General features: G+C 47.3%; 54 protein-coding genes (2 of these 54 running past the window's edge). 17 read left to right on the top strand and 37 right to left on the bottom strand.

The genetic code is table 11. The annotated features are described in order from the left end of the window. Positions 1 to 608: the end of a sigma-54-dependent transcriptional regulator gene (locus tag BM099_RS12040; protein ID WP_090728398.1), read on the top strand. The gene continues 817 nt to the left of window position 1, outside the view; 608 of the gene's 1,425 nt are visible here — the last part of the coding sequence; the start codon falls outside the window, past its left edge; the stop codon is at positions 606 to 608. A 4-nt stretch (positions 609 to 612) separates the two neighbouring features. On the opposite strand, the gene BM099_RS12035 is transcribed toward BM099_RS12040, so the two are convergent. Next, positions 613 to 1,413, bottom strand: coding sequence for a TSUP family transporter (locus BM099_RS12035; protein ID WP_090728364.1), 801 nt, complete (start codon positions 1,411 to 1,413; stop codon positions 613 to 615). A gap of 420 nt (positions 1,414 to 1,833) precedes the next feature. Here BM099_RS12035 and BM099_RS12030 point away from each other — a divergent pair, with 420 nt between their 5' ends. From BM099_RS12030 to BM099_RS12020, 3 genes are all read left to right on the top strand, one after another. Next, the gene (locus BM099_RS12030; RefSeq protein WP_090728397.1) at positions 1,834 to 3,240 is read left to right on the top strand and encodes an aspartate ammonia-lyase; all 1,407 of its coding nucleotides are present in this window, start codon (positions 1,834 to 1,836) and stop codon (positions 3,238 to 3,240) included. Between the two features lie 102 nt (positions 3,241 to 3,342). Further along, entirely contained in the window at positions 3,343 to 4,632 is a 1,290-nt protein-coding gene (locus BM099_RS12025) for a dicarboxylate/amino acid:cation symporter (protein ID WP_090728363.1), read from the top strand. 234 nt (positions 4,633 to 4,866) lie between these two features. Further along, complete coding sequence (locus BM099_RS12020; RefSeq protein ID WP_198064229.1) at positions 4,867 to 5,499, top strand: MSMEG_1061 family FMN-dependent PPOX-type flavoprotein; 633 nt, start codon at positions 4,867 to 4,869, stop codon at positions 5,497 to 5,499. 48 nt (positions 5,500 to 5,547) lie between these two features. Here BM099_RS12020 and BM099_RS12015 read toward each other — a convergent pair whose 3' ends face one another. The 15 genes from BM099_RS12015 to BM099_RS11945 all read right to left on the bottom strand — a co-directional run bounded on the left by BM099_RS12015 (position 5,548) and on the right by BM099_RS11945 (position 14,827). After that, on the bottom strand, positions 5,548 to 6,267 hold the full coding sequence (locus BM099_RS12015; protein ID WP_090728362.1) for an SIMPL domain-containing protein: 720 nt from the start codon (positions 6,265 to 6,267) through the stop codon (positions 5,548 to 5,550). Between the two features lie 108 nt (positions 6,268 to 6,375). Continuing rightward, positions 6,376 to 6,780 (bottom strand): hypothetical protein, encoded by a 405-nt coding sequence (locus BM099_RS12010; protein WP_090728361.1) that lies wholly within the window; start codon positions 6,778 to 6,780, stop codon positions 6,376 to 6,378. Between the two features lie 153 nt (positions 6,781 to 6,933). Beyond that, entirely contained in the window at positions 6,934 to 7,221 is a 288-nt protein-coding gene (locus tag BM099_RS12005; protein ID WP_090728360.1) for a hypothetical protein, read from the bottom strand. After that, entirely contained in the window at positions 7,222 to 7,647 is a 426-nt protein-coding gene (locus tag BM099_RS12000; RefSeq protein ID WP_232349156.1) for a hypothetical protein, read from the bottom strand. Positions 7,648 to 7,876: 229 nt separating this feature from the next. Beyond that, on the bottom strand, positions 7,877 to 8,467 hold the full coding sequence (locus BM099_RS11995) for a uracil-DNA glycosylase family protein (RefSeq protein ID WP_090728359.1): 591 nt from the start codon (positions 8,465 to 8,467) through the stop codon (positions 7,877 to 7,879). Between the two features lie 22 nt (positions 8,468 to 8,489). Continuing rightward, a complete protein-coding gene (locus tag BM099_RS11990; protein ID WP_090728358.1) occupies positions 8,490 to 9,260 on the bottom strand; it encodes a metallophosphoesterase in 771 nt (256 codons plus the stop codon). Between the two features lie 63 nt (positions 9,261 to 9,323). Further along, entirely contained in the window at positions 9,324 to 10,244 is a 921-nt protein-coding gene (locus BM099_RS11985) for a glutaminase (protein WP_090728357.1), read from the bottom strand. Between the two features lie 95 nt (positions 10,245 to 10,339). Next, the gene (locus BM099_RS11980) at positions 10,340 to 10,861 is read right to left on the bottom strand and encodes an RcnB family protein (RefSeq protein ID WP_090728356.1); all 522 of its coding nucleotides are present in this window, start codon (positions 10,859 to 10,861) and stop codon (positions 10,340 to 10,342) included. 33 nt (positions 10,862 to 10,894) lie between these two features. Beyond that, the gene (locus BM099_RS11975) at positions 10,895 to 11,230 is read right to left on the bottom strand and encodes a glutaredoxin family protein (protein WP_090728355.1); all 336 of its coding nucleotides are present in this window, start codon (positions 11,228 to 11,230) and stop codon (positions 10,895 to 10,897) included. A 15-nt stretch (positions 11,231 to 11,245) separates the two neighbouring features. Beyond that, positions 11,246 to 11,929, bottom strand: coding sequence for a pseudouridine synthase (locus BM099_RS11970; RefSeq protein ID WP_090728354.1), 684 nt, complete (start codon positions 11,927 to 11,929; stop codon positions 11,246 to 11,248). Continuing rightward, entirely contained in the window at positions 11,916 to 12,422 is a 507-nt protein-coding gene (locus tag BM099_RS11965) for a hypothetical protein (RefSeq protein ID WP_090728353.1), read from the bottom strand. The genes BM099_RS11970 and BM099_RS11965 overlap by 14 nt, the downstream gene beginning before the upstream one ends. Before the next feature lie 121 nt (positions 12,423 to 12,543). Next, positions 12,544 to 12,888: a hypothetical protein gene (locus BM099_RS11960; RefSeq protein WP_090728352.1), complete on the bottom strand. Its 345-nt coding sequence runs from the start codon at positions 12,886 to 12,888 to the stop codon at positions 12,544 to 12,546. A 43-nt stretch (positions 12,889 to 12,931) separates the two neighbouring features. After that, entirely contained in the window at positions 12,932 to 13,366 is a 435-nt protein-coding gene (locus tag BM099_RS11955; protein ID WP_090728351.1) for a hypothetical protein, read from the bottom strand. A gap of 62 nt (positions 13,367 to 13,428) precedes the next feature. Further along, positions 13,429 to 13,779, bottom strand: coding sequence for a GlpM family protein (locus tag BM099_RS11950; RefSeq protein ID WP_090728350.1), 351 nt, complete (start codon positions 13,777 to 13,779; stop codon positions 13,429 to 13,431). A 160-nt stretch (positions 13,780 to 13,939) separates the two neighbouring features. Further along, on the bottom strand, positions 13,940 to 14,827 hold the full coding sequence (locus BM099_RS11945) for a LysR family transcriptional regulator (protein ID WP_177201163.1): 888 nt from the start codon (positions 14,825 to 14,827) through the stop codon (positions 13,940 to 13,942). Positions 14,828 to 15,004: 177 nt separating this feature from the next. On the opposite strand from BM099_RS11945, the gene BM099_RS11940 reads away from it, so the two are divergent. Next, on the top strand, positions 15,005 to 15,514 hold the full coding sequence (locus BM099_RS11940; protein ID WP_090728348.1) for a PACE efflux transporter: 510 nt from the start codon (positions 15,005 to 15,007) through the stop codon (positions 15,512 to 15,514). Between the two features lie 141 nt (positions 15,515 to 15,655). On the opposite strand, the gene BM099_RS11935 is transcribed toward BM099_RS11940, so the two are convergent. Then, a complete protein-coding gene (locus BM099_RS11935; RefSeq protein WP_090728347.1) occupies positions 15,656 to 16,564 on the bottom strand; it encodes a LysR substrate-binding domain-containing protein in 909 nt (302 codons plus the stop codon). Positions 16,565 to 16,742: 178 nt separating this feature from the next. On the opposite strand from BM099_RS11935, the gene BM099_RS11930 reads away from it, so the two are divergent. Both BM099_RS11930 and BM099_RS20320 read left to right on the top strand, forming a co-directional pair. Further along, complete coding sequence (locus BM099_RS11930; RefSeq protein WP_090728346.1) at positions 16,743 to 17,669, top strand: DMT family transporter; 927 nt, start codon at positions 16,743 to 16,745, stop codon at positions 17,667 to 17,669. Positions 17,670 to 17,826: 157 nt separating this feature from the next. Beyond that, complete coding sequence (locus tag BM099_RS20320) at positions 17,827 to 18,003, top strand: DUF6435 family protein (protein WP_143083767.1); 177 nt, start codon at positions 17,827 to 17,829, stop codon at positions 18,001 to 18,003. 225 nt (positions 18,004 to 18,228) lie between these two features. On the opposite strand, the gene BM099_RS11925 is transcribed toward BM099_RS20320, so the two are convergent. Both BM099_RS11925 and BM099_RS11920 read right to left on the bottom strand, forming a co-directional pair. Continuing rightward, a complete protein-coding gene (locus BM099_RS11925; RefSeq protein ID WP_090728345.1) occupies positions 18,229 to 18,822 on the bottom strand; it encodes a glutathione S-transferase family protein in 594 nt (197 codons plus the stop codon). Between the two features lie 60 nt (positions 18,823 to 18,882). Next, a complete protein-coding gene (locus BM099_RS11920) occupies positions 18,883 to 19,326 on the bottom strand; it encodes a VOC family protein (RefSeq protein WP_232349157.1) in 444 nt (147 codons plus the stop codon). Positions 19,327 to 19,432: 106 nt separating this feature from the next. Here BM099_RS11920 and BM099_RS11915 point away from each other — a divergent pair, with 106 nt between their 5' ends. Next, the gene (locus BM099_RS11915; protein ID WP_090728344.1) at positions 19,433 to 20,323 is read left to right on the top strand and encodes a LysR family transcriptional regulator; all 891 of its coding nucleotides are present in this window, start codon (positions 19,433 to 19,435) and stop codon (positions 20,321 to 20,323) included. A 44-nt stretch (positions 20,324 to 20,367) separates the two neighbouring features. Here BM099_RS11915 and BM099_RS11910 read toward each other — a convergent pair whose 3' ends face one another. Beyond that, positions 20,368 to 21,684, bottom strand: a complete 1,317-nt coding sequence (locus BM099_RS11910; protein ID WP_090728343.1) for a DUF2254 domain-containing protein — start codon at positions 21,682 to 21,684, stop codon at positions 20,368 to 20,370. A 144-nt stretch (positions 21,685 to 21,828) separates the two neighbouring features. Between BM099_RS11910 and BM099_RS11905 the strand changes: the two genes are divergently transcribed. Continuing rightward, the gene (locus BM099_RS11905) at positions 21,829 to 22,710 is read left to right on the top strand and encodes a DMT family transporter (protein ID WP_198064231.1); all 882 of its coding nucleotides are present in this window, start codon (positions 21,829 to 21,831) and stop codon (positions 22,708 to 22,710) included. Between the two features lie 81 nt (positions 22,711 to 22,791). Beyond that, a complete protein-coding gene (locus tag BM099_RS11900; protein ID WP_090728342.1) occupies positions 22,792 to 23,475 on the top strand; it encodes a 2-hydroxychromene-2-carboxylate isomerase in 684 nt (227 codons plus the stop codon). Positions 23,476 to 23,493: 18 nt separating this feature from the next. On the opposite strand, the gene BM099_RS11895 is transcribed toward BM099_RS11900, so the two are convergent. Then, positions 23,494 to 24,126 carry a MarR family winged helix-turn-helix transcriptional regulator gene (locus tag BM099_RS11895; RefSeq protein WP_244889938.1) on the bottom strand — a complete coding sequence of 211 codons (633 nt, stop codon included), beginning with the start codon at positions 24,124 to 24,126 and terminating at the stop codon, positions 23,494 to 23,496. Between the two features lie 40 nt (positions 24,127 to 24,166). On the opposite strand from BM099_RS11895, the gene BM099_RS11890 reads away from it, so the two are divergent. Together BM099_RS11890 and BM099_RS11885 are read left to right on the top strand one after the other, a co-directional pair. Continuing rightward, a complete protein-coding gene (locus BM099_RS11890; RefSeq protein ID WP_090728341.1) occupies positions 24,167 to 24,955 on the top strand; it encodes a hypothetical protein in 789 nt (262 codons plus the stop codon). 54 nt (positions 24,956 to 25,009) lie between these two features. Further along, positions 25,010 to 25,501: a redoxin family protein gene (locus tag BM099_RS11885; RefSeq protein ID WP_090728340.1), complete on the top strand. Its 492-nt coding sequence runs from the start codon at positions 25,010 to 25,012 to the stop codon at positions 25,499 to 25,501. A 93-nt stretch (positions 25,502 to 25,594) separates the two neighbouring features. Here the strand turns inward: BM099_RS11885 and BM099_RS11880 are convergent, their stop codons facing one another. The 3 genes from BM099_RS11880 to BM099_RS11870 all read right to left on the bottom strand — a co-directional run bounded on the left by BM099_RS11880 (position 25,595) and on the right by BM099_RS11870 (position 28,223). Beyond that, entirely contained in the window at positions 25,595 to 26,746 is a 1,152-nt protein-coding gene (locus BM099_RS11880; protein ID WP_090728339.1) for a N(5)-(carboxyethyl)ornithine synthase, read from the bottom strand. 426 nt (positions 26,747 to 27,172) lie between these two features. Further along, a complete protein-coding gene (locus BM099_RS11875; protein ID WP_090728338.1) occupies positions 27,173 to 27,502 on the bottom strand; it encodes an AzlD domain-containing protein in 330 nt (109 codons plus the stop codon). Then, positions 27,495 to 28,223 (bottom strand): AzlC family ABC transporter permease, encoded by a 729-nt coding sequence (locus BM099_RS11870; protein ID WP_090728337.1) that lies wholly within the window; start codon positions 28,221 to 28,223, stop codon positions 27,495 to 27,497. The genes BM099_RS11875 and BM099_RS11870 overlap by 8 nt, the downstream gene beginning before the upstream one ends. Positions 28,224 to 28,375: 152 nt before the next feature. Between BM099_RS11870 and BM099_RS11865 the strand changes: the two genes are divergently transcribed. Continuing rightward, the gene (locus BM099_RS11865) at positions 28,376 to 28,972 is read left to right on the top strand and encodes a YceI family protein (RefSeq protein WP_090728336.1); all 597 of its coding nucleotides are present in this window, start codon (positions 28,376 to 28,378) and stop codon (positions 28,970 to 28,972) included. Between the two features lie 153 nt (positions 28,973 to 29,125). Beyond that, positions 29,126 to 29,422 (top strand): DUF3144 domain-containing protein, encoded by a 297-nt coding sequence (locus tag BM099_RS11860; protein WP_090728335.1) that lies wholly within the window; start codon positions 29,126 to 29,128, stop codon positions 29,420 to 29,422. 56 nt (positions 29,423 to 29,478) lie between these two features. Here BM099_RS11860 and BM099_RS11855 read toward each other — a convergent pair whose 3' ends face one another. The 7 genes from BM099_RS11855 to BM099_RS11825 all read right to left on the bottom strand — a co-directional run bounded on the left by BM099_RS11855 (position 29,479) and on the right by BM099_RS11825 (position 51,800). Then, positions 29,479 to 30,444, bottom strand: a complete 966-nt coding sequence (locus BM099_RS11855) for a hypothetical protein (RefSeq protein WP_090728334.1) — start codon at positions 30,442 to 30,444, stop codon at positions 29,479 to 29,481. Between the two features lie 100 nt (positions 30,445 to 30,544). After that, positions 30,545 to 32,659 (bottom strand): site-2 protease family protein, encoded by a 2,115-nt coding sequence (locus tag BM099_RS11850; RefSeq protein ID WP_090728333.1) that lies wholly within the window; start codon positions 32,657 to 32,659, stop codon positions 30,545 to 30,547. Then, positions 32,656 to 34,053, bottom strand: coding sequence for an efflux RND transporter periplasmic adaptor subunit (locus BM099_RS11845; RefSeq protein WP_090728332.1), 1,398 nt, complete (start codon positions 34,051 to 34,053; stop codon positions 32,656 to 32,658). Before BM099_RS11845 ends, BM099_RS11850 begins: the two co-directional genes overlap by 4 nt. Continuing rightward, entirely contained in the window at positions 34,040 to 34,798 is a 759-nt protein-coding gene (locus BM099_RS11840; protein ID WP_090728331.1) for an efflux RND transporter periplasmic adaptor subunit, read from the bottom strand. The genes BM099_RS11845 and BM099_RS11840 overlap by 14 nt, the downstream gene beginning before the upstream one ends. Before the next feature lie 36 nt (positions 34,799 to 34,834). After that, a complete protein-coding gene (locus BM099_RS11835; protein ID WP_177201162.1) occupies positions 34,835 to 36,379 on the bottom strand; it encodes a TolC family protein in 1,545 nt (514 codons plus the stop codon). Positions 36,380 to 36,482: 103 nt separating this feature from the next. After that, the gene (locus tag BM099_RS11830) at positions 36,483 to 50,810 is read right to left on the bottom strand and encodes a cadherin-like domain-containing protein (RefSeq protein ID WP_090728329.1); all 14,328 of its coding nucleotides are present in this window, start codon (positions 50,808 to 50,810) and stop codon (positions 36,483 to 36,485) included. A gap of 324 nt (positions 50,811 to 51,134) precedes the next feature. After that, the gene (locus BM099_RS11825; protein ID WP_177201161.1) at positions 51,135 to 51,800 is read right to left on the bottom strand and encodes a sterol desaturase family protein; all 666 of its coding nucleotides are present in this window, start codon (positions 51,798 to 51,800) and stop codon (positions 51,135 to 51,137) included. 458 nt (positions 51,801 to 52,258) lie between these two features. Here BM099_RS11825 and BM099_RS11820 point away from each other — a divergent pair, with 458 nt between their 5' ends. From BM099_RS11820 to BM099_RS11815, 3 genes are all read left to right on the top strand, one after another. Continuing rightward, complete coding sequence (locus BM099_RS11820; RefSeq protein WP_090728327.1) at positions 52,259 to 52,414, top strand: PEP-CTERM sorting domain-containing protein; 156 nt, start codon at positions 52,259 to 52,261, stop codon at positions 52,412 to 52,414. A gap of 140 nt (positions 52,415 to 52,554) precedes the next feature. Continuing rightward, positions 52,555 to 52,710: a PEP-CTERM sorting domain-containing protein gene (locus BM099_RS20315; protein ID WP_143083766.1), complete on the top strand. Its 156-nt coding sequence runs from the start codon at positions 52,555 to 52,557 to the stop codon at positions 52,708 to 52,710. Positions 52,711 to 52,820: 110 nt separating this feature from the next. Then, on the top strand, positions 52,821 to 52,985 hold the full coding sequence (locus tag BM099_RS11815) for a PEP-CTERM sorting domain-containing protein (RefSeq protein ID WP_090728326.1): 165 nt from the start codon (positions 52,821 to 52,823) through the stop codon (positions 52,983 to 52,985). A 207-nt stretch (positions 52,986 to 53,192) separates the two neighbouring features. Here the strand turns inward: BM099_RS11815 and BM099_RS20810 are convergent, their stop codons facing one another. The 6 genes from BM099_RS20810 to BM099_RS11790 all read right to left on the bottom strand — a co-directional run. Beyond that, complete coding sequence (locus tag BM099_RS20810; protein ID WP_269750520.1) at positions 53,193 to 53,327, bottom strand: hypothetical protein; 135 nt, start codon at positions 53,325 to 53,327, stop codon at positions 53,193 to 53,195. 29 nt (positions 53,328 to 53,356) lie between these two features. Beyond that, entirely contained in the window at positions 53,357 to 53,815 is a 459-nt protein-coding gene (locus tag BM099_RS11810; RefSeq protein ID WP_090728325.1) for a hypothetical protein, read from the bottom strand. A gap of 508 nt (positions 53,816 to 54,323) precedes the next feature. Continuing rightward, positions 54,324 to 54,761 (bottom strand): SRPBCC family protein, encoded by a 438-nt coding sequence (locus BM099_RS11805; RefSeq protein WP_090728324.1) that lies wholly within the window; start codon positions 54,759 to 54,761, stop codon positions 54,324 to 54,326. A 93-nt stretch (positions 54,762 to 54,854) separates the two neighbouring features. Further along, the gene (locus BM099_RS11800; protein ID WP_090728323.1) at positions 54,855 to 55,190 is read right to left on the bottom strand and encodes a hypothetical protein; all 336 of its coding nucleotides are present in this window, start codon (positions 55,188 to 55,190) and stop codon (positions 54,855 to 54,857) included. A gap of 400 nt (positions 55,191 to 55,590) precedes the next feature. After that, the gene (locus BM099_RS11795) at positions 55,591 to 56,052 is read right to left on the bottom strand and encodes a VOC family protein (RefSeq protein WP_090728322.1); all 462 of its coding nucleotides are present in this window, start codon (positions 56,050 to 56,052) and stop codon (positions 55,591 to 55,593) included. Between the two features lie 269 nt (positions 56,053 to 56,321). Continuing rightward, positions 56,322 to 57,671: the 3' portion of a cation:proton antiporter gene (locus tag BM099_RS11790; RefSeq protein ID WP_090728321.1), read on the bottom strand. The gene runs 360 nt beyond the window's last position; only the last 1,350 of its 1,710 coding nucleotides appear in the window; the start codon falls outside the window, past its right edge; its stop codon occupies positions 56,322 to 56,324.

Genomic DNA, 57,671 nt, shown 5'->3' with positions numbered 1-57,671 from the left:
AGGGTGAGTATTACCCCTTGGGCAGCGATCGTCCCAAACGTATCCGCGCGCGGGTTATCGTCGCCACCCACCAGGAATTACAACAACGACAAGCCGATGGCAGCTTCCGCCGTGACCTGTATTACCGCCTCTGCACACATAAAATCCACATCCCGCCTCTACGTCAACGCAAAGATGACCTGCCTTTGTTGCTCGACCATTTTCTCACGCAGGCAGCCGCAGAGATTGGAAAACCCGTACCGGGTTATCCACCGGAGCTACCCCTACTGCTGAGCAACTACCACTTCCCGGGAAATATTCGTGAATTACGTGCGCTTATTTTTGATGCCGTTACACAACACCGCTCACACTTACTTTCGATGGAAGTATTCCGTCAGGTGATTGGGCAGAATATCGAAACGAAGGAGAGCACCCGCGGTCAGCCAAGTGAAAGTCTCGCTACATTTAACCCTGAAGGCCCGCTGCCGACACTCGCGCAGATGGATAACCTGTTAGTAGAAGAAGCACTAAAGCGCGCCGATAACAACCAGTCACTGGCTGCCCGGTTATTAGGCATATCACAACCGGCACTGAGTAAGCGCCTGAAAAAATCCCGACCGGGAGAATAAAAAATCAACCAAACCAGCTGAGTAGTTGTCCGACGAGCTGACTTCCCTGATGATACTGATCAAATAATAACCTGGCAGACATTGCCAGCGTTACCACAACAATCAAAGGCCGAATAAGACTCACCCCTTTGCTCACCACCATACGCGCGCCGAGCTGACCACCGACCAACTGCCCTGCCGCCATAATAAAACCTGCTACCCAGATAATATTGCCACCCATAGCAAAGAAGATTAACGAAGCGATATTCGAGGTAAAGTTCAACACCTTGGTGTGCGCAGTTGCTCTGGCCATGCTGAAGCCCAGCAAAGAGATAAAAGCTACTGCAAAAAAAGTTCCGGTTCCTGGCCCGAAAAATCCATCATAAAAACCAATGGCGAAGGTAAAAACAAAAGCAAACACAGCATTGCTGACTTTACGGTCCCGGTCTTCATCACCGATACGTTTGGAAAACATAAAATACAAGGCTATTAATACCAGTAATAGCGGCATAATAGATGCGAGAAGGCTGGTATCAATCTGCTGAACAATCAAGGTCCCGAGAACAGCCCCGACAAAAGTGCAGCTAATCATCAACTTCATCTGGGACAGATCAACCAATTTCTTTCGTACAAAATAGACAGATGCAGCCAGAGTGCCAAAACTCCCCTGCAACTTATTAGTCGCTAATGCTTCTACCGGGCTCATGCCTGTGGACAACAATACAGGTAAGGTTATCAAGCCACCGCCACCCGCTATTGCATCAATCATACCCGCGCCAAACCCCGTTACCAGCAGGATGATAATGAGCGTAATATCCAGTTCCATTATGAGTCCCTTCGTTTAAAGAGCAGCACTCTACCAGTTGTTTAAGTATAACTAACAGAGAAAATTGTGATCTCAACGTTCACCTGTAAGCGCCCCCTTAAATCGATGACTCTAAAGTCATTACCAAATAACCATTTTTTTATATCCCTTCCCTTATAACCTTTCCCTTATAACCAGGGTTATAACCATAACAACCGTTATACCCGGAACCGAGCCCGGCAGCGCTGCGTTTCAGTAAGATTTGCTACAGCTAAGCCCTCCATCCCATAACAAAAGTTATAGCCATTTAATCCAAGAACAGATTACAAGATTTTAATTAAAATAGATAAAATTCATATAGTTAAAAATAAATTTCCGTATTGGCACCCCACTTGCTTTATGAACATCACAGATCAAATAATAACTGAGCAGCCACAAAAAATGACAGACACAGTAGCAACCCGTACAGAAAAAGATCTACTTGGTGAAGCCCAGATTCCTGCCGATGCTTTTTATGGCATCCAGACGTGGCGCGCCCAACAAAACTTCGATCTCAGCGGCGTCACGCTCTGCCACTTCCCACACCTTGTGCGTGCATTAGGCATGGTGAAGCAGGCTGCCGCCAGAGCCAACCTTCAGCTCGGCTATCTGGAGCCAAACCGTGCCAAACCCATTGATCTTGCTTGTCAGAAAGTTATTGATGGCGAATATCACGATCAGTTCAGCGTCGACATGATTCAGGGCGGTGCTGGTACTTCAACCAACATGAATGCCAACGAAGTGATCGCCAATATCGCGCTGGAATTGTTAGGACAAAAGAAAGGCGACTACCAGCACCTGCACCCCAATAATGACGTCAACATGTCGCAATCCACTAACGACGCCTACCCAACCGCCGTTCGTGTCGCCATTTTGCTTAGTCACGGTGACTTGGTCATAGCGCTGCGCTCCCTGCAGCAAGCTATGTCTGCAAAAGCAGTTGAATTTATCGACGTGATCAAAATGGGCCGCACCCAGTTGCAGGATGCTGTTCCGATGACCTTGGGCCAAGAGTTTCAAAGCTGGGCCTCAACGTTGGGAGAAGATGTCGACCGGATTGCCGGCCTTGCTGAATTACTGCACGAAGTAAATCTGGGCGGTACGGCTATCGGTACAGGTATCAACGCAGATGAGCGTTATGGCAAACGAGCCGTTACCGCACTGGCGAGAATCAGTGGTTTCCCGTTAGTCCAAGCGACAGATTTAATCGAAGCCAGCTCTGATATGGGCGCATTTGTATTATTCTCCGGAATGCTCAAACGCCTTGCTATCAAGTTATCCAAAATATCCAATGACCTGCGTTTGCTCAGCATGGGCCCACGTGCCGGATTAAATGAGATCAACTTGCCACCACAACAACCCGGCAGCTCGATTATGCCAGGCAAGATAAATCCTGTGATTCCTGAAGCGGTTAATCAGGTTGCTTATCAGGTAATAGGAAATGACCTGGCCGTCTCTTTTGCGGCAGAAGCCGGACAATTACAGCTCAATGCGATGGAACCACTGATTGCTTATAACGTTCTGGAGTCAATTCGCTTGCTCAGCAAAGCGATGCCGATGCTAGAGCACCGTTGTATTAGTGGGATCACCGCCAATGTTGAAGTCTGCCGTGCTCAGGTAGATAACAGCATAGGTGTCATCACCGCTTTGAATCCACATATCGGCTATGAAAATGCCACTCGCATTGCCAAGGCAGCACTCGCCAGCGGCAGCAGTGTACTTGATTTAGTTCGGGAAGAAGGTCTGCTATCCGACGAGGAGCTAGAACAAATTCTTAAACCGGAAAATATGATTCTTCCGGGCCGTTAATTAGCCCCGGGAGATATTTACATACCCATTGTGAGAAAAACGCAAACAGTTCAAAACGATAATTAAAAAATTATAACGACAATAACTCAACGAGGTTTACTTATGTCTACAGCAAGTGTATCCGCACAGAAAAAAGGGTTATGGGGTGGTCTTGCACTCTGGAAAAAAATATTTATCGGCATGCTCGCGGGTGTCGCCGTTGGTGCCGTCATGGGGCCCGACGCAGAGATCCTGAAACCCATAGGTACCCTGTTTATCAACGCGATTAAAATGCTGATCGTCCCCTTGGTATTCTGCTCTCTGGTGGTAGGCGTAACCGCCATGCAAGATAGCGCCAAGATGGGCCGCATGGGTGTCAAAGCCATTGTCCTGTATTTGATGACAACCGCTGTCGCCATCACTATAGGTTTAGGCCTGGGCGCCCTGCTTACACCGGGAGATGGCCTTAACATGGTCGCTAGCACCACGGCAGCAGCCGCGTCAACCGAAGCACCCAGCCTCGTTAGCACCATTCTTGGACTTATCCCTAAAAACCCTATCGAAGCGTTAGCCGGTGGTAAAATTCTGCAGATTATCGTCTTCGCTTTAGGTCTGGGCATCGCGCTGAATATGATCGGTGAAAAAGCTGAGCCCGCTGTTCAACTGTTTAACAGCCTTGCTGAAGCCATGTACAAACTAACCGAATTGGTAATGAAGTTTGCACCCTACGGAATCTTTGCACTGATGGCATGGGTTGCAGGAAAATACGGTCTGGATGTTCTATTACCTCTGTTAAAAGTTATTGGGGCTGTATACCTTGGCTGCGTCGTGCAGGTCCTATTGGTTTATACCGGAGCAGTAACCCTGATAGCAGGCCTGAATCCCGTAAAATACCTGAAGGGTATCGTCAACGCACAAATGGTGGCGTTCTCTTCTACTAGTAGCTCAGGCACATTACCTGTCAGCATCCGCTGTGCTCGCGAAAACCTGGGGATTTCCAAAGGAACCGCCAGCTTCGTCCTACCACTGGGCGCAACCATCAACATGGACGGTACCGCTTTGTACCAGGGTGTTGCCGCTCTGTTTGTTGCTCAGGCTTTCGGCATTGACCTTAGCACAGGCGATTATCTGACAATTATTGCAACAGCAACATTGGCATCTATCGGAACAGCAGGCGTGCCTGGTGCTGGACTCATCATGCTATCGCTGGTACTAACGACTGTTGGTTTACCAATGGAAGGGCTGGCTATTATCGCAGGTATTGACCGCATCCTTGATATGGCACGCACCTCGGTAAACGTATCCGGCGACTTGATGGTAGCCTTATTAATCGGAAAGTCTGAAAATGAAGTGGATGAGTCTATCTATAATGCAGACGAACCGGTCACGGAACTCGCCAGCATTAAGGTTTGATTTTTAGCCGTTCGTAAAGAGATAAAGGTTACATTGCGCTGCACATGATGCGGAATGAATAAAGACTTATTAAAGGCCATTGATTATACAATCAATGGCTTTTTTTATACCTGAAAGCTCACCAGCTCTCACATTTTTTTGAAGCCTAACTTTCAACATAAATTCGATGGTAAAGTTGTATTCTTTAGGTTGTGGTTGCAACTAATAGAGCGTTTATTAATCAAGGGGCTGTTTATGGAAGAATTAAAGATGATGGACGAAATAAAATCTCAATCGGAAGTACGTGAGGCAATAGGAGAACCATCCCCTTTTACGAGGAAAAAAATCTACGACCATCTTAATGTCCGGATGCAAGCATTTATTCGTACATCACCATTAGCTATGTTAGCCACTGTCGACGACGCAGGGTTTCCAACAATATCCCCAAAAGGAGACAAAGCAGGTTTTATACAAATTAAAGACGATAAAACACTACTGCTTCCGGAACTGAAGGGAAATAAATTAGCATTTTCGCTCACCAATATCGTGAGTAGCAGTAACAAGGTCGGCCTAATATTTTTGCGGCCCGGTACAGCCGAAACATTGCGTGTGCACGGAACATGCAGGCTGTTCAGAGGCCATGATATTTGTACATCTGTTGCAGGCTCAACCCATCAAGCATTACTGGTACTGGAAATCGAAGTAAGTAACGCCTACTTCCATTGCGGCAAAGCGCTGCTTCGCAGTAAAGCATGGGATGCAGATCATCATGAAGCGCCTCTGGAGGTATCATTCGGTAAAGAAATTGCCGAAAATACAGACGCTACTGAAGCGCTTATTCGGGAAATAGACGAAGGCGTTCAAAGTAGATACATAACTGATTTGTAACATCTGTTTCAGATTATATCTCAAACTCAACGCAATCCTTAGCAGATGTTAATCCGATAAATAATATTCCACCGTTGAAACCACCCGGATAGTTTTGATGTGCGGGTTATTTTTATCTCTGGCATTAATACTGAACTGCCCTTGAGACGCCCGCTTGATTTTACCTAAGGCGCTTTGTGAATCAGTAGCGAATTTTTGAGCGACCTCCCTGGCTTCACGTGTCGCCTCTTCAACCATTTCAGGTTTGACTTCATTTAAACGCGTGAAGATGTATTCGGTTTGCGCTTCATAATTGTTCGCCGTGAAGACAATGCCTTTCTTACCCAGCTGCGATAGTGAGCCCATCACCGCACGGGCAGCATCAATATTTTTCGAATAGACAGTCACGGTTTGAGTCGCAGTGTAACGAAACTCGGCTCTGTCATTATTGCCATACTGCTGTGCTGACTTATCCGTAATAGCCGGTGACGCTACCGTTATTTCATCAGCAGCGATATTATTCTGTTGCAAAAAGGAACGGATACTTTGTGTTTTCACATCAATATCGCGGTAGAGATTACCCAGGTCGTTATCTGCAACGCTGAACTGAATCGGCCAAATAACAATATCGGCAGGATACTCTCGCTCAGACAGGCCTTTTACCGTGACACTGCGGTCATATAACTTGTATTGAATAGCCGCATTACCCAGCGTGTAGCCTAGTAAGCCCAACCCTAAAAAGATAAAAACGCCTAACAGCGCTGCACTACTTTTACACCACCCTTGCATCACTAACCTCCGGCATTATGCAACAACCCCAAAGACCTGACAAAATACCTAACCTGAAGAGGGCGCTATACGTATTACAAACGCCCTCAACTGTGATGTGACTTGTGGTTAACGGTTTGCAACCAGCTCACGGGGTAGCTGATCAACGGAACTGAGATGGATAGCCTGTAAATCTTCGCCGTTAGGTAAAACGCTGGAACCCGCTTGTTTTTGAACAATAGAATCTAACGCTTGCATATCTATTTTTCCAGTGCTCGATATCGCATCCAACTCTTCATGGCTTAACGATGCCCTGCGTCCACCCGGTAAATAAATGGTTCCATTTGAAAAATCTACAGCGAAGGCAATCACGCCCGGAACGAAAAAAAACAACAGGCCAATGGCATCTAATAAAACAATACTTGAATCAAGTCGACCGTTTATTTGGCCCTTTCGTTCAGGATGAATAATGGTTCCACATCCCGCAATGCTGGTAATAAAGCAAAATATTAAAATAGCTGAAATAGACTTCATGATTTGATCCTTTATGAGACTTTCAAAAAATACCATTATAAGTGCAAAACCAATCTGTAGAATGAGCTTTATATGCGCCAAGAGCAACTGCAAACTTAGTGCTAAAATCAGCCCCGTTTGTAGGCTGAGCCCGCATGAATAAAGCCTGCGTATCTATCTTGCCAAGGCGGCGTCTGAACCTACCAGTAACCCGAGCCCCTCTACAGAGGGTGATGGACAGCATCGGGCACCGACAGCTTCTGCAAGCTCACTACTTGCGGGTGTAAAATACAACTTCACTTCACAATGCAGCCGCCCTTCGGCTTCATGGCGAACATAGATCGCCATATCCTCGGGAGAGCCTGCCTGCTCATAAGCACGTAGAAATAACGCTTGGATATCCTCTAAGTCGTCACCTGCAAGCATAGCGTCACCCAGATTTTTCATACGCCAACTGCGCATCTACTCACCTACACCTGAAGCGTTAACCCTGACGTGCCCGGACTTTACTTTTGCCAAATCTACCTGCAAACGTTGTGCAGACCAGCCATGTTCTTTGTCATGAGCTTCAATATAAACATTCGTCACTCCGGCGGGTATCTGCACACTATTAATACCCCGCGTAAAAGGCTGCTCATCCACATGCGGATGAAATAACACTCGCTCACCCAGAACATTACCTTGCGCATCGACCACGCGCCAATTATCTGCGTAGTGATCCCAACCTTCATCACTATGCTTGAGGGTGACATTCACCGCCCATTGGTTACTACCAACATTGCGAAAATCGGCCATCAGAATGCTAACCTCACCAGCAACAGCGGTATTTAACATACCCTGAGCCAGCATACCGATTAACAACAGTTTACATTTGCCGAACATACTCATCAAAGCACCTGCTTATATTTCAATCGTCATCATATCCAAAACCTATATGACGGACATAAACTTCACTACTACCGCAAAGGCAAGCATATCAATCAATTTTACGCTTTGGGATAACCGTTCTTCGATAGACCCGATACAGTCGAAAAAGTGCAGCCGAGCCAGGCAAGTGCTACAGATTTTTCATATAAACCGGTTTTATATAAAGATGTTTTATATAAATACAGCTCACTCAACGAGTGAGGTTTGCCAAGACCCGATGAACCTGTCGCCGTAAATCCGGGAGTAGCTCTTGTTCAAACCATGGATTTTTACTCAACCAGATATTATTACGTGGGCTAGGGTGTGGCATCGGTATCATATCCGGCCAATAAGCCCGCCACCCCCGAACGGTTTCGGTAAGCGATTCAGGCTTCTCTTTGAGGTGATACGCCTGTGCGTACTGCCCGATCAGTAGTGTCAGCTCTACGTTACTCAGGTGACTAAGCAGTTGATCACGCCAGGCCGGCGCACATTCAGGCCGTGGTGGCAGATCTCCTGACTTTCCCTTCCCCGGATAACAAAAGCCCATTGGCAGAATGGCTATCTGCTCAGCATCGTAAAAAACCTCACGGGTCACTCCCATCCAGTCGCGTAACCGATCGCCACTCGCATCATCAAACGGTACACCAGACTCATGTACTTTTCGCCCAGGCGCCTGGCCTACAATCAGCACCTTCGCTTTAGGGTCGATCTGCAACACGGGCCTGACACCATGCGGCAGATGTTTTTCACATATAGTGCACTGGTGAACAGCGTCTAATAACGACTCGAATCTGTTCATTTTTTTACCCCTGGCAATATGGCTACTGACCCACCTCAATAACAAGTGCCGGATCAAAAGCGGGATTTTCGATGGACTCTTCTGTGCAATACCCGCGTGGATTACACACCACACGTGTACCATTCACATCATAGTCAAAGCTATCATGGGTATGCCCATGAACCCACAAGGCTGCGCGCTTAGCATCCAGCAGCCAATCAGCATCAGAAACAAAACAGGCATTCAAAGGCGAAAGCTCAAAACGCGGGTGTATGCTTTTAATCGAGGGAGAATGATGGGTAATCACTACCGTTTGACCCACAAATGGCTCGTTTAACTGAATATCGAGCCAGCGGGCATGTCGTTGGAATTGCGACATGGCATCTTCGGGCGTAAAAAGGGTTTCAGCAGAGTCATCCCTATAAATCCGGCTAAAATCCCGTAGCATCATCGATGCCATATCGATGGCAAAATCCCGCTGTTCTCCTGCCTCACCAAATAGCTGAAAGTCTGTCCATAAGGTCGCGCCAAGAAAGCGTACGCCTTCTATTACCACAGCATCATTGTGCAGCACGTGAATATTGCCAGTAGCACACAGTTGCTTCAGCTCGCGAACGGTCGCCACAATACTGCTGCCATAAAATTCATGATTTCCGGGTACAAAGATAACCGGTTTCGAAAACTGTTTAGCCCACGCAACGGCCTCTTCAGGACGGCCAATATCACCCGCGAGGATAATCACATCGGCATTCGTTTCGGGAGCGTCAAATGCACTGGCACTGAGATGCAGATCCGAAAGAATATGCAGTTTCATAGAGAGAAATTTCTTAACATGATTAAACTTCACTCAAACCCTGAACAAATAGCCCGTTCAAGTTTAGTGCCCAAAGATAGACCAGCCTGTGTGTTGTACGAGCATTTCCAATGCCTCGGTACCCAGCTTACTGTTACCAATATCATCCAGACCCGGAGACCACACAGCAATCGAGGCATTTCCGGGTGCTATCGCTAATATTCCACCACCCACACCACTTTTCCCCGGCAAACCTACCCGGTAAGCAAACTCACCCGAACCATCATAATGCCCACACATTAACATCAGAGAGTTGATGCGGCGCGCTCGCTGTGGTGATACAACCCTGATACCCGTGCTAAGATTCATACCATCAGACACTAAAAACTGACCAGCACTGGCCAGCTGTGTACAACTCATCGCGATAGCACATTGATGAAAATATACGCCCAACACATGCTCGACCGGGTGTTTGATTCGCCCAAACGATGCCATAAAATGCGCTAACGAGGCATTCCGGTCACGATGAAGTAACTCGGATTGCGCCACCTTTTCATCAAAGAAAATGCTCTCATCATCAGCCACAAAGCGAACAAACTGAAGCACCTCAGCCAGTGTTTCTTTTGGCCGGTGGCTCATCATAATGGCATCAACAATCGCGATAGCACCTGCATTGATAAATGGATTGCGTGGCTTACCCGCTTCATGCTCAAGCTGAACGATAGAGTTAAACGGATCACCTGAAGGCTCGCGTCCCACACGAGACCATACAGTATCCCCGATCTTACCCAGCGCCATAGTCAGAGTAAAAACCTTAGAGATACTCTGGATAGAAAACGTTTTGTCTGCGCAACCGGCACTAAACTGGCGACCGTCTGGCAGCACAACCGCCATGCCAAACTGATCGGGGTCGACGCAGGCCAGTTGCGGGATATAGTCAGCAACTTTACCCCGCTCTGTTCGAAGAGCCATTTTTTCTGCAATCTTGTCCAGAATATCTTGCATGCTGTGCTTACCTAATTTACCGAAAAAATGCCCTTAAGCCTGATTGCAGACTGTCGGACATAACACTGAACTACTGCGAAAATCCCGATAGTCTGTTAACGTAAAATATCTTCAATAGCATCCACTACGATACCGGTGCCCACGGTTATCAACAGAATATCGCCGGCAATACGTACATATTCGTGATTGATCGGTGGTACCGGCAGACGAATACGCAGCTCGTTAGGTAACGCATAATAACGGATATCCTTATCGATAGGACGGCCCTTGTGCCATTTTTTCGCCTGCCCCGGAGGTAAACAACCGTTATTCTTTTTCGCCAGACCCGGCGGGCAATGGCCCTTACGGGACTGATGTCCATAATATTCACGAACGGTGCGTCGCTCCTGATCACTAAAAACAAGGGTTATTGAACTGTGACGACGATCATTATCGTCATGACCTTTGCGATAGTCCTTTTTCTCAGAGTCCTTTTTCTTATACTCTTTGTGCTCTTTGTGATCTTTGTACTTACCGCCTTCGCGCTCTTCTGATTTACTGGCAAATGCACTACCCGCCAGCAGAGCCAACGACGCAGCAATCACAACAAAACGAGACGTAGCAGAGAAACTTTTCATGATATACCCTAATGGTTTTAATACGCGGGAGTGCTATTTTTCATTGATTAACGCGAGTACTGTCGAACGGTTAAAACCTTTTAACACTTCACCATTGATAAGCAAAATCGGGACACCACTAGCACCTAAACGCTGATACTGTGTATTGCCCTCTTCTGATTTCTCAATATCATATTCATAATAAGAGATGCCTTTCTCGGCAAATAGTTCGCGCGCTTTTTGACAAAAAGGACACCACTGCGTTGCATACATCACAACCCTCTCCTCATGTGCAGCCGCAAAGTCAGGAGGAGGACTGAATAAATTTCTGATATCACGCCACTCATTTATAACAATAATGGCTAACACAACCACGAGAAACTTCTTCATACACCTGACTTCATGTTAAAAACTCTGTACTTCAGCAGCGGTTAAATATCGCCATTGTCCCATTTCAATATCTAACCTGACATCACCAATTTGCTCTCTGTGTAGCGCAACCACTCGATTACCTACCGCAGCAAACATACGTTTCACCTGATGAAACCTGCCCTCAGTGATGGTTAACAATACCTCTTTTGGACTGATAACATCGAGTATTGCGGGCAAAGTTAAGCTCCCCTCACCTTGAAGCAGAACACCCCGGAAAAATCTGGAGATAATATCACCCGAGACGTTATCACGTAATTGCACACGATAAACTTTGGCGCACTGTTTTTTAGGCGTAATGATATTGTACGACCAGCGCCCATCATCTGTTACCAGGATTAAACCCGTAGTATCTGCATCTAAACGCCCTACGATATGCAGCTCCTGCGCTTTCTCTACATCAAGATAGTTAAACACAGAGGGATAAATTTCATCAACGTTGGAGCAGATCGTATCCGCTGGTTTATGCATCATGATATAACGTGAAGCACGTGCCGTTAACACCTCTCCATTTAAAGTAACCCTATTATTTTCATGTACTTGAGCAGCTTCATTTTTAATGACTTCGCCATTCACCAGGACAATACCCGAATGAAGCAAGGCTGTTGCTTCAGACCTTGTTAGCTGAGTACTTTTACAGATAAATTTATCGAGGCGCATAGAGCTCCTTTCCGTCACGAGCTTTAACCACCCGGATATTCGGATTAGAGGTTAATATTGTCTGCGCCGTCTGTATCGGGATCTCAGCGTCTTTTGCGACCCCGGACGCCGTACGGTATTTGTATTTAGGGTTGGCTAACCCGACATGCAGAACCTTATCTATATCGTCAGCAGTCGGCTCTGGACCTGAATTAACCTGCTCTATTGGCACATCATCCGTGGTGATTTTTGCCAACTTTTCTTCAATTAAATCGATACGTTCTTTAATAGGGTCAATATCCTGATCAACATTATCAGCCAGTTCATTTAACTCAATTGAGCGATCCCCCCATGTTATCTTCACGTTTGAGCGGTCTACCAACCCCTTTAACTGATCCTTCATCAAAAAAATCAGAAAAACAACGATGATAAATAAAAGAAATGGCCAATCGATAAGCTTTAAAACCAATTGATCCCAGGGAAAGGTGGATTGAGCTTGTGCAGCGTTTTCCATGATAACCTCCACTTTCTGGATTAAGCCAGAATAAGCAGTCAATCTACATAGTAGAAAAATGTGCTTACGACCTTAACTGTAACTCAGACGACCCTTGTTGTCAGGAGAGCGTTGATTTTGCTCAGTGTTTTACATGATCCGCATGTGAAAAATAGTCTTTCATCCAATCGTATAGTTTATCTGTTGATAATTTAGCCAGAGGAATATGCTCAAACTGCTCCGCAGGATCTTGCGCTTTGAAGGTAAACTGATAACTAATAGTATCAGGCTGTTGATCATGCAATATAAGAATAATGCGCTTAGCGCTTCTCAAACAATCAATAGTCATTACATCAGCAGCAATTCCACTTTCCCGCATCTTCTGGCTCACACCTACGATAGGATCTATGTCGTTAAAATCCTGTTTAATTCGGCTGTGGGCTTCAGTCGCGATATCGCATAATATTTTTAGATTTTTATCGGTCAAAAAGAATATCCCATAAAAGTATTGATATTATTTAACGCTAGCTCTAAAAATCCAGATTGGAAATCATGTTTTTAGCAACAATAATGGTAGCTAACGTTAAGAGCACCATTAGCGTACTGATAATCCCTGTTCGATTTGATTTTAACCAACCCAGAACCCCTATCGACAACACAAACAAAAGAAAAGCTGAGGTTGCCGCTGAAGTACTCAAATTTCTTATATTCTCTATCTGAATAAGTGCATCATCACAGAAATCCTCTATACCAACCAACCGCAAACTAATTGAAACATCGACATACAGAGCGATTAAAAACAGCAGGGTAGTAACAATAAACAGCAGATAATTAGCAGTAGCAACCAAGCGCTGATCCTTACCACGTATAATTTGCACAGCAATAGACAAAGAAAAGCCCGCCATCAAGCTACTAATATATGCAACCTGCCCGGAGCGGAGTTCAAGTATTTCACTAATCATCATGACGTTTCTTTAGTGGGTTCAACTACATGATATAACGTTTAAATCAAATAGGGGTGGTTATATCACACCACCGATGGATGGAGTTTCATCCACCCCAGCAATAAAATAAATGCAAAAGCTAACCAAATGACGGTTGCCACCGATAGCGTCCAAAACAGACTATATTTATAGCTTAAAAAATAAACCGAAACCAGGTAACCCGCATAGGGAATTAATGAGTAAAGCCCAAACAGAGCGGTGACGCGAAGGTCCTCCATCGTCCGTTCCACACCGACAATATAATGCGCTATCAGTGCAAAAGTAGGAAACAGCGGAACTAAACCGGCGATAAAAAAGCTTTTATTTTTTGAAAGCAAGGCAATCAACAACACGGCTGCCGCACCCAGTAAGCACTTTAAGAACAACGCAATCACGATTTAACACATCCTATAAGGTCAATATTACGCTCATCTACCGTCATTATTGTTCCCGGGGCACCCGTTTATCCGCTCATAATATTGATTCGTCATTAGCATAAAGAACGATAATCGTATGCCGGTAAGAGTTCAACAATTACCTATTACAAAGCCTGCTTTATTCCTCAAAACGCAGGCTTTGCAGCTGTTGTAATAACCACTGCCCCGCTTTTCCCAGCGCACGATTTTCTGTCCAAACCAGGTCAATACCTTGCAGAATATCGGCTTGCTCATAAACCAGATCAAGTACCACCAGCTCACCTGAGTGCAACTTCTCCTTAACCACAGCCTCATGCAAAAATGCCCAGCCAATATTGGCGCACAGCAACTCCAAAATCACGAAGGGGCTTTCTGATAACCATACTTGTGGACTTAAAGTGTAACGCTCGTGCATCTGATTATCCGGATCTAAGCTGCGCCCGACAACTTGCCGATGCTGCCTGAGATCAGCAAGTGTAACCTGTTTCATTTGCGCTAACGGAAAATCGGGGGCCGATACAGGGATCACACGTGAGTGCCCTATACCTCGAAAACTAAAACCTTGCGGGTAATATTCCTGCTGAATCATCAAGCCGATATCCGCTCGATTGCTACGCAGCAGCTCTGCAACATCACCACTGCCGGGATCAAGCAGTTCTAACGTGATGTAAGGAAATGTGTTCGCGAAACGCTCTAATACCGTCAACAGGATAGGCGTGGCGACATTTTGCTCGATGGCAATACACAGCGATGCTTCATTGCTGCTGCTCAACGAAGCCGCATGGGCATTAAATTCGTGATGACTATGCAAAACTGTTTTGGCTGATTTAAGCAACATCTGGCCCGCTTCTGTCAGCACGGGACTGCGACTGCTTCGATCAAAAAGCTCAAGGTTTGCATCAATTTCCAGGTTACTGATCGCGGTACTCACCGCCGACTGTACTTTGCCTAACTGACGCGCCGCCGCTGAAAATGAACCTGATTCAGCAGCCACAACAAAACAGGTTAATTGTTCAATACTTGGCATCTTGCTCATACACTCTTTGATGACGCGCGAAAAAAACCAGCCAGCTATGGACTTACCTATCTAAATAATAGATACATTCCAACTATAAAACATCAATATTATCTTTACTATGTTCATCAGTTAAAACAATCATCGTTTAACAAAATAATCTTTTAAAAAGTAAGTTGGGAGCACAGCGTGGCAAAGGATATGACTGGAAATATGGCAGCTCATACAACAAGTAAAATGGCGGGGAATATCGTTATACGTAGCGGCCTGGACAGGCTACGTTACGCCTTGTTGTTCGAAGCTATTTTGCTCGGCTGTTCAACAGCCGTCATGGCCTTTATCCTACAACGCGACCTCCTGGAAATGGGCTATTTAGCGCTGATTATCAGCCTCATCGCCATGTTAACCAACTATTGTTATAACTACGCTTATGATTATATTGATATTAGCCGGGGACGTATTCCAACCGAGCGCACCCTGACACATCGAATTTATCATGCTTTGGGGTTTGAGCTGCTGTTGCTCCTTTTTACCCTGCCATTAATCATGTGGTGGCTAGACATGAGCTTCATTAATACCCTGTTATTAGATATTGGCATGATGGCAGCAGTGGTGGTTTATACATTCCTTTTCGGCTTGGGATACGATCGTGTATTCCCGGTCAAACAACCAGCACAGCTAATAATTAACGAAGCTTAAAAATAGGCTGTAAAAACAACACATCTCTGCAGCCCTTATATAGCGGGCTGTAGAAGAGATGTGCATATGTAATACATAGACTTATCCACAGATTGTGTGAGTAACTATTTTTGTTTTTTCTCTTGCTTTTATCAACTGCGTTTAGATTATTCCATCCATGTTTACATTGGATGACTGCTCTAGTAGCCAGTTTTTCAGAATGCAGGCGGTGTCACTGAGTGGCGGGTGTCTGGGATACACCAGGTAATAGCTTTTATCCAAAGGTAGTCTGTAAGAAAACGGCTCAACCAACTCTCCCCGCACTAACTCTTCCTGCACCAACAGACCATTGCTCAAAACAACACCCTGACCACGTTTGGCTGCATCAATAGCGAGAAGTGTCTGATCAAAGTGCATGGTAGTTATCTGCTTTCTTGCTGGAGCATCGATAGTCGTAAAGCGTGTTAGCCAGTCGTCCCAGTAAGGATAAGGGCTGGCAACAATAAGGGTGACTCCGCTCAGTTGATCTGCACATTCAAGTTCAAATGAGTCTCTGTATGAGGGAGAGCATAACAATCTGACCTCGTCATCAAATATCAAGTGTGCATCCAACGCGGGATCCTTCCCGTCAAAATGGCGAATGGCCAAATCCACGGCTTCACGTTGAAAATCAACCCGCGTATTAGAAGCATTAATGTGGACTTCAATGGCAGGATACCGGCTAACAAAATCTCCCAGACGGGGACCTAGCCACTTAGCCGCTAACGTCTGCGATAAGGACAAACACACCGAATCTGATGAGCGCTTCCTGGATGCTTCACTCGCAGCACTTATCTGTTCTAAAGCGGGTGCTATACGGCTGAAGTATTTCATACCCCGATCGGTTACCTGCAGTTGGCGCACCTGACGCAGAAACAGCGGATAACCTAACCATTGTTCAAGCTTTTGAACTTGCTGTGATACGGCTCCCGGGGTGATATGCAACTCATCAGCAGCCTGCTTAAAACTGGCATGGCGGACTGACGCCTCGAAGGCAACCAAGGCTCGTAACGGTGGCATAGGCCTATGCATTATTGATGTCCTGATATCGTTATCAATGAAGGAAAGCAATATCTCTTGACCGCTTATAAGATAGATTATCTATTTTATAAGCGAGAATAAATCGTTTGTTGTCACAATACAAATAGCTAAAATGCAAGGGTCGTTGATCAACCTGCACGAGTAGGAATTGGTCTTAGTGGAGGCTGGCATGAAATATCTAACTATTACCGCTTTTTGGGCTTTGGGTATCATTTGGGGTAGCAACTTCATTTATATGAAAATGGCGTCTGAATTAATAACAACCTCTCAGATAGTTCTGTTAAGGGTGGCATTTGGTTTTATACCAATAGCTATCTATGCGTACCTGAATGGTGCATTAAAGCTCTCTCATCTTAAGCATGCGCGGCACTTTTTCGTCATGTCACTGCTGGCGACGACTATCTATTATTACGGTTTCGCCAAAGGCGCTTCTCTGCTCCTTTCGGGTGTAGCGGGAGCCCTCAGTGGTACTATTCCCATTTTCGCACTCTTGCTTGCACTCATATTTCTCGCTGAAGAGCCTGTCACCAAAAATCGGATTTTTGGATTGCTCGCAGGTTTTTCCGGCGTGATCCTGATTGCGCAACCTTTTTCCGCTGATATGGCTTCAACAAACCTTGAAGGTGTGATGTATATGGTCTTAGGATCATTGAGTATCGGCGCATCATTTATTTATGCTAAGAAATATATTATTCCGTTACAGATTTCTGCATCCGCACTGACCACATATCAACTAGGGTTTAGTCTGTTAATCCTGTGTATCATCACAGACTTCAACGGTATTGAAAAAATTGGCGATGACCTTCATGCGGCTATTGGAATGGTTCTGGGCCTGGGTTTACTTGGTACAGGTCTGGCCTATCTGATTTATTATTTCATCATCGACAAGCTAGGCGCTGTGACCGCATCCTCTGTGACCTATATTCCACCCGTTGTCGCGCTCATTATCGGTTCTGCTATTGTCGGTGAAGATATCGGTGCGATTGAGTATTTTGCTACCGGATTGATATTCGTCGCGATTATGCTCGTCAACAAGAAAGCTAAAGGTACAACAGATCAATCCGGTTATGCCAAACCACTTGCAGCAAAGGATTAATTACCTGGCGTTGCTTATTTAAAGTCAGAAACAAAAGGCAGGAGCCTATCAATTCAAATATAAGCTAAGCCGCCTCCCCAAAAAATATGCTAAAAGACTCATCTGATTTCAGTTTTACACGTATAAGAAACTAATCATTAATCTTTAGGTACATGTCATGTTTTCTATATTCAAATCCAGCCCCACCAAGAAACTACATAAAACTTACAGTATTAAACTAGAAGAGGCGATGATGGCACAGAGAAACGGTGACATTCATGCCTATTCATTGCTGACGGAAGAAGCTGACAAAATTTGGAAGGAAATCCAACAATTAGAAAAAAATCACAAATAGAAGATAATAAACTCATCTTCACCGTCGATCAGGTCGGCTCGAATATTCTCTTCTATATGATAAACAGGGTAGATATGGGTTAAACAGGGTAGATATGGGTTAAACACAACGATATTTGATGCATCACGCACCATAGTCAATGAATATCTATCTACCCATGAATTCAGACTGGAGACGGCAGGGCAAAATCAAGCCCTGCGTATGTTCGACCTTCGGCTTTCTTCTCTAAATACCCGACATCGGTATAAAGTTATCCAACGCTTTAATACGTTCAAACCATTTCAGAACAGAGGTATAAGGGGAGAGATCTATTCCACCTTCATGTGCCAAAGCAACGTATGGAAAAACAGCTATATCAGCAATGGTTGGGCGCCCCAGAGCCAACCAGTCATGCTGAGAAAGATGCGCCTCTAATACAGGTAAAATAGCATCGTTCACCGCAAGTGCCTGCGGTTTATTAAGCGGGATACCAAACTTATCAACTAAACGCGCAGCACCTGGGCCATTTTGAATCTCATTCGCGGCAATCGACAACCACTGCATCACTTCACCCTGCTGTGCAGCGCCTTCTGGCCACCATGCATGGCCACCATACTGACGAGCCAGGTAGACAAGAATAGCCTGTGAGTCACGTAATACAACGTCACCATCTACCAATACTGGCACCTGTCCCAACGGGTTAAGATCAATGACCGGAGGGCGTTTATGCGCCCCATCTAAAAAATCGACCTCTTCAAGCTCCACGTCTATTTGTGCCAACGCGGCAAACAAACGAACTTTATAGCAGTTTCCTGAAGGCTCTAAATCGTAAAGTTTCATGCCTGGTAATCCTTTTTATTAGTGTGGAAAACGTTAATGTGAAAGTTTTTAAGGTAGCAGTTATGATTGTGAAATAGTGGGATTTAGCTGATTAAATTCGAGCACATTTCCATCCGGGTCACGGAAGAAAAGCGCTACCCGACGCGGACCAATGGGGTGAACATCTTCGGTAATAGTAATACCTTCTTTCAAAAGCCAGGTGCGTAACCGGTAGATATCATCTACGACAAACGCAGGATGTGTCATTCCAGGGTACTTAATCGGCATGTCCAGTAATGCGTTACGGGATTGTGGCTGACGAGCTGCATTAAAAATCAGGTTAATCCTCACACCATCACCCGCCACCATCTCATTTGCTTCGTAAGGCCCAAAGTAAGCGGTCTCCTCAAAACCAAGGCGGCGGTAAAATGCCACTGACTGCTGCCGGTCACTGACACGAATGCCGATATGGTCAAACGCACGAATCATCTCTGGCATGGGCGACACCTGCAGATCGGTTTTCATCATTCACTCCTGATGGGAAGAGCCCACAGTATCTTTTATTCATCAGTTGCAATAAATACTCATATACTGATAAGTTCTTTGCATAAAATGCACAAATGAGCCCGCAATGGATAAACTTAAAGCAATGGCGACCTTTGTGGAGATCGTCGATAGAGGTAGTCTTTCTGCCGCTGCAGATGCGATTAACCGCTCCCCGGCCTCAGTCGTACGAGCACTCGCTGATTTAGAAAACCACTTAAGTGTGCGCTTACTGAATCGCAGTACCCGACGTATCTCTCTCACTGATGAAGGGCGTGATTACCTGTTGCGCTGCCGACGTATTCTGGCTGATATTAACGACGCAGAGTTTTTACTGGATGCCCGCCGCGCCGCGCCAGAGGGAAAGTTATCGATTACCGCCCCGATGATGTTTGGTCGTCTGCATATCGTCCCTCTACTCAACCGTTACCTAAGCAAGCACCCGGGTTTACGAGTGGAACTGACATTAGTCGACCGTGTTGTTAACATCATCGATGAGGGTTTTGATCTTGCTATACGTATAGGACACCTCGCAGACTCGTCTCTCATATCCATGCCACTGGGCCTCACACGCCATATCATTTGCGCCAGCCCCTCCTTAGTAGAAATGATAGGAGAGCCTAAAACACCAGATGACCTGCGCCATTGGCCTATCGTTGTTTTTAATCCACACAGTAATCAGTGGGCCTTCAACAACGGCGAAACACTCAACACTCATAATATGAATACCGTGATGTCTTCCAACCAGGTTGATAGCACTCTGGCATCGGCTATCAGTGGCTTAGGTGCCACGCGGTTATTGCACTATCAGGTAGATGAAGCGTTAACAAAAGGCCAACTCATCCGCCTGCTCCCTGAATATGAAAAAACCGCTATCCCTGTCCAGTTTGTTTACCCACACAACCGTCTGCTCTCCATCAGAGTGAGAGCTTTCCTCGATTGGGCAGCACCGCAGTTAAGAGATGTGTTAGGCCACTAACGCTTTTCGTACTTCTTCAGCAAGGCTCATTAAATGTGAAATTTTTACTGTTTGTAATTCAGGGGGCTGTAATTTTTTGACGAAACGATATCTTGCGAAAACTGAGCGGCTGCCTGCACAACGGCAATATCCTCTTCCACGTTCAAAGCAAGACGTGCACGTTTTAACGCCAGCTGCGCATGATATCCCGCCGCATTTCGCATCTCCAGGTCGTCTATTGTTGCAAGGGAGTGTAGCGCCTTTTGCAACCGCACCGACACTTCAACCACACCCGCACCATCACGTGCAATCGCCGTAAAAGCGTCATCAAACATATCCTGGATAGAAATTTCAGGGACTTCAATGCGCTCATATTTTGGCGATTGCTGAGATCCTTTAGTCACCGGTTCACTCCATTGCGTAAACAGCCTTAGAAAAGCCCCCACGATAGCAATCGCCGTACCCGGATCGTTAACCGCTGGCGACAACGCACGGCCCGCAATCTCAGACAGCACGACCAAACCAAATCTTGGATCGTCATCAAAAAGCCGATCAACACCCAAATGGAAAGCATCAATAACACACGTAAAATCCATGTCATCCGGATGATCCGGACTGCTACTAACGTAAGCCACTGGCCGGCCCGGCCCCACCAACGTCCCCGGCAAGGCAGCAACCACTACCCCCACCTGAGCTTCTTCTGCCCATTTTTGCAGCATCGCCATATCAATATGCTGCACGTATCCTGTATTCACGGCAAACACCGGCTGCCCTCTTGCCGGGGATTGCATTCTCCCCCCCTGAAGCGTTGGCGCATCCCGACGTCGCTTCAGCGCCTTAGCGGTCGCCGCTTCAACCTTGTTGATCGTCGAGCCCATGCGCCCAAGACGCGCAATACTATCAACCCAGCGTACAAACGTAATAATGACAATGCTAAATACAACCGCCGTCAGACAAAACAGAAGAAGCAAACCTGCTCTTTCGAAGTAACCATTCTTAACGGCGGTAAGCGCCACAATACTAAAAATAAATGCCCCGACGAAGGTCGAGAGAGCATTTTGAGATGCATCATCGGCAATAATCAAGGTAAATGACCGGGGCGTCGCTGTATTGGCGGCCGAACTATAGGCCGACACCATGGATGTCACCGAAAAAGTAGCGATTACCAACATACTCGAAGCCATGATGGACAATAGAGTATCAAGAGATTTTGCTGTAATAGAGGGCAGAACCTGAATTAACAGAGCATTGCTATCCGCGATTTTTGCTGCAAATACACAAGCGATGGATAACAGGCAAACAACAAATGGTTTTAACCACAGCCGTTCACGAAGCCGGCTGAGGACAAACCGGAGGCGATCACCCGAAATTAAAGCAGCCATCTTATTTTCCTTTTATGCCATCGGCTCTGTCAGTCTAATGACTGATCGTCACGAAAACAAAGAAACCAAATGAATTATTCGGTTAGTATTAGAAACTGATACTAACCCGCTCGCTCACATCGCACTATATGGATATCAAATTTAATGAACTTTGATAGTAAACATGGCTTACTTGCGATGATTCTGCTTGGAATGAGTTTAATTCCCATAGGCGACTCAGCGGGGAAATTACTCACTGAAGTAGGGGTTTCTCCCGCATTTATAGCATGGAGCCGATTGGTAGTAGGCTTTATATTTATTCTTCCGTTTAGTGGCTTGCTGCGTTCAGAATTAAAGTCACTCTATGACTGGCGCTTATTATGTCGCGCAGTGCCCTTCACCGGTGCGATTTTTTTTATGATATCCGCACTAAAAACTGAACCTATTGCTAACGTTTTCGGTATCTTTTTTATCGGTCCTATTGTTGCGTATTTCTTAGCCGCTTTAGTGCTTAAAGAACGCATCACCCTGCTACGCTCCATAATCCTGTTCATCGGATTTGGGGGTGTTTTGCTGGTAGTAAAACCGGGAATTGGCATCACCAGTGGAATGCTGTATGCACTTATTGCAGGGATTTTTTATGGCTGTATGCTGGTATCCAATCGCTGGCTTTCGAACTACTTCAGGCCACGTTTGATTCACCTATCAACACTGCTGGCAGGAAGCATAGCGCTCACACCCATCGCTATAGATGCGGTTCCGGAGTCAATCGATATCTACATAGTTGAGTTAGTGCTGATCTCTTCTTTGGCGTCTGCATTGGGCAACCTGATTATTATTGAGGCTAGCCGTCGCGTAGATGCCAACATTGTAGCGCCGTTCGTTTACTCCCAATTGGTAACAGCCGCTATTTTAGGCGTCCTTCTATTTAATCAATGGCCAGACGCCTACAGTCTGTTGGGCCTGGCAATTATTTTCACATCTGGCATCTTGTCATTTGTGCTTTCAAATCGAAAAACATCAATAAAACAGGCGCTTTCGGGTTAAATGCTTCACATTAAACATCTTCTATCAGATAGCGCCGATTTAAATAGCTCCTGATTTAATAACAGCAGAAGAGGCATCCCTATGGCAGCCCGGCAACTGGATTTCTACTTCGACTATCTGTCTCCGTACGCCTATTTTAGCTGGCGCTGGATACAAGCTATTTGCAAAAAATACGGCCTGACATTAAACGCACATCCTGTCGTATTTGGTAAATTATTAGATCACTGGGGACAGCTAGGCCCTGCAGAAGTACCACCTAAAAAAGCCGCTCTGTATAAATATTGCTATCGCTATGCGCAGCTCAACGGCTTTGACTTTAACCCGCCCCTCAACCATCCATACAACCCACTGCCCGCATTACGCTTATCACTGCCTGGCATTGCAGGCGATGCTCAGCATCAGCTAATCAGCGCAATCTTTGAAGCCGGATGGTCTCGCGGAATTGATCTTGCCTCTGAAGCAGATCTTGCCAACGTACTTGAATCACTTGGTTTAAACAGTAGCGAAATGCTCAAAGCGATAAAAACAGCTGATGTAAAAGCCGAACTCCGGCAAGAAACCGCACAAGCCATTGCGCGAGATGTTTTTGGTGTGCCGACCTTTATCGTGGATGGCGAGCTTTTCTGGGGAAATGATCAACAGGAGCATTTAGACATCTACCTTCAAGGTAATGATCCTCTCAACCGGCCAAAGGTAGAAGAGATGCTCGCCCGGCATCGTGGTATTGATCGGAAGACTCTTATTCAACGTCATTACAAAAAGTAATACTGTCCCCCTGCCCTGCTAAGGCTTTATGACTTGAGAGTACTGATGCTCGCGACAAATAAGCTCAATATCAATTGGCGTAAGCACTTCCTGAGTTAAACCACAAAAATACTCACCTGACGCTTGCTTGATATTATGTACACAGCTGGCACACTGGCCAAAAGGTTTAAAATTATTAGCGTTCTGCAACTGATACAGCAAGGTATGTAACGATGAGTTGATCATGGCAACTTCATCATTACTCATAAGATCACTGGCCGTTTCCAGGATAGGAGAAGGCAACATCTGTTGTGTTAGTGCTCTTCCGTCTTCGGTGATTTTCAGATGAGTGACGCGTTTATCTTTTGCATCCGTGAGTTTTTCTATCAAGCCTTTTTTTTCAAGCACTTTAAGCGTTTGCGAAACCGTGCCTTTCGTTTGTCGTAAAAATTCAGTGACTGCCATCGGCGTATCTGAATAACGGTTACAGTTCGCGATATATTGCAATGCTTCAAACTGTACGGGCTGCAAACCATGCTCTAGTAGCATGCCTCTGCTTTCACTTCGTAGCAAACTCGCCAGTCTTTCCAATAATTGTTGATTAATCAATTTCTTCATAGGCAAATAGTATCGAATCAATACTTTATTGACAAGCAAAGAAATGCAGATCATTATAAAATCGTTTCGACTCGATACTAAAAGGACATTTCTCATGAAGATTCAGCATTTACTCACCCTAGCATCACTAACAACAGTCACCCTGGCGACAGCCACATTAGCCACAACCCTGCTCAGCAGCGCAACAAGCTTTGCCGGCGGTTCTGATAATAGCGACATACATTCAAAGCCCAGTACATCCCAAAATATTGATCCCACCTTTGACATCATTCACACCAGGGTGACTACCCAAAACAATATCGCCACCTTCCATATGGCAGTCGCCTCACAAGCGGGCACTAGTAAACCCAGTGCAAGCGGCAAGTTAGCAGGAAGTTCGGTTTACTCTTACGTATGGCCCACTAGCCTGGATAGCGCTAGCGTCGGGTTTGAAAGTGACGCCGGTATTTTGACTCTGGCGGTAACGGCGCACCCGGATTTTGACGATACACCACTCTATGATGAAAACGCAGACAATGACCCAGGCAATGATGGTGATGTTTGGCACAGCCACTGGGTTGTTCTTCAACCTAATCAGCAGTGTGGTAAAGGAGCACTCGGTGTTGTTGATATCCCAGAGGGCACGACACCAAGATTACCTAAAACCTGGCCAGGCCTGCCAATACTGCTAGACAGCCCCGGTTGGGATCCTGTATTTAATGGTGATACCGTCAAAGTTCAAGTCGCCTTTGATGATATTAAAACGTTTGAAAAAACCACATTTGATGGCGTAACTGCAGGTTTGCGTGTTAACCAAAGTGTACACGCCCCCCTTTTATGTGTTGTTAATGTCATCGATATTGCTTCGGGTGATTTAAGTCTTCCAGGCAGAATCAGCCAGTAAACAATGAATTTAGCGACAAGGATGTTTCTTTCTCATAAATAAGGGAGAAACGATATGACAAGCATCATCACCTACGGACAAGCACCCGAGCTGGAAGTAGTGACCTGGCTTAACACAAAGCAGCCGCTCACGTTATCTGCTTTACGCGGAAAAGTTATCGTCATCCATGCCTTTCAAATGCTATGCCCGGCGTGTGTGGTACATGGCATTCCACAAGCAAGCGCTATACACGAACTCTATTCACAAGACGAAGTTCAGGTCATTGGCCTGCATACTGTTTTTGAACATCACAACGTAATGACTGTAGAAGCGCTAACAGCCTTCGCGGCAGAATATCGATTAACATTTCCTATCGCAGTGGATGTCCCGTCAAATACAGGGTCTATACCCAAAACAATGGCTGCCTACTATATGCAAGGCACGCCTACGCTCATTGTGATCGACCAACAGGGACAAATAAGACACAACCTCTTTGGTCGTACAAGTGATATGCAGGTGGGTAATTTTATAGGACAGATAATCAGCGAAGGTAAATCGTATAGATAAAACCGACTGCCGCCTGCAAAAACGCACCCCAGCTTGCCTAAAGTGCGTCAATTTAAAGGCAGCTAAGCTACCCGTATGATAGTGATGACGGTACTAAACTGAAGCTAAATAAGCATGGGGATAATTTGTCTCTCTATGTTGAAAAGACAAAATAGCAGGGTTCAGAATTACGCCAGTATCAATATTTATCGACCTGCGAATGGTTTCACTTTTCTGCCATGCATCACGACCAGCCAAGACGGTGTCCAGATAGACAATCAGAGCTGCAGAAATAGAACGCGTTGCACTTTCCCAGAGGTAGCTGGGCGTATGATCCACCGCATAATAATCGATGGTTTCAAACGTAAACATAGGATTCTTAAACGTCGTTGGTTTGGCAAAAAAGAACCCCATACCCTCATCACAACTCACATCAATAATCAGGCTATTGGGCTTGAGACATGAGCTTTCGGCTTCAGTCACAAAGTCAGTAGGATGGGCCGTTTCTTGATAAGTACCGTTTACGATAATATCTGCTTCACTGATCAGATCAGTCAGCGGTCTCGCTGTACCATCATGTTCCACCACGACCATACGTGCTTCGCCCTCATTACCTTCGCGAATTTTTACGTAGTGACAATCAAGTACTTCTTCTCGTACTTCATGATCTGGGCGTTGAATACAGATGGTAATATCTCTAAATCCATGTGCTTTAAGTGCGTAAATTGCACCACGGCTCACAGAGCCAAAGCTGAAAATAATCGTTTTACGCTGATCACCGTAGTGCCCATCAATACCTTTAAGCTGTAAAGCATGTAGCACCGCGCAATAACCCGCCATTTCATTATTCTTATAAAATGTGTGGCGGCCAACATTACCATTGGGAGACCAAACAAACATATCTTCAAAGGCAATGAGCGTTAGCTTACGATCCAATGCGGCTTGGGTAATATCCTGCTGCTGCACACAATGCACATAACCCCATAACGTTCCGCCTTCTTTCAGTTCTAACAAGTCAGCAAGCACAGGTTTGGAGATGATAACCCTGCCGATATCAGCCAGTATTTCATGTCGCGTGGCAATACCACCCGTTTGAGCGGCAATCTCAGCATCGGTAATACCAAATGCGGTGCCATACCCTTCTTCAAATATCAATTGACGACGAACTTGTTCCGGAACTCGGCTCAAATGCTCTGGATGAATGGGAAAACGTCGCTCATCTTCTTTTTTCGACGTCCCAATAACACCTACCATTAAACTATTCATATCGCTCCTATTTTAAGCGATCAAAATACTCATATCTCACTTGAGTTTTTAACTAAACCTAAATATTTCTATTAAAGTATTCGCTCTTCGCATGTATTTATTATGTGCTTTAAAGATTTTTTAATCACAGCGTAAAAAATACTGAAACCAACAACCAAAAAATAAAAATATTAATCAGTGAAGAAGACTTTAATATACTTTCTGTGTGTGGCGCCGATGAAAAAACACGTAATTCATTGCCAGAAGGCTGAGAGGTAAAATGATAAAATCGAGGACTTTACTCGTCTTCTCAAAAAGATAAGACGCGTTAAATTAGATGCCACCATACCACAAACAGATGTTAATAAGTGAAATAGATAACTCTGCCAGGACATACCACCAGGGCCTGTATGTTAATTTCAAAAAGACAGACCCGCCATTGCTACCCTAACCGATCAACCAGCGATAGCCCCATAAAAAAGACATGCCGCCCAAAATTGGCCAAAGCAGGCTTTTAAAATAGCTTGCCAAAACAACAGCAACGCAGCCCGCTAGAATTTGCGCCAACTCTACTTGTAAGCCATCGGTTTGCTTACTGAATACAATCGGTGGGATACATAAAGCAGCTAAAATCGCCGGGGGTAACAACAAGAGTACCGGCTGACAGCGCGCTAGTAGTGGCCCTAGTTTTCCATGCATCTGAATAAAAGAAAGGCGTATCAAATAAGTGGCCAGGCCACACATAAAAAACAGCCCCCACAAACTCAAATCACTCATGCGGACGCCCCATCACTGAGTTAAAAGAACGGCCAGCGATACGCGGTAATATCAAACCCGCAACCACACCGAAAACCACAGCCAGAACAAAACCCAGGTTATAAGGCAGCCCCTGCAAAAAGATAGCGGCTAACCCTGAAACCACCGCAACAATTAGCAATAATCGATTAGTAATCGTTGACATTAACATCGCAAGAAACGCCAGAGGAATCGTAAAGCCCAGCATCCATTCAGGTGGAATACTGGCTCCGACAGCGATACCCAATAGCACAGACAACACCCAACTCACCCACAATGCCAGTGCTGTGCCTAAATAATAACTGATACGTTCAGCATCCGAGCGTTGCTGCTGATCAGGCGCAATGCACAGACCATAAGCCTGATCAGATAAAATGTATGCAAAAGACAAGCGGTAGCGTTTTTTCAGGGGATAAAACAGCGGTGCAAACGTCGCGCTGTAGATAGCAAAACGTAAATTAATGACGATGGTGGTTAACACTATCACCACAAACGCCGCATTTTCCTGAATAAGTTGCATGGCGGCTAACTGCGCCGACCCGGCAAAAAACATCACTGTCATTCCCATGATCAATTCGGGACTCATATCCAGAGCCACACCGTTAGCCCCAACAATCAGACCAAACGGTAAGACGCCTGACACCAACGGCATCAAATCCCTGACACCCTGCCAAAACTGTGATCGATAATCCCTGATCTGCATAGCTAACTCATACTCTGAAGAATTTTCAACAAGAAAGGGAAGATTACGCCCCTTGAGTAGTACACTCAATAACTGAACAAAACAGACAAAAAAGAATCAAAACAAAACACTGTTGCGTAAATATACAAATACTCAAGATAAGGAGATCAACCATGAACCACTACTACGCTAAACTCGCGGCACCCAAAGCACTACTAGGCATAGCGCTGGGTAGTCTACTGAGCCTGACGGCACAGGCAGATTGGCAACTGGATAATGCTCAATCCTCACTTAATTTCATTTCAATTAAAAATGTAGATGCTGCAGAAGTTTTTCATATCACCCAACTTCAGGGCAACTTAAGCGATGCTGGAGCGCTGGAGATTAAACTGGATTTGGACAGCATAAAAACTCAGGTCGATATCCGTGATGAGCGGATGCGCGAGCACCTATTTGATACCGAAAAATTTAAACTAGCCACCTTAACGGCTCAACTAACCAGCGAAACACTCAACACCATTAAACAAGGGGGAGTTCTTAACAGCAATATTGCAGCTGTATTAAACTTTCATGGCTTAGAAAAACCCATTACTGCCAACATTACGCTGATGTCTGACGGTAAAACCATTCTTGCGTCCAGTCAGCAGCCGGTCATTGTACAAGCGGCCGACTTCGGTCTGGATAGCGGAATAGAAAAACTGCGTGAACTGGCGGGACTATCAAATATCGGTCACTCAATACCGGTCAGCTTCAATCTTGTTTTAAAATAAACGACTTCTGACAGAAGTTAGTTCCCGGTGATGAGGTTGATATCAACCTCATCCGCTTAAGTATCGCCCTTAGATAGCCATTAACTCTTTCATCCTTCATGATATTCCTTGTAAAGTAACTGCAAAACTCAACTCACATAGGTAACAACACACATGGCTAGTAAAGAAACTGCTTCGAATTTATTTAAAATGGCTGATGAGTTTATTGAACTAGCCAATCGCTTAGTAACATCGGAAAATAAAGACTTGGAAGATGTAGGGTCGGCATTACGCTATGCCTCTGCACGTTTTAGTGCCCATGAAACGGCGTATAAATCAAAGGATCTGGCCGCGGAACGCAACGACGCATTAGCCTGGTTCTCAAAGCAGTATTCTGAAATGCTGGAAGAAAACTTAGATCAACATATTGAGCACTTTGAAACACTTAAAAATAAGACAGAAAACCATTAAGTTTCCTTGTTGAACAGCTTCTATACAGATCTGACAGGACGTTAGATCTCACCCTGCTATTCTGCTGACAGCTCCTCGTTAGCATCCGAGGCATTAAGCGCCTTTCCAGACTGTTGAATTAATTTTTTCTTAACCTGATCCAGCTTAATAGCATAGCCATTACCGCCGATCCCGCTAAACACCTCATCGGTAAACACAATAATCTCATCATTATAAAATGTAACCGCCTCTTTTTGAGTCACGATACCCAGATCAATCTGATACACATCTCCGGAGAAGAAGTCATCACCTTGCCAATTTTCAAACAGCCACAAGCGTTCAGAATCAAGTAACACGAGTTTAGTCCGATCAGGGCTTAAGGCGGCCGATGTAATCCAACACAGCTCTTTTATAGTAGTACAGGTTGAGAACTCGTTTATGTATTCTGTTTCGAAATTTCCCGCATAGTCGCCTATACGGTAAAGCCGTGTTTTTCCATCAAAAGGTCGACTGCGGTTTTTCGTAAAAAGATAAAGACTGCGTTGATAATAAATAAAAGCTTCCACATCGTAATGTGCATTTTTGCGTACGACTTGCCCTTCTATTGGCTTGAATTCCGGGTTGGTAAATTTGATGATTTCTGCGCGGGTTGTATCAGTCTTGATATCAATAGGGTTTTCAATTTTGTAAATAGTCAGCCATTCTCGATCGTTGTCATTATTGCCAAAATCACCAATAAAAAAATGCCCGAAATCGTTCTGGGTCATATCTTCCCAATCCCAGTTTTTAGCGTTTTCTATTTTAATGCTGCGCTTAATGTCACCATTAGCACTTAACTGATAAAGCCTGGGTGAATCTCCCCCATCGTTTATTGCCCATAGTTGCAGGTTTTTATCAAACTCAATACCTGATACTTCTTCTAATTGCTTATCAAAACTGATGAATTTGCTGCTATTGAGCAACCATATTCTGTAGCCCACCAAACCAACAAAAGCTACAAAGCAAATATATACAAGACGATAGATCGATTTTTTAGTCAGCATTAAAAATAGTACATACACATCTTAGAAGTAAGGCTGCCATTGTAACGCAAAAAGGTAACGTACCGGCCCCCGCGTTGGGGATGGCGTATCTCAGCGCCGACTAAAAACCGCTCTCAAACACCAGTATTGCAGTGGCTTTAGTAATGAATCGTTCGATAAAACTTCGATTCTCCCCTTCCAGGCGCAAGTTTCCCGTCATCACCTGTGCAGGTGCGCGATGCTTCGAATCCGGACGTAACAGCACCCTGTAAACGGGTGTTTCAGGTATCAAGTTACCATCCTTAGACTCTCGTACTGCAATATCCCCCCCATAGATTGAAGCCAGGTAGGGCTCAGTTAACGTGCGGCTACTCGCTGAATCGATTGCATCAACACTGACCTTTACAGGTTCAAGTAATGCGTCATTTGGATAAAACCACCCTTTAGCACCGAGGTTGATCTGCATCAGGTCCTGTTCGGTAACATAGGCTTCCAGCAGTCCGGAATCAGGCCCCACCACAGTCGCCAGAAAAGTACCCGCCGGTAACCAGTCACCCACTGAGAGTGTCCCCAGTCGATCCACCAGCACACCATCGATATTACTGCGAACACTCAGTTGCTGTTGCTGTTGCAGGCGCGCCTGCTGTGCAGAGCGTTCAGCCTCAAGCTCACTCCATAATATCGCTGAGCGTTGCTGTAATTCAGCACTAACACCCTTTAAACCCAACTGAGTATTAATCATTTGAATACGATGCTGCCCCTGCACAATGGCGTAATCCAGATCAGGTGAATACTGTTGAACCAGTAACTGATCAGTCGTTACGGCATCACCCAGATCGACCAATACGTCAGTGACCTGCCCCTCCTGTAACGAGAAAACTTGTGTCTGTTGCTCGGCACGCCAGACACCAGGTAGTGATATCAGGGTATCCCAGGGGTAAAGCAGTACAATCAGCAACGAGACTATGAACAGCAGCGTTCTAATCATTTTGTTATTCAGCCTCATATCCTCTTTACGCATCCACCATTGTTTAATCTCATTAAACGCTGGCATAAAAATAAACCAAGCCAGCTCCACCATCATCAAAAAAATACCCAGCGCCTTAAAAAACAAGAAATAAACTAACAGCGCAATCCCAAGGAATAGAAAGAATCGATAGAGCCAGATGGCATAAGCATAAATAATTAAAAAGCGCCGTCGGGATGCTGGAAAGTACTCAGGAAGGGTATCACCAAAGCCAAATAAAGCTTCACGTAAACGCCAGCGCCCCAATGCAAACGCCCGATTCTGCAGGTTGGGCATTTCCAGCCAATCAGACATCAGGTAGTAACCATCAAAACGCATAAAGGGGTTCAAGTTAATTAGCAGTGTTGCGATCCAGGTCGTTGTGGCAATCAGAAATACGGCGCTGCGCAACGGACCATCGGCCATGAATGACCACAGCAGTGTAGCGATCGCTGCCAAAGATAGCTCAACCAGAATTCCGGCCGCACCAATTATCATGCGCTGACGCCTCGATACCAGCTTCCACGAATCGCTGGCATCGGTATACAACACCGGCCAGAGCACCAGAAACGCAACACCCATGCTGGGTACCCGACAACCAAATGCTTTGAGAGCATAGGCATGCCCAAATTCATGCAACACTTTAACCGCCACCAATGAGGCACCGACAATCAACATCCCCTCCACACTGAACATATACGGAAAAGTTGCCAGAAATGTCTCCCACTGGCGCTGCACCAGAACCAACCCCAAAACAGCACTAAAGGCAATCATCAGCAGAAAGACGGGCGACCATAGCCATTGGACCGCTGACAGCGTTGCGCTCAAAAAGCGATCCGGGCGGATAACAGAGATACGCACAAAGAGGTAATTCTTTAACAACCATTTAAAGCGCCCGACCTGCTGCGACTTGTACTGTTGCATCAGACGTTCAGTCCCCAACTGACCGGTGAGTTGAATCAGATTATGTGCAGAAAGAAACTTACCTACCTGCTCTACCTCCTCAACACTAACTTTAAGTGCCGTATTTTCATTCAAGTGCGTCACTATCAGTTGAGCAGATTGGCGGTACCAGTTACTCAGTACCTCAAACTCTAACCACCCCAGCCTGAAGAACCGATTGACTACCGGATCATGCAAAACCCATAAAGGCGAGCCATCTGCAGCACGCCCTCCCTTAAAAAGAGATAATTCTTCCCGCAAAGGCGGCAATAAGCTCTGATTACTCATAAGCCCAGATATTGACGCACTGCGAAATAAGGACGCCGCAAAAGATAAACAGCCAATGTCGTCTTCTCGCCATAGAGCTTAGCCGACCCTTTGAGTCCGATGCGGGGCAAATCCTCAGCATTACGATATTCAGCAACGAGCCGATAGGCAAAGGCTCCGGCCGTATTCATGCTGGCCTGATAACTTAAAAACCGTAACTCTGCCGGAATAGACTTATGTGCCGATACATTCAGGAATAACTGCACATCAGCACCGCTCTCCAATGCAATCGCATCAGCGACCGGCAACTGAATCTCGAGCTCAACATCTTTAGGATCAGCCACCAGCAAAATCCGCTCACCCAAGGCTACCGGGCGACCAACCCAATCATTGACATCATCAAAGATGGCAATGCCATCCCGCGGGCTGCGAATAACAATACGCTCCAGTAACCCCTGATAATATCCAACCTCTGCGGCATGCTGTTCAACTTGTCCACGTAATGCAGATAAACCCGCTTTACTGCGACTATCAAAAACAGCCTGTTGGGCTGCCTGGCGGTATTCAGCTTCGGCGCTCTGCATCGCCTTTATGGCGATCTCAAGCTGATTAGCAATACGCGCATCATCAAACAGTAGCAATGGCTGGTCTTTTTTAACCACCTGATTGGGCTCAACCTGAAACTCCTTAATGACTCCGTCAACGGCACTGCGAACAATAACCGGGTTACGCGGAATGACTTCTGCAGGAGCTATCACTGACTGACGTATCGGAAAAAAACACAGCGCCACGAACAATATAACCAGCAAAAGAGTGACTTTATTGCTGTTAACAGTAAGCGAAGACAACAGCGATTTTTTGCCACTAAGCGCGAACCAGGCATGCCCGTACGCATCGGCCAGACTGGCTAACAGAGTCAGTTCAGAGTCATTCCATGGTGCTTCACGCACCAAAAAAAGAATGCCTGTTAACTCTCCCTGTGGTGAGTTCAGTGGCACGAGTAGCCCTTGTTCCGGCAACCAGTCAGACCATTCCTGCTGCAACGCCTCTGGCAGATCCGCAGCAGCTAAAGGTTTAAGTTCAATAGAGCCGGATAGTGTGAGGTGACGAAAAACCTTGCTGATCCAAACGATGAAGGGGGCGTTTTTCTCCGGTGTCACCAGCCCTGAAACAGTAATGACTTTGCCCTGTCCGGCAGTGCTATGCTTCCATAAAAGGCTCTGGCGATAGCGCACCAGATTGTGAGTTTCGTTACACAGTGTAAAACCAATTTCTGTTTCACTTTCACAATGTCTGACCCTTTTTTCCAGTTCCAGCACTTGAGCCAGCAAACGCAGGGATCGATCAGAGCCAGCAGCGACCGCCTGGGGCTCGGTAGCAGCATTAATTGTTGATGAGTTGTCAGGGTTTAGCAAAGATAGCTACTCCGCTCATGCCCGGCATGAGCCCGGGATCCGTACGTTGCAGACGCCCAAAGATCTTCACAGAACGGCTAACCGGGTCAATGACCGGCGAGATACGCGACACCTGTACAGTTAAACGACGGCCACTCTCATCAATCTCAAGTTCAAATTCCTGTTGAGGCTTGAGCCACATTAACCAATTCGAAGGGACCAGCGTTTCAACTTCTAAGGGTGCATCATCGATAATTGATAACATCTCTTGCCCCTCGGCTACAAATTGATGACGTTCCACAAAGCTGGCCACTACTTTGCCTGAAAATGGGGCATAAATCTGACAACGATCAACCACTGCATTCATCATTGTTTTTTCGGCACTGGCCGCTCCCAGGCGTGCATTTGATACGTCCATTTCCAACGTACTGATCGAGCCAAGCCGGTCAAGATCAGTATTCACCTGATTGACCTGTCTCGCCTCAACATAGAGTGCTTTCGCCTTGGCCAGCCGAGCCTGATGCAGCGTGCAATCCAGACCGAAAAGTTTATCCCCCTTCTTAAATGACTGCCCCTCCAGCTTCGGAAATGCATCAACCCTACCGGAGAGTTCACTGGATAAAATCACGTTATGGCGCGCCACAAGTTGAGCACGAACTGAACCAGAATCCATGGACTGCGCCTCAGCCGCGTAACACACCGGAAGCGCCAACCACGACAGCACAAACAGCCCGCAAAACCTCTGTTTAGACTTTAATATATTCATGGTAACCACTTATACTCAAACAACAAAATGAGATTTTCAAAAAGATTCAGCCTTAATCAGCGCTATATTTTCGCCACGATTCCATTGGCGCATTACATCTCCGATCGCCGTCTTAAGCGTATATAGATCATCACTTTCGATCACCTCCGGCACAGGGTTAAGGCCCATCGTGACATACAGATTTGAGATAGCCGAATCCAACTCCGCATAGGATTGATAATGACTGACTTCGGCCAGCAGGGCCGCCAGTTTTCCACGAATTTCTTGTAATGGAGTCTGCGCATTGGCGAGCGACGCATTTTTAATATGGCCATATATCCGTTGTTCGATATCATTCAACATACTGATATGTTTATAAGCATGCTCACGGCGAAGGAAGTCCTGATAAGCCACATGCACCTGAGTAATGACGGCGACCGCCAGTGCGACACGTCTGAAATCACCTATCTCTTCATGCGCTTTGGAGATCTGTTTAATTGTAGGTCCGGACACCAGATTAATCAGACTCCAGCTAACACGCATACCCGCCTCATTCCACTGGTTATTAACCAGGTAGGAGTTACTGTCGTAATTAATGCCTGCATTAAATGTCAAACCCGGCATTAACCGCAGCAGAGCCTTACGACTTTCCAGTGCCGTGATGCGTTTTTGATACGCTTCTTCTCTCAGTTCTGGCCGATTAACAAGCGCCGTGCGCTCCATATCTAAAACATCGAAATTAACTTTCGGAATCACTACCTGATCCATCGAAGGCAGTACCACTTCAAACTCAGTCGTCGGCGGCAGCCCCATCAATAATGCCAGCTCAACTTTCGCCACCATCATATCGTTCTGAACCTGTTCCAGATTGCGGATAATTTCAACCAGCCCCTTCTGGTAACCTAAGGACACCAGCGGCGCGACCAGGCGTTTACGCTCTGTAACCTGAGAATCCTGAAGAGCCTTCTGCGCCTGCAGCAGCAGTGGCTGAACCTCTTTCGCCAAAGGAGTCGTGGTAGCGGCCCGCCAATATGCAGTTCGCACCTGCTGAACAATTTGATTGATCATGCTGCGCTTCTTTTCCTGCGCAATGAAAACCTGATCGGAATTCTGTTTCGCCTGCAGATAACTAACCCCAAAATCCAGTACGTTCCAGGTCATTGTCAAATCTGCTGTATTCCTGTCACGATCCTGACTGATCGAGGGATTATTCGACACCACACCTGTTGCTACATTGCGGCTATTATTCAGGTTATCGTTAGAACGCGTAATCCAGCCAGCGCTGGCAGCAACCCGGGGTAGCATATTGACATGCTCTAAATCCAATTCCCCATTCTTAAGCACAACTTCCATCATGGATAGACGGTAATTAAGATTATATTTTATCGCACGGGCAATCGCTTCTTCCAGCGTAACAGGGCCAGTAATCGCTTCCTGATCAGCAAACATATCAGCACGATCAGCGCGAACTAACTTTTTTTGTTCATCCTTTGTAATAAACTGCGGCTGAATCGAACATCCCCCAAGCAGGATAACAAGCGCTACCCCTCCTAACAGTTTCCCATACAGTTTACTTCCTCTATCGCTAACATCAGTCGTCATCAAATCGTTCTCATTAAATATAACGTGTTCTTTAGTAGGCAAGCAGAAAAGAGATTGCCGTTCATGCCCGGAATATGCTGAATTACAGAATTTATCATAATAATCAACGGCTCTCATTAAGGGCGAAAACCGCCTCTAATGCATCGGATAACTGATCAAGAACAGAAAGCTCACGGGCAGCCAGAAGCTGTGCAGAAAGCCCTTGCTTACCCCTAACAACCTGCTCGCCCGATGGCTCAGCAGCATCGCCATGCACAGCATCCGGTGAGGATAGATCCATTTCATCATTAATGTCAGGCTTGTCCGATACTTGCGTTGCTGGCTCGTCCTGATCCAGGCGAACTTTTAAACGGAATGTCACTTGTGCATTCAGACCAGCTGAGTCTTTAGCCGTGACCACAACCAGCAGTACCCGCCCTTGATATTCCGGCGTAGGGATACCCGTGAAAACACCGGTGTCTGGATCAAAACTTAACCAGCCGGGCAATGCAGAACCATCAGAAAGGGTCGCCTCCAGACTGATAGAAGCACTGGTATCACTATGAGCAAAGATTCCCTCAGGTAAAGTATAGGTAAAAGACTCACTAATACTGACCAGATAGTCACTCGGGTTATACACTGCCGAGAGTGTAACACCTGTATATTCTCCGTCCGGCAATAGCAACTGGGCAGGCCGTATATCGGTATCTGAGCGGTTCAGTGCAGACAGTGTTTTTGACAACCTATCAATACTGTCAATATGTATACCCAGCGTATTCTTGCTGATATCAGCAGAAGGCTCACCAAGCGTCGGTGGCGAATACAATGAGTTAGGCGGCAGCACCTGAGCGGCGTTACTATCCATGATCAGGTTCGAGGCATCATATATACCGCTGACATTCACCGTAAAGGTCTGCGTCACCAGTGGACCGTCAGCATCGGAGACGCTCAGAGTGAAGGTATCACTGCCAATTTCGCCGTCATCCAGTGCTTCGATCGCCGCGTCATTCTTGACGTAGCGGTAAGCACCGGTCGCGGTGGTCAGTGTTAAGGTGCCGTAAGTACCTGGCTTACTGTAAGTGCCGTCGGTGTTATCCGTGCCGCCATCGAGACCGAAGGTCAAGGGCTCCACATCGACATCCTCGCCCACCAGAGTGCCGTTGAGGTTTCTGTCGCGGGTGGTGTTGGTCTGATCTATCTCGGCAATCGTTGCCGTGGTGATCGCTGCCAGTGTTGGCGCGTCATCGGCGCCACTGACATTCACCGTCAAGGTCTGTGTCACCAGCGCGCCGTCAGCATCGGTGACGCTCAGAGCGAAAGTGTCGCTGCCGCTCTCGCCGTCATCCAGGGCTTCGATCGCCGCATCATTCCTGATGTAGCTGTAAGCACCGCTGCCGCTGTCCAGCGTTAGCGTGCCATACGTGCCCACTTTTGTGATGCTGCTGCCGCTGACGCTGCCAGTGATAATGCCGTAGCTCAGAGTCTCATCATCCACATCCGCACCCACCAGGGTGCCACTCAGATTAGCATCGGTAGTGCTGGCGGACTGATCTACTTCGGCAATCGTTGCCGTGGTTATTGCCGCCAGCGTTGGTGCGTCATCGGCGCCGCTGACATTCACCGTCAAGGTCTGCGTCACCAGCGCACCGTCAGCATCGGTGACGCTCAGAGTGAAGGTGTCGCTGCCGCTCTCACCGTCATCCAGTGCTTCGATCGCCGCATCATTCTTAACGTAGCTGTAAGCACCGCTGCCACTGTCCAGCGTTAGCGTGCCGTATGTGCCCACTTTTGTGATGGTGCTGCCACTTTTAATACCAGTGTCAATGCCATAGCTCAGAGTCTCACCATCCACGTCCGCACCCACCAGGGTGCCACTGAGATTGGCATCGGTAGTGCTGGTAGACTGATCTACTTCGGCAATCGTTGCCGTGGTTATTGTCGCCAGCGTCGGTGCGTCATTGCTGCCGGTAATCGTGACCGTCACCGTTTTATCACCCGTCCCGCCAGCAGAATCCGTTGCCCGAAGGGTATAAGTCAGCGTCAATACTTCACCCGCTGCCAGATAATCGAAAGATTCGCTTGCGGAGTCGAATGACCAGCTTAACGCGTCAGTTATCTGCACATTAGTTAGCTCACCGGTTATGCTCATCATTGCCTTCAACGCAGCGTCATCAGGCACGAGACCCATTGTTGTTCCGGATTTAGTGACGGAAAGAATCGACATCGCCACCGTCTGATCCAGATCAACATCGTCAAGAGTCAGGGTACCAGATGCATCCAGGCCAGCACTAGTTTCCGTCAGAGCGGCCATATCGCTATCGCCACCGGTTAGGGTAATCCGCGGCAGATCATTTACCGGAGCCACGCTAACCGTCGACACAATCGCCACAGATGCAGTGTTTACGCCAGCGTCTGTTATACCACCATCATCTTTTATTTGAGTAAGGGTAAAAACCCGATCACCTGTGGTGGGATAATCCACCCGGGTATTCTGATAACTGATGCTGTTAATCAGGCTGTTTACATTAACCACGGCAACACCTGCGTGTGCCAGCACAACGGTCGCCGTATCCCCGCTACCGTTCAGTGTTATCGTATAACTCATACCATTAGTGGCTGTAGTTGCAGCACTGTCGCTCTCCAAGGTGACTGTGGAGCCATCCACCAGGATCGATTCATTTACACCATCTAACAGTCCAGCCACGGTAAAGGTCATCCCCGTAATCAGTTGGCCGGATTCAACGCTGCTAGCATTGGCGCCACTAAATACCTTGACCGAAACAGCCTGAATCCCTTCGCCGTTCGCTTCAATAAAGGAAGGGTTAAGTGGCGTAGCGGAAAGCGTTGGCGCATCGTTAACCGCTGTAATCGTAATCGCGCTGCTGACGGTATTACTGACCGCCGCTCCGGCATCATCGGAGTTTGCATCCGTTACCTGCCAGGTGATCGTCCGGTTAGCACTGATCGTAGTTGGGTCATCGGAAGTCGAATTAAATTTTACTGACTGCAGCGCCGTGCTGTACTCGGCCAGAGTCGCGTCACCGCTCAACGTCAGCGTGCCTGCACTGTAGCTGCCGCTGATTCCGTTTTGCGCTAAGAAGCTCAGCACATCGCCACCGGTGTAGCCAGCACTGATTACCACCGTCGCGCCACTCATCTGAGTATCGTCCGCATCCAAGGAGACACTAACCGTGCTGTCTATGACCGCTGCCGCAGCTTGCTCGGTATAGGCCAGCGTCTGGCTGCCACCACTAAGCACCGGCGCATCCTGGGTCGGGACAATCGTCACACCCCGGTTGTCGGAACCGCTTCCGGCTCCGGTGCCATCTGAATCGGCATCGGTAACGCTAAAGGTAATCGTCCGGCTCGCGCTGCTGGTATTATTGGTCGGATCATCGCTGGTGTTTACAAAGGTAACCGTGCGTAAAACTGCCTCGTAGTTCGCCAGTGTATCGCTACCGCTTAAGGTCAAAAGCCCTGCAGCCGCGTCGTAGCTGGTCAGCGTAATACTGGTACCACCAACAACATTACCAATCGCCGTGCCGGCAACCGCCAGCACATCACTGGCGAGCCTGCCGCTACCTATCTGAACCGTTGCGCCAGACAGGTGAGTGTCATCCGCATCGCTCAAGCTAAGCGTGCCATCAACCGTCTGGGCAACATCACCTTCGTTATAGGTCAGCTGTGAACCGACCACAGCAACAACCGGGTTGTCGGTCAAAGGAGTGATAGTGAGGGTATTGGTCACCGCTATACTGCTAGCGGCTCCTGCAGCATCGGAGTTAGCATCGGTTACCTGCCAGCTCAGCGTACGCGTGGCCGAAGCACGGGTTGGATCGTCAGATGCAGTACTAAATGTGACGCTACGCAGCGCAGCCTGGTAGTTAGCCAGCGTTGTTGTGCCAGTCAACGTCAGCACACCGCTTGCATTGCTAACAATACTAATACCATTCTGTGACGTGAAATTAAGTGTATCGCCTGCCAGGTAGTCACCGCTGATGCTGACCGTAGCACCGGTCAACTGCGTATCATCGGGATCGGTGAGAATCAGACTGGCACCGATCGCAACAGCCGGATCGTTTTCGCTATAACTAACCGCACCTAAGCCGGTCACTAGCGGCACGTCGCTCTGAGCCGTCAGGTTGATGGTGCTGGTTACCGCATCACTGGTCGCGGCTCCCGCACCGTCAGAGTTAGCATCGGTCACCGTCCAACTCAGCGTACGGCTATTTTTGCTGTTATCAGCGGTAGGATCTTCACTGCTTGAATTGAATGTAACCGAACTCAGTGCGGTCGTGTAGTCCGCCAGACTGGCCGTGCCGGACAGCGTTAATTCACCCGTGCCCGCATTGTAGTTAACAGTGAGCCCGCCAGGGTTACCCACCGTCAGTATATCTCCGCTAACGAAGTTCCCGATAGTCACTGTGGCGCTCGCCATCTGGGTATCATCTACATCGGCATCAACTGATACCGTTGCGTCGATCAGCGCCGCCACCCCATTCTCTGTATACGCCAACGTGCCACCGGCACTCATCACCGGCTTATCCTGCTGTGGGACTACCGTCACAGTCGATGCGATTGCCAACGTGCGGGTATCTTCATCACCGCCGTTATCCTTCACACTGGTCAGTGTCACGACGCGGTCACCCGCCACAGGATCTTCACTCGTATGACGATAAGCCAGCGTATTGATTAGCGTATTGCTTTGCGCTTCGGTCAAACCTGTGTGGCTATAGACCAGCGTTGCCGTGTCGCCAACGAGTGTTACCGTTACACTGCCGTTATTGGTCGTCGTCGGGGCAGCCCCTGCGGTAACCAGATCAACCTCGGTACCATCAATGGTAAATTTTTCCGCCGCTCCATCAACTAAACCGCTGATCGTTAATTGGAACTCCAGCAGAGTTTGGTCAGGCTGTATCGTATCCACATTGGCTGCACTAAACAGCAGTGTAGCAACGGCGTTTTCCGTGTAGGTCGGATCGGAAGCGGTAGCCGTTAACGTGGCGGGATCATTCACCCCAATCACTTCAACGCTGCCTCCAGTAAGTGTTACCGTAAGCGCAGTTGCTCCTCCGGCGGTATCTGCATCCACATCCAGATTATCTGCATCGTTCAGGGTAACCGAATAGCTGCGTGCTCCCGAAGGTGGGTTATCGCTGCTATGCTCGTAACTGATCGCTTCAAGGATAGTGGTGACCTGCGCCAACGTTGCGCTGTTAGTCAACTGAATAACGTAGTCACCACTGGAAACATCAGCGCCGCTTGTGGAAGCCACTCCCTGGGCCACAGCCAAACCACCGGAAAGAGTAAATTTATCGCCGGCCATTCGACTATCCAAACTAACGGTAATACTGCCCTCACCAAATACATTGGAATCAAGGGTGGCCGTTGTTGCAAGATCAGGATCGCTTATCGTCACTGCGCTAAGCAGCGTCTGGGGCGATGTTCCGACGCCCACCATGGAAGACTCCACCACGGTGCTGGTAAATGGCGTGGCGCTTAATGTTGGCACATCATTGCGCGCATCGATTTGAACCGAGATTGTCCGGCTCACATCCGAGACGCGAGACTCAACCGTATCCGCGTCGGTGTCGTAAGCGGTAAGCGCGCCGGTGGCTGAAAACGCGGGCAAAACAGGCGTTTCAGACGCGCCAGCGGGGATTGCGCTTTCCACTCCATAAACCGTCAAACCGGGCTGGGTAGCACCATTGGTATTCACATCGTCATTGGTCGTGACAAATTTAACCTGAGCGGATGCGCTCAGTAGCAAGGCATTCGAGGCAGAGATTGCGGCTGCGTTTGGCGTGAGTGTGCTGAGTTCTACCCAATTATCATTCCCCCCATCCAGATCAACCCACCAGGCACCGAGGCCCTGATCGTTGTAGGCCGCTAATGCAACGCCGGCAAAGGTGTAACCCGCTACCGCATCGGGGTCAGTGAGGCTGAGCATCTCTGACAGGCTTTTTACTACCTCGGCGGCGGCTTCCGTAGTGACGATAGTGTAATCGGCATCAAGGATCGGCGCATCGTTACTCGGGGCCAGAGTGATAGTAACAGTTGCGGTTGTCGACAATGCACCACCAGAACCCTGTTGATTACTGCTTTGCTCATTACCGTCATTAAAAACGATATCAACAACCTTAGTACCGGCCACCAGTAAATCGTTGTCGTTGGAATAAGCGAGGTTGTGAAGAATAGCGTCAACCGCATCCTGTGTAGCATTGGCGTTAAACGTTAGTTGCAGGGTACCGTCTACGCTGTTGTTAGTCAGCGTGGCGACACCCATATTGAGATGTTTCACCGACGATCCATTATTAAACACCTTCAGGCCCGAGGGTTCTGTGAAGCCGCCACTGATCGAAACATCATTAACCCCCACCTGAATAACAAAGAAGTCAGTGGCATCCGCACCGCCCTGCTGTTGCACCGTGAGTGTAGCGCCATTGAAGCTGGTCTCTGCCCGAAGAGTGAGCTCTATATCCCCTAAAGAAGCAGCCGTCGCGTTATCGATAAAGACAGCTGTCCCCGCCACATTAACACCGACTGCTTCCACAAAGGCGATGCTATCACCGTCAAGATTTGAGATTAGCGGTGCATCGTTGACTGCATTAACAGTGGTGCCGAGCGTAACCGTCGCGCTCGACCAACCACTGGCATCATCGATAATAGCTGCCGAAATATCCTTTGCGGAGCCTGCGACAAAACCGAAACCATCAGAAAGATGTACCGTCAGGCTGTTAGGTGTGCCGTTATAGTTAGCAGCATCGGGATTAAAACGGATCAGATCTGCAGCAGCCAGCACCAGCGCGCTGCTGTTGCTCAATCCGGCGGTTGGAATCGCTTCCCAGGTGCTTCCGCCATCAGTGAAGTATTCCCAATGTCCATTGCTGCCATCTTCCGCATTGGCCACGATGCCGATACCGGCTAAGGTGAAGTTGCTGCCTTTGGTATCTGGATCACTGAAGTTATCACTAAACAAGCTACTAACAGTCGCACCTGTCGGGGAGACATAGCTAGCCGAATTGGGAATAGTAGCTACGCCCCCTGCGTCTTCATTTACCGCCGCAAGCGTCGCGCTGCCCGTTGCTGTAGGTGCATCGTTAGCCTGAGTGACAGTAACTGTTATGTCGCTGCTCACGGTCTTAGCGGTGGTGGTGCCAGTGCCGTTATTGCCGAGATCACTCAGCACCACTGTGATAGTTTCAGTCGTATCAGGGTTATCACCGGGAGTATATTTCAGGGTGTCCAAAGCGCCGTTCACATCGGTCAGCGATCCGCTGATAATCACGTTACCGCTATTATTGCCGGTAATGACGGCTGAACCAAAAGCACTCACCTGCATCACACCGGCATCGTTAGTCAGAGTGACCTGCACATTACCCTGATCTGCGCCGCTGCCTTCATCTCGTGCTGCCTCGACATCAACCAGACCAAAGCCAGCGGCACTCAGATCCGCTGTAATATTTTCGGTAGCACTAAAGGAGGGGGTAGTGATTGTCAGAACCGGGGCATCATTGATCGCGGTAACACTGGTCTGCAGCGTAACCGCATTAGACCAGCCGCCGCTGCCACCGATACCAGCCGAGATATTCAGACTGTTACCGCTGGTAAATGCGGTGCCATCTGACTGACGAACGGTAAGGCTTGCGGGTATGCCGTTATAGTCAGCGACATCAGGTTTAAAGCGAATCAGATCTGTGTTTGAGAGCACCAACGCCGCCGTATCCGACAAGGAACCATCGGTCGGAATATCGACCCAACCACTACCCGCACTGTACTGCCAATGCCCATTGCTGCCATCTTCGCCGTTAGCAATAATGGCGATCCCTGCCAGTGCAGTGGCACCGGAACCACCACTGATCGTATCGGTCACATCGGAATAGTTATCCCCAAACAGCGTAGCCACCGTCACGCCAGCAGGGTCGACTGAATCCTCATCAACCGCTGCCAACGTAGTGCCCGTAGCAACGGGAGCATCATTAACCGCATTAACCGTGATAGCGATAGCGTCGGTGTCTGTTAACGTCCCGCCGATACCGCTATTGCCTAAATCACTGGTCAACACGCTGAGGGTATCGGTGCCGTTATAGTTGGCATCAGGGGTATAAATCAGTCCGTTAAGCGCCGCGTTTACCTGAGCTGCAGTGCCGCTGATGGTGACACTTGCAGTCGCATTGCTGGTGATACTTGCCCCGCCACCCGTGACGCTGAGCAAAGTACCAAAAGCCACACTGACCGTGGTCGAGAGCAGATCGGTCCCCCCTGCATCGGTGTCGACGGCATCAGTGACGGTGATCGCATTACTATTGCCGCTGCTAAAGGTCAGCGAGGTATCCTCATCCAGCGCTTGGGGATCCGGCAGCGTGTTTACCGGCGCATCGTTAACTGCTTGTACAGTGATACTCAAGGTTGCGCTGGCGGTTTCATTGGTCGCATCGCTACCATCGCCGGAACTACCAGGGATGGCGGCAATCACCTCTGCGCTGTCGGGATCGGCGCCGCTGATCCCACCATCATTCACCAACACCTGAATACTATCCGCGCCAACAAAGTTAGTATTTCCGTTATAGATAAGGCTCGCCAGAGTGGCATTGAGGTCACCCAGAGTATCGCTGACAGTAACGGAGGCGGTGCCATTATTGGTAATGGTCGCGCCGCCGGATGCGGTCAGGTTAAGGGTACCGTTGCTAGCGGTCAGTGTGACACTCAGCGGGCCGAATGCGTTATTCACAGCAAGGTCGGTGCCGACACTATCCGGATCGGCAATGCTGATACCGCTGATAGGCAGGGCCTGCTGTTCCGCGGCGGTTCGTGCCTCGGGCAGATTGATCGTTGGCGTGTCGTTAACCGGCAGAATATCGATTGAGAATGTGCCGGCCGGCTCATTCCCGCCACCACCGTCAGATAGGGCGAAATCAAACTGATCGCCGCTACTTTCCAAACCATCATGTTGATAACTTATATCGCCAGCGCGAAGCTGGGCAACGGTAAACGCACTACCCACGCCAAGCTGCTCTGAACCGCGAAATAGTAGACCATAAGAAACATTGCCGGTGATACGGAATTGAATCTCGTCATCAGCATTGTCACTATCGGTACCCAGCAGGTCGGTGACTGTGAGAACCTTGGTCTGACCTTCATAAAGAGAGCCCCCCCCTACAAATCCAGTATTGACGGCCACCAGCGGATCGTCGTTAACCGGGATGATGCTGATTGCCAAAACCACACTGGCGGTATTGTTGGCAGCTCCAGAGTTATCATTAACGGTGAAGGTCATGCTGTCAGCGGTATACTCTTCACCGTCATTGACGTAATAAAGCTTTCCTGCATTGAGCTTAGTGGCAGTGATAACAGAATCGACAGCCATAACATCATAAGTTGATGGAGTATCGGCAGCATAAGTCTGGCCATCCTTTTCCAGGCGCACTTCACCATGTGCTGGCAACACACTGACGGTATAAGTCAGGATGTTAACAGCCGCCAGGCCAACGCTCTTATCTCCACCACCATCATAGTCACGGGAACCAACTACGGCAGCCTCGGGCAGCCTATTGACATCGCCTTGCAAGGTGCCACCTTGCAGTACAATAGCGCCGCCTTCGAGGATTTTTACGCTATTAACGGCGTCGATAATTGGTTGATCATTGACCGGGGCTACATCGATCAATGCCGTTTTAACAGAAGTTACATTGTTACCATCAGTGACAAAGAAGTCGAACTGGTCAGTAAAGTCTTCCTTGCCATAATGGCTAAAGGTTACCCGGCTATTATCGACATCGTCTTGTGTGAATGTGCTGTTGGTTGTTAACGCACTTCCATTCAGGCGCAGAATGCCGCTGGTCGGCAGACTCACCAGAGAGTATGTCAGTTCAGCAGCTAAAGTATCGCTGTCGGTCGCACTGAGTACAGTGCTCGTTATCACAACGCTTGCATCGCCTTCACTAAGCGTCAGCGTACCGGCAGTTGCCGTTGGCGCAGCATTAGCGCCTCCCGCTGTCGTTGGTGGGCTGTAAGAACTATCCGGCACAGATAAAGGCGTACTGTCATCATTATCAATCGTTACCGTGAAGGTTAAGGATGTCAGTGGCGAGGATTCATCCGCATAAATACCACCGGGGCGCTCAGTCGGTTTGACGCGGGTATCACCGTCGGTGACGGTAAAGGTAAATGAATCACTACTCACAGTAGTGGGATCTGAGGTCAGGATATAACGTACACTTTCGGCGCTAATATCAGCTTGAGTAAAGTTAGCGCCATTTAACAACTGAGTCCATTCGCCTCCCTGATAGCGCGCCATATAGCCATCGGCCGGCTGACTGACCAGGGTATAGGTCAGATCGCTGTCCGGGGAATCGATATCATCGATACGCAACATCGAGTCGGTGATCACCAAGGTTGGAGAATCACTAGCACCTAATGACAGGTTCGCAGCACTGTCAGCATCTAGCGTGCCACCGTTATTCACCAGCGTAGGATCATCATCAACGGCAATGACGTTAACACCGAGGGTATTAGTGCTATCAGAAACCGCGGTGGAACCGCCACGCGCGGCAGTGTCGACAAACGTCCGCGTTTCACCACCCGCATTGCTGGTCGACAGGTCACCACTGTAAGTATTATCCAAGACACGAATCGTCAAGGGGGTCGGCGTACCGTTATAGTCGGCGACAGGCACAAAGCGAACCAGTGTTGATGCCGACACCAGCAGCGCGCTGCCAGTGTCATTGACTGAACCTATGTCAGACCATACTGCATCACCGGTTGAATACTGCCACACCCCCTGCGCACCATTAAGTGGGTTCGAGACAATGGCAATCCCGCCGACCCTAGCGCCGCGGTCAGGGTCGCTAAACTCATAATCCGGATGCTCACTGATAGCCCAACCTTCATTGCCCCCCGATGACGTCAACGGATCTTCATAGATGCTAAAAGTGAGATTTCCGATACTGGTTGGTGCCCGGTTCTCTGTACCGATTGTCAGATTGACGACAGTAGCAGCGACTACACCGCCTGCACCATCGCGTAAGCTGACACTAAAGCTGTCAGCCACGGTCTGGCTATTATCATGGGTGTACACCAGTTGCCCAAGATTAGCATAATTAAATACTGTGCCAACGGCCACATCAAAACCGTTAAGCGTCAGCTCGCCGTTAGTCGGTAGGCTTTCCAGTTTGAATACCAGTTGTTTATCGGTGTTATCGGGATCAAGCACCGTTATTTGTGCGCTTGAAAAGGTCAAGGATCCGCCTATCAGCGGCACATTCGCCACCAACAGTGCAGCAGACGGTGGTGTGTCACCCGGCACATAGAGTAGCGGCACATCGTTAACCGAACTAACACCGATCGCCAGCGTGCTGGTCGAGCCGGTATTTAGCGTATAGGTGACCAGAGGAACGCTACCACTCCAATCTGCAACGGGGGTAAAGGTGTAATTACCATTAGCCTCAAGGAGCAGCGACCCCTTTGCGTCGATAGTCGCCGTATCACCGACGCTGTAGGTCGCACCGTCACCCGCCACCTGAAAGCTGATCACTGTAAGAGTGTTATCGATATCGCTGTCGTTAGTAAGAACGTTACCACTGGCATTGTTATCTTCAAGCACAGTCTGTACATCTGTAACCATGACCGAAGCATCATCCACAGCGGTGATACTGGTACTCAGAGCAACGCCACTGGCATCGATATCGGTTGTACCACTGGCCACATCGGTGGTCTGGGGTGAGCCGTTCCTTGAATAGGTGCGGCTGACATTGTCGCCATTGTTACCGCTGTTATCGATGGCATGGATAGTCAGACTTTCAGGTATGCCGTTCCAGTCTGCCTCCGGTACAAAGCGAAGCAGAGCGTCGACATCAAGCAGCAAAGCAGCGCTGCTGGTGACTGCGCCGACAACCTGCCAGGAAGCGCCATTATCGACCGAATATTGCCACTCACCCTTACCGCTGTTATCCGGATTGGCGCTGATCGCAATGCCGGCTAACGTGTTAGCATCGGCATCGGTGAATTTACCGCTCATGATGCTGGCAACCGTCGCACCGGCAGGATCGACAGTATCCTCATTCACTGCCGGCAAGCTGGCGACCGACGTAACAGGCGCATCAGGTGTTGGGTTCACGGTGACAATAATTACTTCAGAATCAGTTTTTGCTGCACCGCCGGTGTTACCCAAATCATCAACCAGGAGAGTAATAGTATCGTCAGCCGCATCGTCTCCATCAGGGTAATCAGCATCGGGAGTGTAGCTCAGGTTTGCACTGCCTAAGGCGGCGTTGATATTGGCCAGAGTGCCTTGCACGGTAACGCTATGACTGTTGTTATTACCGGCAAAAATGCTTAACCCGCTGATGCTGTTAAACATAATATTACCGTTATCGGCACTCAGCGTGAGCTGCACATCAGCACTGCCTGCATCTTGATCGGCCAGCGTAATACCAGATAGCACCAGGCTAGCATCTTCCGTGACAGCTTGTGCGCCGGGCACTACCAATACAGGTGCGATATTGACCGGGTTAATGGTAATTTCGACACTACTGTCATTACTGGTGCCACCCACCCCGCCGGCTGCATCGATCGCCCGGAAGGTAAAAGACGCTGCCTCACTGTAGTTTTCGCTGGGCGTGTAGGTCATGTCAGTGGCTTCTGCCAACGTCAGAGTATCACCGGCCGCAAGAATACCACCGCCATTTTTCGTTAAAGTTCCGTTTAACACATCAATATTGACGATCTGGTACAAGGTGATATCAGCCGCTCCGTCATTGTCCTCTGCCACCAGTGAGAAGGTTTGCGAAGCGTTTTTATCGACTGCAATAGCGGCATCAACTGTGGTCGGTGCGTCATTTAATGCCGTTACATTGATGCTCATGACCTGCGCGCTCGGATCTGTATCGACACCGCTATTACCAAGCCCACCATCATCCTTCACTTGAAAGGTAAAGTTGCCGTAGCCGCTACCGTTGGCGTTGGCAGCCGGAGCAAAGATCAGCTTATTATTATCGATATCCTCCACCGACACCGACTGCCCCAGCGTAACCGCCAAGCCATCATTAGTCAGCGATCCATTGAGCGGCAGTGAGGTGATAATAACCGCAAAAAAACTGTCCGCAGGGGCGTCATTGGCATCTGTAAAACCGAACTCCGCTGCGGTAAAGGTGTGACTGATATCTTCATCCATCGTTATGCTGTTATCGGCACCCGTCGGGGCATCGTTGACCGAGGCAATGGTAATATCGAAGGCCTGACTAGTGCTGGAGACAGGTGTTCCAGCGTAGCTTCCTGAGTATACATTGATGGTGATGCTGAGGTTCGCCGTGCCGTTGAAGTCGGCGGCATCCTCAAAGCTCAATCCATTCAAAAAAGTATTAACCGCGTCAAGACTGCCCTGAGATAGCACGGTGGGGCCGGAGTAACCGCCATCAACAATATTACCGCTCTCGGCATTGGTCACAGTGACCTGCGCTTCAAAATTACTCTCTGATCCGTCGTAGGTAGCTGAAAAGCCGGAAAAAGCATAGCTGGCATCTTCATTAATGGTCGGCGCCGCTGGTAGAGTTATGACCGGATCAGCCAACGTCCCCTCAAATGAGGCTAACGCCTGTGTGTCGAGTGTATTGACCGACTCAATGCTGCCGGTTTGATATTCAAGTAACCAATCACCCCCGAGTGCCGCACTCCCAGTCAGATCCTCGGAGGCGGCAACATCAGCGCCCGTTACACGTGCCAGTTCGTCGACAAACAATTGACCTTCAGCGGCACCAACACGACAACCGTACAGGAGAATATCGCCCTGCTGGGTTAACGAGCTGCCAATCTGGCTCAATATATCGCTGTATGTACTCAGGCTATCGGCGTTCAGCACCGCCGTGCCGATGGTATTTTCGCCCACGCCACCATGTGAAAGAATATGAATGGCGTCAATATCGCTGCGGCCCTGCAGATAAGAGGCGATCTGCTGCAAACCATCGCCGTTGCCATCCAGCACAACAACTTCTACGCCTTCGGCCACAGAGTCGATCAATGTCTGATACTGCTCAATCGAGGCATCAACAAAGACGATTTCAACCCGGCCGGGCTCATTACCAATTGCGCCCAGCAAGTTGTTTTCATCCTGTACCTGAGTAGCCGCAAAGGGTTGCTCAATCTCGTTCAGGGCCTGAATCAAAGCCTCATTAACCACCACAGGTTCTGCTACGGCAACTGGCTGGCTATCAGTATCCACCAAAAGATCGGCGGCCGTCGCCACACCCGCCGCATCAAACATAATGCGTGGCTCCAGTGCCAGTAGCGCGCTGGAGCGTCTGCAAAATAAGGCGACAGGGGTTGTCGTTTCTGCTGATTTGATACGTTTTTCACGACGGCTCTGCGAACTCACCTTGCCATGACCTGTAGCCATTTCAGAAACAGCCTGCCAAACATTCTTGGTGTGATTCCAGATAACGCGATAAACGTGGTTCATAATACATCTCTAAAGGCCGGAAAATTCAGGCAAACACCGAAAACAGGAAGATAACGAAAAAAATAGTAGAAAAAACCGCTACTTAAAAAGCAAAGGTAATAAACATATCTTACTTGTTGGAGATAATTTGCATAGCAGAGTATAGACGAGAATTGCTGAACAACAGAAAAATACAACCCGATAAACTGATTTTTTGATTCGCATCAAGAGTACGAGTACATCTTAGAAATGAACTTGCCATTACACAACAAACAGGGAATGAATGCCCTCATGCAAAAAATAACCAGTTGATCTTGCCAGCCAGCCTCACTGAAGAAACAAGGGTTACGTGCTTTTGCCCTCATCAATAGGCTCACTGATCGAGGCGGGTACTACCACATGCCGACGAAAAGGTTGTAATAAAAGCTTATCTAACCACAGATCTCTGGGAGATCGGAAGCCATCCAAACCCAGCTTCATACCCTCATAACCCGCTAGCGGCTTATCAACGTATGTACCGAACCATCTATCCCAAAATGAAAAAAGTACACCGTAATTACTGTCCGTTTCTGGCTGCCAGGCTGAATGGTGGATTCGATGCATTGCCGGTGTTACGAACACCTTACGTATAGGTGTATCTACACTTTCTGCTATTTTTATATTGGCATGGCTAATAAGACTAACCACCTGAGCAAATAGTGAGCAAAGAATAATCGACACAGCGGGGATACCGAAAACAAAAACGACTACAACTGCTGAGACCACGGTAACAACAAGCTCAAAAGGATGGTGTTTTAATTCGGTACTGACATCAACATCAGGATCAGTGTGATGCAAGCGGTGTAATTTCCATAACAGAGGAACTTGATGAAAAACCCGATGGATGCTGTAATGAAACAGGTCATATATAAAAAAGCCAATAATAAAAGCAAACCAGAAGTTTAAATTCAGCAGATGAAATAGTCCTAACGTATTCTCCTGAAAATAAATCGCCGCTGAAATAGTCGTCACAGGCATAACCAAAAGTATAATGTAGCTATTTACCAGATGTAGCGCGATATTATTCCACCAGCGTACGGGAATTGAGGCCGTGGATTTAATCCAAGGTAAGAACACCTCCCCAATTACCAATAACCCAAGTGTCACCATTAAGCTATATGTAAATAAGTCAGTGCTGTTATTAAGAAGATATTCAATCATTGATTAAGTATGACGCATTGATTTTCAGATGCCAAAGAATATTCCTTGCCGTATCCTTAAAAAAATCAAAAAAGACCCGATACCCCATTACTGTCAGAAAATTTTACAAAAACGCCAATTTCAAACACAGAATAAAAATAACACACTGTTTTATAAGAGAATAAATTTACGGCTTAAACTTTGCATGTGTATTTATCAAATGATTACTATCGAAAAAAGATAAGTAATACTACTAATAATTATAATTTAACGATATAGGGATAAGACATATGAAAAATAAATTATTGTTGACTGCGGCAATGGTGTCCACATCTTTTCCTACTCTGGCCAGCGCGCCAACAAGTGTTATACCTGAGCCTTCAACACTCGGCTTATTTGCTGCCGCTGCCATTGCTATTACAATCGTAGCTAAATTTAAAAAATGATATGTGTAGAGTTACAAAATAGAGCGCCACTTTAAAAGACGCTTATAGAAACGTTTCAAAAGACCGAGATTCGCGTTTAGTAGTTATCTATCTGCATCTCGGATCTTAAAAGTAGTCCTCATTACATATGGAGTAAGAAGATGAAAAATAAAATATTGCTAGCAGTGACAATGCTGTTCACATCCGTGCCCGTTATAGCTGGCACAGTTGCAACAAATATACCCGAGCCTTCGGTACTAGCCCTGTTTGCTGCTGCTGCCATTGCTGTTACAATCGCAACTAAGATAAAAAAATAATTTCAGTAGCGCTACAATAGAGAGCTGTCACTCAAAAATACGCTTTAGTGATTATCTCTCTCCTTTGTCTGCATCTGAAAAACAGTATTCATGACATATGGAGATAGTCGATGAAAAATAAACTATTACTAGCGACAGCAATGATCTGCACATCTTTTTCTGTTCTGGCAGGTGCTCCTGTTGACCCAATAGCTACTGTTCCTGAACCTTCAATTCTCGGCTTATTTGCTGCGGCGGCTATTGCCGTTACAATCGCCGCTAAGCTAAAAAAATAATTTCTGTAGAATGACCAGTTTAGAATAGGCTCTGTAAATAGCGATATACTTTGTCATTATCCAACCTGAGCCTATAGTAGTCCTATGCTGATTAGTACTATTCGTTAACGGGTTAAAAAAAATGCACCGCCTGCCCACATCCATCAGTGCATTGAATAATCTGAAAGCAAGTTTGTTTATTCCAGCCACTGCCGGCCTTCGCCGCCGCTAGCACGCCCTTCTAATCCGATGTTTCGTTGAAAAAGCTCTTAACTGAAGAGCAGTAGGAACATCTTTGCAGACCACTTCCTCATAACCACCATTGATGGTGGTTACGATAGCGGCCATGGAAAGATGGGGCATGCTTTGCATTCCTTTCATCTTATGTCTGTTTAACTTCGTTTATCTGTTAAGTATATGAAAAGACCTAATGCGGATAAAAGAAATGCCGTACTGATAATAATGGCTACCGGGTAGTATAAATTACCGGCCAAATCCAATTGACTATATTTAATGACCATAATCAACCCCTCCAGAGATAAAGCAACGCACACAGTTCCGATAAATCTGGGGAGTGTTTCCCGCAAGGTTCCGACAGCGTCTTTCTCATCGTCTTCGATAGGGCCTGAGTATTCTTTATTTATAATCAAGGCTAATTCAAAGACAGCTAATCCAATAATTCCCGTATTTATACTACTCAATAACACCTCAGTGAGATTTTCTTTATTGATTATACCTTCCACAACGTTGAAAAATAATGAAAAAATAATAACCACAGCTAATCCAAAAAATATCAGTGTGAAAACTTTTGCAAAAACCGTTCTTATTAATGACGCACTTGAATTATTCATTACATCCTCTAGTAAAACGTAAAATATCCGTTTGAAAAAATAGCAGTAAGCGACATACGCAGTTTTCGCTGATGCCTGGCATCCACATCTGAAATATTCCTAGTTGCAAAGTATTATTCAAAGCCTTGAAGTTTGAACGACTTAATCATAAGTCAAAGAGGGCATGATGCGTATCAATATAATTTTTTATATATTTGCCTCAGCCGATAAGAATCATGTTGATTTATTTGAGACGGCGCACACGTGTTACGAGGCTGGTCCTATCTATTGCTCCGCTCCAAGCAGATTCATGACGACCGCAGACAGCGCCACTAGCTACCGATGCATAATTCGAGTCAGGATTGACGCACCACTAAGACCAATAATGCGGCTTGAGATTCTTCATAATTCTTTTTTGAAATGAACCCTCTGATATCATTAGCTTAACCGATTCAGACATTCGACAGTTATTCAACTACCACACAACCAGTAGACCTCAGTTAACGAAAAAAGCAGCACTGGTCCATCTTTAATGGCTTATTTGCACATCATTTGGGAACGGCCGACCTTGATTAGCTTCAAGGTAATCTTTAAGGCTGAGTAAGAATACAGCCCACTTGGTGCTGCAATGTGCCAGAAAGTCAGTAGACTCTTTCCAATGGGAGTGCGTAAAACGAACATAGGTTTGGTCATCACCGGCTTGTATTTGAAACAATATTTCGGTGCCCATCCACGCTTCCGGTGTGCTACCAGAATGCTTCCAGCGCACCGTTTTATTTTCAACAAGTTCTGTCACTGAAAAATCAGGACCGCCGCCATTAAAACGAAATTTAATGGTAGAACCAACATTGCCTGCCCCGGATATATCGTTAGTCCACCAATTAGTGAGTCCTTCATCTGTAGTCAATGCGTGATAAATTTTCTCAGGAGATGCCTTGATACCGACTTGGTGGTTAATTTCAAACATAATATTTTCCTGAATTGTGATTGGCGTTCAACACTCAAGAAGGCCACCAATAAGCTTCATAATCAGAGTCAATCGCAGCAAAAACCTAGCAAGCTAGTTTTTTGCAGGCTTATCGTCAGTCTCAAGCTTACCCGACAATTGACCAAGCACGTAACCAACAATACCACTGAGTATTGCTCCCGTTATATTGCCTTCAAGTCGGCCTGCTAAACTTAAAACAACCGTTGCAGCAATGACACCGATGACGGTAACAACTTTGAAAAATGCAGGACTTTTCAGAATACCTGAAATGCTTTCATTTGATTTTGCCACTGAACTCCAGAACATACCCCACATGGCAACAAGACCAACCGTAGCGAGTATGGAAAGGCCCACAATATATTCAGCGGTTAATCCAACTTCGCTTCCGGCAACTATGTCTGATTCCATTATACCTCTCCGCTAATATGTCTAAAGCAAACCTACCGACCTGCTTTTTTCACATCAAACCTCACAGATCAAATCTTCGCTAGTTCTTTAGTTATGAGCAAACTTCGCGCCAATAGTCATCATTACCTAATGGATTGAAATGATTGAAAATATGCAATATCACCGCATCCCACACTCATCTAAGCGGGTCAAAATTCACCCACCATACTCAACAAACAATCACAAAAGATTGATCTTTTAAAGGATTATCAAAAGGTTAGTAATGAACAAAGCCGGGGCATAATTAACCCGCCTATTGCAGGCAGCAAAGGCATTTACTCTCATTTAAAAAATGAAAACTACGAAGCCTTAAAAACCTCACATCCTTGTGATAGCTCACTCATATGTGTTGACCGATATGTTATGCAAACATTGCATCGCAACGTTTCTGCATCTCGTCGAAAGATACATCCTCGATGTGCGACATAATATGCCACTTGTGTCCGAAGGGATCCAAAAACACACCCACACGTAAACCATAAAATTCATCTTTGACTGGCATTGTTCCTGTTGCACCTGAGTCAAGCGCAAGCTGGTAGGTTGCATCAACATCATCTACATACAGAGCGATGGTTACAGGGGTTCCGCCTAAAGTCACAGGGCTTGTATTACACCATTCGACATTCTCTTCAGCCAACATGAATTTGGCATCACCAATTTGCATTTCAGCATGTCCGATCACCCCACCTGGCATCAACAAACGACCGATCTCTTTTGCGCCGAATACCCGTGTATAAAACTGGATGGCGGTATCTGCACCTTTAATAATTAAATAAGGGGTAATACCATGTTCGCCTTTGGGAATAGGTTTTGAAGTTGTCATTTTCGCTCTCCTTTACAAGTTCGAGGATATGCTTTTATCAGGCCTTTCCCCTGCCTCGCAGTCACACTGAGCTACAAGACAATAAAACCAATAAAAGAGCAAACCCATGAATTTCTACAATAGCACTCTATAACCTTCCACTAAATAAAGTTAACCTAAAAACAATTGCGCGCATGAGACAATTCACTTTACATCGGGTGCAGGAGAGCAGGCCCTGGCGAGTGAGAATCAGACCGGCGCCGCCACAAACGTTAATATTCACTCGATGCTCATCTCTGCTTGTTATCCTCATTTTCCAGTACAGGCTTATAATCCCAATTGCGCACATCTTGTATTAGTTCTTCAACTTCTTCAGACGGAACTTCGAGTAACTGCAGGGCCATCTCGCCTAATCGCAGGCTCGCTTCAATTGTTTCCGGGTAGGCATAGCTGGCACCCGCCTTCAACAGACGCCCACTCATCTCAAGATCCTTGGCGCGCGCAATAACCGGAACTTGCGGGCAGATTCTGTCCAAAAAAGCAATCGCATTCAATGCTGTGTTGGGATTGCCAATGGTAAGCACGATGAGAGCGGCACGATCCAAGTGAATGACAGAGAGTAATTCCGGATCGGAAATATCACCAAAAGATACCTTATGACCCGTAGCTCTACCCTGCTTTACCCGCTCCGGATCCGTATCGAAGGCCACAAACGGAATACCCTTTGAATGCAATAACACACCAATAGTATGGCCTACACGGCCATAGCCGCCAATCACAACTTGCTGATCCGGAGAGTCCAGCGAATCCGGCATAGCTAAATCCTCACCAGGCCGTTTACCCGCCACCCATGCTGCAATAACGCCATTAAAGCGGATGAGCGCCGCACCCGCAATCAGCGAAAGTAGCACAGAGGTGATCAATATCTGGCCCAATTTCCCGTCGATCACAGAGGAGTCCAACGCAATAGCGATGAGCGCGAGACCAAACTCACCGCCCACGCTTAACAATAACCCGGTGCGCCAGGCAACCTGAATATCAATCCCGCTCTTGCGTACCATCCCAGCCACGATCAGTAACTTGCTGGTCAGGATGACCAATGCGCCGAGCAACGACCAATGCCAAATGGGCAGTATCGCGGCTGGCTCAATGAGCATCCCGATACCAATAAAAAATAGCCCCAGCAGCACATCACGGAAAGGACGTATGCTCGATTCAACCTGATGGCGAAATTCCGTATCGCCCAGCATCATGCCGGCAAGAAACCCACCGAATGCCAGAGACAAGCCCAGGCTGTTGGTGGCCCATGCCGCGAGCAATACGACCAACAGCACCGCCAGTGTGAAAATCTCCAGATTCATGCGTTTCGAAACCAGATGAAACAGGGGACCCAACAGCCAGCGTCCTGCAAAGAAAACCAGAGCGAATGCTACAACTGCTTTCACCAGCGCCCATACAAGGGCGCCCAGCAGCACATCGGCTGCCACTGAAACACCCAGCACAGGGATGATCACCAAAAAAGGAACGGCTGTGACGTCCTGAAATACCGACATGGCGACCCCGAGACGGCCATGCTGAGAGTTCTCTTCACCTTGTTCCTTCAACAGGCTGGCAATGATGATAGTCGAGGACTGGGCGAA

Origin of the sequence: Neptunomonas qingdaonensis, assembly GCF_900113275.1 — a bacterium.
GTDB lineage: Bacteria > Pseudomonadota > Gammaproteobacteria > Pseudomonadales > Balneatricaceae > Neptunomonas > Neptunomonas qingdaonensis.
This window is presented reverse-complemented; position numbering and strand designations above follow the sequence as displayed.

What these genes read in the sequence shown, in the direction of transcription:
- BM099_RS11905 (WP_198064231.1), top strand. Translation starts at nt 21,829, where the DNA reads ATGAACTTTGATAGTAAACATGGCTTACTTGCGATGATTCTGCTTGGA.
- BM099_RS11795 (WP_090728322.1), bottom strand. Translation starts at nt 56,052, where the DNA reads ATGACAACTTCAAAACCTATTCCCAAAGGCGAACATGGTATTACCCCT.
- BM099_RS11965 (WP_090728353.1), bottom strand. Translation starts at nt 12,422, where the DNA reads ATGGAAAACGCTGCACAAGCTCAATCCACCTTTCCCTGGGATCAATTG.
- BM099_RS20810 (WP_269750520.1), bottom strand. Translation starts at nt 53,327, where the DNA reads ATGCCCCATCTTTCCATGGCCGCTATCGTAACCACCATCAATGGTGGT.
- BM099_RS11805 (WP_090728324.1), bottom strand. Translation starts at nt 54,761, where the DNA reads ATGTTTGAAATTAACCACCAAGTCGGTATCAAGGCATCTCCTGAGAAA.
- BM099_RS11975 (WP_090728355.1), bottom strand. Translation starts at nt 11,230, where the DNA reads ATGAAGAAGTTTCTCGTGGTTGTGTTAGCCATTATTGTTATAAATGAG.
- BM099_RS12020 (WP_198064229.1), top strand. Translation starts at nt 4,867, where the DNA reads ATGGAAGAATTAAAGATGATGGACGAAATAAAATCTCAATCGGAAGTA.
- BM099_RS12010 (WP_090728361.1), bottom strand. Translation starts at nt 6,780, where the DNA reads ATGAAGTCTATTTCAGCTATTTTAATATTTTGCTTTATTACCAGCATT.
- BM099_RS12005 (WP_090728360.1), bottom strand. Translation starts at nt 7,221, where the DNA reads ATGCGCAGTTGGCGTATGAAAAATCTGGGTGACGCTATGCTTGCAGGT.
- BM099_RS12030 (WP_090728397.1), top strand. Translation starts at nt 1,834, where the DNA reads ATGACAGACACAGTAGCAACCCGTACAGAAAAAGATCTACTTGGTGAA.
- BM099_RS11865 (WP_090728336.1), top strand. Translation starts at nt 28,376, where the DNA reads ATGAACCACTACTACGCTAAACTCGCGGCACCCAAAGCACTACTAGGC.
- BM099_RS11895 (WP_244889938.1), bottom strand. Translation starts at nt 24,126, where the DNA reads ATGATCTGCATTTCTTTGCTTGTCAATAAAGTATTGATTCGATACTAT.
- BM099_RS11970 (WP_090728354.1), bottom strand. Translation starts at nt 11,929, where the DNA reads ATGCGCCTCGATAAATTTATCTGTAAAAGTACTCAGCTAACAAGGTCT.
- BM099_RS11830 (WP_090728329.1), bottom strand. Translation starts at nt 50,810, where the DNA reads ATGAACCACGTTTATCGCGTTATCTGGAATCACACCAAGAATGTTTGG.
- BM099_RS12035 (WP_090728364.1), bottom strand. Translation starts at nt 1,413, where the DNA reads ATGGAACTGGATATTACGCTCATTATCATCCTGCTGGTAACGGGGTTT.
- BM099_RS11840 (WP_090728331.1), bottom strand. Translation starts at nt 34,798, where the DNA reads ATGAATATATTAAAGTCTAAACAGAGGTTTTGCGGGCTGTTTGTGCTG.
- BM099_RS11810 (WP_090728325.1), bottom strand. Translation starts at nt 53,815, where the DNA reads ATGAATAATTCAAGTGCGTCATTAATAAGAACGGTTTTTGCAAAAGTT.
- BM099_RS11925 (WP_090728345.1), bottom strand. Translation starts at nt 18,822, where the DNA reads ATGAAACTTTACGATTTAGAGCCTTCAGGAAACTGCTATAAAGTTCGT.
- BM099_RS11915 (WP_090728344.1), top strand. Translation starts at nt 19,433, where the DNA reads ATGGATAAACTTAAAGCAATGGCGACCTTTGTGGAGATCGTCGATAGA.
- BM099_RS11820 (WP_090728327.1), top strand. Translation starts at nt 52,259, where the DNA reads ATGAAAAATAAATTATTGTTGACTGCGGCAATGGTGTCCACATCTTTT.
- BM099_RS11855 (WP_090728334.1), bottom strand. Translation starts at nt 30,444, where the DNA reads ATGCTGACTAAAAAATCGATCTATCGTCTTGTATATATTTGCTTTGTA.
- BM099_RS11875 (WP_090728338.1), bottom strand. Translation starts at nt 27,502, where the DNA reads ATGAGTGATTTGAGTTTGTGGGGGCTGTTTTTTATGTGTGGCCTGGCC.
- BM099_RS11890 (WP_090728341.1), top strand. Translation starts at nt 24,167, where the DNA reads ATGAAGATTCAGCATTTACTCACCCTAGCATCACTAACAACAGTCACC.
- BM099_RS12025 (WP_090728363.1), top strand. Translation starts at nt 3,343, where the DNA reads ATGTCTACAGCAAGTGTATCCGCACAGAAAAAAGGGTTATGGGGTGGT.
- BM099_RS11835 (WP_177201162.1), bottom strand. Translation starts at nt 36,379, where the DNA reads ATGACGACTGATGTTAGCGATAGAGGAAGTAAACTGTATGGGAAACTG.
- BM099_RS11980 (WP_090728356.1), bottom strand. Translation starts at nt 10,861, where the DNA reads ATGAAAAGTTTCTCTGCTACGTCTCGTTTTGTTGTGATTGCTGCGTCG.
- BM099_RS12000 (WP_232349156.1), bottom strand. Translation starts at nt 7,647, where the DNA reads ATGAGTATGTTCGGCAAATGTAAACTGTTGTTAATCGGTATGCTGGCT.
- BM099_RS11985 (WP_090728357.1), bottom strand. Translation starts at nt 10,244, where the DNA reads ATGCAAGATATTCTGGACAAGATTGCAGAAAAAATGGCTCTTCGAACA.
- BM099_RS11935 (WP_090728347.1), bottom strand. Translation starts at nt 16,564, where the DNA reads ATGCATAGGCCTATGCCACCGTTACGAGCCTTGGTTGCCTTCGAGGCG.
- BM099_RS11870 (WP_090728337.1), bottom strand. Translation starts at nt 28,223, where the DNA reads ATGCAGATCAGGGATTATCGATCACAGTTTTGGCAGGGTGTCAGGGAT.
- BM099_RS11995 (WP_090728359.1), bottom strand. Translation starts at nt 8,467, where the DNA reads ATGAACAGATTCGAGTCGTTATTAGACGCTGTTCACCAGTGCACTATA.
- BM099_RS11850 (WP_090728333.1), bottom strand. Translation starts at nt 32,659, where the DNA reads ATGAGTAATCAGAGCTTATTGCCGCCTTTGCGGGAAGAATTATCTCTT.
- BM099_RS11930 (WP_090728346.1), top strand. Translation starts at nt 16,743, where the DNA reads ATGAAATATCTAACTATTACCGCTTTTTGGGCTTTGGGTATCATTTGG.
- BM099_RS11900 (WP_090728342.1), top strand. Translation starts at nt 22,792, where the DNA reads ATGGCAGCCCGGCAACTGGATTTCTACTTCGACTATCTGTCTCCGTAC.
- BM099_RS11800 (WP_090728323.1), bottom strand. Translation starts at nt 55,190, where the DNA reads ATGGAATCAGACATAGTTGCCGGAAGCGAAGTTGGATTAACCGCTGAA.
- BM099_RS11955 (WP_090728351.1), bottom strand. Translation starts at nt 13,366, where the DNA reads ATGATGATTAGTGAAATACTTGAACTCCGCTCCGGGCAGGTTGCATAT.
- BM099_RS11885 (WP_090728340.1), top strand. Translation starts at nt 25,010, where the DNA reads ATGACAAGCATCATCACCTACGGACAAGCACCCGAGCTGGAAGTAGTG.
- BM099_RS11920 (WP_232349157.1), bottom strand. Translation starts at nt 19,326, where the DNA reads ATGAAAACCGATCTGCAGGTGTCGCCCATGCCAGAGATGATTCGTGCG.
- BM099_RS11990 (WP_090728358.1), bottom strand. Translation starts at nt 9,260, where the DNA reads ATGAAACTGCATATTCTTTCGGATCTGCATCTCAGTGCCAGTGCATTT.
- BM099_RS20315 (WP_143083766.1), top strand. Translation starts at nt 52,555, where the DNA reads ATGAAAAATAAAATATTGCTAGCAGTGACAATGCTGTTCACATCCGTG.
- BM099_RS11880 (WP_090728339.1), bottom strand. Translation starts at nt 26,746, where the DNA reads ATGAATAGTTTAATGGTAGGTGTTATTGGGACGTCGAAAAAAGAAGAT.
- BM099_RS11910 (WP_090728343.1), bottom strand. Translation starts at nt 21,684, where the DNA reads ATGGCTGCTTTAATTTCGGGTGATCGCCTCCGGTTTGTCCTCAGCCGG.
- BM099_RS11860 (WP_090728335.1), top strand. Translation starts at nt 29,126, where the DNA reads ATGGCTAGTAAAGAAACTGCTTCGAATTTATTTAAAATGGCTGATGAG.
- BM099_RS11945 (WP_177201163.1), bottom strand. Translation starts at nt 14,827, where the DNA reads ATGCCAAGTATTGAACAATTAACCTGTTTTGTTGTGGCTGCTGAATCA.
- BM099_RS20320 (WP_143083767.1), top strand. Translation starts at nt 17,827, where the DNA reads ATGTTTTCTATATTCAAATCCAGCCCCACCAAGAAACTACATAAAACT.
- BM099_RS12015 (WP_090728362.1), bottom strand. Translation starts at nt 6,267, where the DNA reads ATGCAAGGGTGGTGTAAAAGTAGTGCAGCGCTGTTAGGCGTTTTTATC.
- BM099_RS11815 (WP_090728326.1), top strand. Translation starts at nt 52,821, where the DNA reads ATGAAAAATAAACTATTACTAGCGACAGCAATGATCTGCACATCTTTT.